This is a genomic window from Pseudomonas sp. GW822-FHT06D10 (assembly GCF_058799535.1).
The window spans coordinates 1-53,113 of the sequence record NZ_JBXALN010000001.1 but is presented as its reverse complement, the minus strand read 5'-3'; the positions used below and the strand labels follow the sequence as shown (position 1 = coordinate 53,113).

The 53,113-nt window shown below is 57.6% G+C and carries 67 protein-coding genes and 4 pseudogenes (1 of these 71 cut by a window edge); 27 read left to right on the top strand and 44 right to left on the bottom strand.

The annotated features are described in order from the left end of the window. The 14 genes from AC1RL5_RS00355 to AC1RL5_RS00290 form a co-directional block, all read right to left on the bottom strand. A protein-coding gene (locus tag AC1RL5_RS00355; RefSeq protein WP_492589070.1) for a phage tail terminator-like protein crosses the window boundary here: on the bottom strand, window positions 1–171 show its start. It extends 246 nt beyond the left edge of the window; 171 of the gene's 417 nt are visible here — the first part of the coding sequence; its start codon is at window positions 169–171; the stop codon falls past the left edge of the window. Next, window positions 168–821 (bottom strand): hypothetical protein, encoded by a 654-nt coding sequence (locus tag AC1RL5_RS00350; protein WP_492589071.1) that lies wholly within the window; start codon window positions 819–821, stop codon window positions 168–170. The genes AC1RL5_RS00355 and AC1RL5_RS00350 overlap by 4 nt, the downstream gene beginning before the upstream one ends. Then, entirely contained in the window at window positions 818–1,186 is a 369-nt protein-coding gene (locus AC1RL5_RS00345; protein WP_492589072.1) for a hypothetical protein, read from the bottom strand. Before AC1RL5_RS00345 ends, AC1RL5_RS00350 begins: the two co-directional genes overlap by 4 nt. Before the next feature lie 46 nt (window positions 1,187–1,232). Further along, complete coding sequence (locus tag AC1RL5_RS00340; RefSeq protein ID WP_210457173.1) at window positions 1,233–1,433, bottom strand: hypothetical protein; 201 nt, start codon at window positions 1,431–1,433, stop codon at window positions 1,233–1,235. 37 nt (window positions 1,434–1,470) lie between these two features. Beyond that, the gene (locus AC1RL5_RS00335; RefSeq protein ID WP_492589074.1) at window positions 1,471–1,974 is read right to left on the bottom strand and encodes a DnaT-like ssDNA-binding protein; all 504 of its coding nucleotides are present in this window, start codon (window positions 1,972–1,974) and stop codon (window positions 1,471–1,473) included. Between the two features lie 59 nt (window positions 1,975–2,033). Beyond that, entirely contained in the window at window positions 2,034–2,624 is a 591-nt protein-coding gene (locus AC1RL5_RS00330; protein WP_103407627.1) for a hypothetical protein, read from the bottom strand. A gap of 46 nt (window positions 2,625–2,670) precedes the next feature. Continuing rightward, window positions 2,671–3,633, bottom strand: coding sequence for a major capsid protein (locus AC1RL5_RS00325; RefSeq protein WP_103407594.1), 963 nt, complete (start codon window positions 3,631–3,633; stop codon window positions 2,671–2,673). A 12-nt stretch (window positions 3,634–3,645) separates the two neighbouring features. Further along, on the bottom strand, window positions 3,646–4,374 hold the full coding sequence (locus tag AC1RL5_RS00320) for a hypothetical protein (protein WP_103407626.1): 729 nt from the start codon (window positions 4,372–4,374) through the stop codon (window positions 3,646–3,648). An 84-nt stretch (window positions 4,375–4,458) separates the two neighbouring features. Continuing rightward, complete coding sequence (locus AC1RL5_RS00315; protein WP_146043138.1) at window positions 4,459–4,869, bottom strand: hypothetical protein; 411 nt, start codon at window positions 4,867–4,869, stop codon at window positions 4,459–4,461. Between the two features lie 70 nt (window positions 4,870–4,939). Beyond that, a complete protein-coding gene (locus AC1RL5_RS00310) occupies window positions 4,940–6,028 on the bottom strand; it encodes a minor capsid protein (protein WP_492589075.1) in 1,089 nt (362 codons plus the stop codon). Beyond that, window positions 6,003–7,421, bottom strand: coding sequence for a DUF4055 domain-containing protein (locus AC1RL5_RS00305; RefSeq protein WP_492589076.1), 1,419 nt, complete (start codon window positions 7,419–7,421; stop codon window positions 6,003–6,005). Before AC1RL5_RS00305 ends, AC1RL5_RS00310 begins: the two co-directional genes overlap by 26 nt. Then, entirely contained in the window at window positions 7,418–8,719 is a 1,302-nt protein-coding gene (locus AC1RL5_RS00300) for a terminase large subunit domain-containing protein (RefSeq protein ID WP_159892771.1), read from the bottom strand. Before AC1RL5_RS00300 ends, AC1RL5_RS00305 begins: the two co-directional genes overlap by 4 nt. Next, window positions 8,706–9,167, bottom strand: coding sequence for a DUF2280 domain-containing protein (locus tag AC1RL5_RS00295; protein WP_492589077.1), 462 nt, complete (start codon window positions 9,165–9,167; stop codon window positions 8,706–8,708). The genes AC1RL5_RS00300 and AC1RL5_RS00295 overlap by 14 nt, the downstream gene beginning before the upstream one ends. Before the next feature lie 31 nt (window positions 9,168–9,198). Further along, entirely contained in the window at window positions 9,199–9,822 is a 624-nt protein-coding gene (locus AC1RL5_RS00290; protein ID WP_492589078.1) for a putative metallopeptidase, read from the bottom strand. Here AC1RL5_RS00290 and AC1RL5_RS00285 point away from each other — a divergent pair. Continuing rightward, on the top strand, window positions 9,808–10,341 hold the full coding sequence (locus tag AC1RL5_RS00285; RefSeq protein WP_492589128.1) for a hypothetical protein: 534 nt from the start codon (window positions 9,808–9,810) through the stop codon (window positions 10,339–10,341). The two genes, AC1RL5_RS00290 and AC1RL5_RS00285, sit on opposite strands and share 15 nt — an antisense overlap. Before the next feature lie 69 nt (window positions 10,342–10,410). Here the strand turns inward: AC1RL5_RS00285 and AC1RL5_RS00280 are convergent, their stop codons facing one another. The 12 genes from AC1RL5_RS00280 to AC1RL5_RS00225 all read right to left on the bottom strand — a co-directional run bounded on the left by AC1RL5_RS00280 (window position 10,411) and on the right by AC1RL5_RS00225 (window position 18,046). After that, complete coding sequence (locus AC1RL5_RS00280) at window positions 10,411–10,755, bottom strand: hypothetical protein (protein ID WP_492589079.1); 345 nt, start codon at window positions 10,753–10,755, stop codon at window positions 10,411–10,413. After that, complete coding sequence (locus AC1RL5_RS00275; RefSeq protein WP_492589126.1) at window positions 10,752–11,081, bottom strand: MFS transporter; 330 nt, start codon at window positions 11,079–11,081, stop codon at window positions 10,752–10,754. Before AC1RL5_RS00275 ends, AC1RL5_RS00280 begins: the two co-directional genes overlap by 4 nt. A 126-nt stretch (window positions 11,082–11,207) precedes the next feature. After that, window positions 11,208–11,528 carry a hypothetical protein gene (locus AC1RL5_RS00270; protein WP_492589080.1) on the bottom strand — a complete coding sequence of 107 codons (321 nt, stop codon included), beginning with the start codon at window positions 11,526–11,528 and terminating at the stop codon, window positions 11,208–11,210. 309 nt (window positions 11,529–11,837) lie between these two features. After that, entirely contained in the window at window positions 11,838–12,341 is a 504-nt protein-coding gene (locus tag AC1RL5_RS00265) for an SHOCT domain-containing protein (protein ID WP_015636180.1), read from the bottom strand. Window positions 12,342–12,608: 267 nt separating this feature from the next. After that, window positions 12,609–13,295, bottom strand: a complete 687-nt coding sequence (locus AC1RL5_RS00260; RefSeq protein WP_410037360.1) for a hypothetical protein — start codon at window positions 13,293–13,295, stop codon at window positions 12,609–12,611. Continuing rightward, window positions 13,292–13,906: a recombination protein NinG gene (locus tag AC1RL5_RS00255; protein WP_492589081.1), complete on the bottom strand. Its 615-nt coding sequence runs from the start codon at window positions 13,904–13,906 to the stop codon at window positions 13,292–13,294. Before AC1RL5_RS00255 ends, AC1RL5_RS00260 begins: the two co-directional genes overlap by 4 nt. Then, window positions 13,903–14,490, bottom strand: coding sequence for a DUF1367 family protein (locus AC1RL5_RS00250; protein ID WP_011062057.1), 588 nt, complete (start codon window positions 14,488–14,490; stop codon window positions 13,903–13,905). Before AC1RL5_RS00250 ends, AC1RL5_RS00255 begins: the two co-directional genes overlap by 4 nt. Next, window positions 14,483–15,283: a hypothetical protein gene (locus AC1RL5_RS00245; RefSeq protein WP_492589082.1), complete on the bottom strand. Its 801-nt coding sequence runs from the start codon at window positions 15,281–15,283 to the stop codon at window positions 14,483–14,485. Before AC1RL5_RS00245 ends, AC1RL5_RS00250 begins: the two co-directional genes overlap by 8 nt. Continuing rightward, on the bottom strand, window positions 15,270–16,244 hold the full coding sequence (locus AC1RL5_RS00240) for a phage replication protein (RefSeq protein WP_492589083.1): 975 nt from the start codon (window positions 16,242–16,244) through the stop codon (window positions 15,270–15,272). The genes AC1RL5_RS00245 and AC1RL5_RS00240 overlap by 14 nt, the downstream gene beginning before the upstream one ends. A 1-nt stretch (window position 16,245) precedes the next feature. Then, window positions 16,246–17,004 carry a phage antirepressor KilAC domain-containing protein gene (locus AC1RL5_RS00235; protein ID WP_492589084.1) on the bottom strand — a complete coding sequence of 253 codons (759 nt, stop codon included), beginning with the start codon at window positions 17,002–17,004 and terminating at the stop codon, window positions 16,246–16,248. Window positions 17,005–17,069: 65 nt separating this feature from the next. Beyond that, window positions 17,070–17,687: a DUF8585 domain-containing protein gene (locus AC1RL5_RS00230; RefSeq protein ID WP_492589085.1), complete on the bottom strand. Its 618-nt coding sequence runs from the start codon at window positions 17,685–17,687 to the stop codon at window positions 17,070–17,072. Between the two features lie 119 nt (window positions 17,688–17,806). Beyond that, window positions 17,807–18,046 (bottom strand): helix-turn-helix domain-containing protein, encoded by a 240-nt coding sequence (locus AC1RL5_RS00225; protein WP_492589086.1) that lies wholly within the window; start codon window positions 18,044–18,046, stop codon window positions 17,807–17,809. Window positions 18,047–18,129: 83 nt separating this feature from the next. Here AC1RL5_RS00225 and AC1RL5_RS00220 point away from each other — a divergent pair, with 83 nt between their 5' ends. Both AC1RL5_RS00220 and AC1RL5_RS00215 read left to right on the top strand, forming a co-directional pair. Continuing rightward, on the top strand, window positions 18,130–18,870 hold the full coding sequence (locus AC1RL5_RS00220) for a LexA family transcriptional regulator (RefSeq protein WP_492589127.1): 741 nt from the start codon (window positions 18,130–18,132) through the stop codon (window positions 18,868–18,870). 124 nt (window positions 18,871–18,994) lie between these two features. Further along, window positions 18,995–19,648, top strand: a complete 654-nt coding sequence (locus AC1RL5_RS00215; protein WP_492589087.1) for a hypothetical protein — start codon at window positions 18,995–18,997, stop codon at window positions 19,646–19,648. 88 nt (window positions 19,649–19,736) lie between these two features. Here AC1RL5_RS00215 and AC1RL5_RS00210 read toward each other — a convergent pair whose 3' ends face one another. Further along, complete coding sequence (locus AC1RL5_RS00210) at window positions 19,737–20,099, bottom strand: hypothetical protein (protein WP_492589088.1); 363 nt, start codon at window positions 20,097–20,099, stop codon at window positions 19,737–19,739. 579 nt (window positions 20,100–20,678) lie between these two features. Here AC1RL5_RS00210 and AC1RL5_RS00205 point away from each other — a divergent pair. Next, entirely contained in the window at window positions 20,679–21,530 is an 852-nt protein-coding gene (locus AC1RL5_RS00205; protein WP_492589089.1) for a ParB/RepB/Spo0J family partition protein, read from the top strand. Window positions 21,531–21,603: 73 nt separating this feature from the next. On the opposite strand, the gene AC1RL5_RS00200 is transcribed toward AC1RL5_RS00205, so the two are convergent. Then, window positions 21,604–21,999 (bottom strand): hypothetical protein, encoded by a 396-nt coding sequence (locus AC1RL5_RS00200; RefSeq protein WP_492589090.1) that lies wholly within the window; start codon window positions 21,997–21,999, stop codon window positions 21,604–21,606. Between the two features lie 107 nt (window positions 22,000–22,106). On the opposite strand from AC1RL5_RS00200, the gene AC1RL5_RS00195 reads away from it, so the two are divergent. From AC1RL5_RS00195 to AC1RL5_RS00165, 7 genes are all read left to right on the top strand, one after another. Next, the gene (locus AC1RL5_RS00195) at window positions 22,107–22,310 is read left to right on the top strand and encodes a hypothetical protein (RefSeq protein WP_492589091.1); all 204 of its coding nucleotides are present in this window, start codon (window positions 22,107–22,109) and stop codon (window positions 22,308–22,310) included. A 790-nt stretch (window positions 22,311–23,100) separates the two neighbouring features. Further along, window positions 23,101–23,532, top strand: coding sequence for a hypothetical protein (locus AC1RL5_RS00190; RefSeq protein ID WP_492589093.1), 432 nt, complete (start codon window positions 23,101–23,103; stop codon window positions 23,530–23,532). Next, entirely contained in the window at window positions 23,529–23,720 is a 192-nt protein-coding gene (locus tag AC1RL5_RS00185) for a hypothetical protein (RefSeq protein ID WP_258717706.1), read from the top strand. The genes AC1RL5_RS00190 and AC1RL5_RS00185 overlap by 4 nt, the downstream gene beginning before the upstream one ends. Beyond that, a complete protein-coding gene (locus AC1RL5_RS00180; protein WP_041118604.1) occupies window positions 23,717–23,917 on the top strand; it encodes a hypothetical protein in 201 nt (66 codons plus the stop codon). Before AC1RL5_RS00185 ends, AC1RL5_RS00180 begins: the two co-directional genes overlap by 4 nt. Continuing rightward, window positions 23,914–24,087: a hypothetical protein gene (locus AC1RL5_RS00175; protein WP_492589094.1), complete on the top strand. Its 174-nt coding sequence runs from the start codon at window positions 23,914–23,916 to the stop codon at window positions 24,085–24,087. The genes AC1RL5_RS00180 and AC1RL5_RS00175 overlap by 4 nt, the downstream gene beginning before the upstream one ends. A gap of 138 nt (window positions 24,088–24,225) precedes the next feature. After that, on the top strand, window positions 24,226–25,113 hold the full coding sequence (locus AC1RL5_RS00170) for a RecT family recombinase (RefSeq protein ID WP_492589096.1): 888 nt from the start codon (window positions 24,226–24,228) through the stop codon (window positions 25,111–25,113). Beyond that, window positions 25,110–26,732, top strand: a complete 1,623-nt coding sequence (locus AC1RL5_RS00165; RefSeq protein ID WP_492589098.1) for a YqaJ viral recombinase family protein — start codon at window positions 25,110–25,112, stop codon at window positions 26,730–26,732. The genes AC1RL5_RS00170 and AC1RL5_RS00165 overlap by 4 nt, the downstream gene beginning before the upstream one ends. A gap of 78 nt (window positions 26,733–26,810) precedes the next feature. Here the strand turns inward: AC1RL5_RS00165 and AC1RL5_RS00160 are convergent, their stop codons facing one another. Next, a complete protein-coding gene (locus AC1RL5_RS00160) occupies window positions 26,811–27,530 on the bottom strand; it encodes a hypothetical protein (protein ID WP_492589099.1) in 720 nt (239 codons plus the stop codon). Window positions 27,531–27,627: 97 nt separating this feature from the next. Between AC1RL5_RS00160 and yejK the strand changes: the two genes are divergently transcribed. After that, the gene (yejK, locus tag AC1RL5_RS00155) at window positions 27,628–28,635 is read left to right on the top strand and encodes a nucleoid-associated protein YejK (protein ID WP_492589101.1); all 1,008 of its coding nucleotides are present in this window, start codon (window positions 27,628–27,630) and stop codon (window positions 28,633–28,635) included. 118 nt (window positions 28,636–28,753) lie between these two features. Here the strand turns inward: yejK and AC1RL5_RS00150 are convergent, their stop codons facing one another. Beyond that, window positions 28,754–29,335 (bottom strand): AbiU2 domain-containing protein, encoded by a 582-nt coding sequence (locus AC1RL5_RS00150; RefSeq protein ID WP_492589103.1) that lies wholly within the window; start codon window positions 29,333–29,335, stop codon window positions 28,754–28,756. Between the two features lie 49 nt (window positions 29,336–29,384). After that, on the bottom strand, window positions 29,385–29,855 hold the full coding sequence (locus AC1RL5_RS00145; RefSeq protein ID WP_492589104.1) for a hypothetical protein: 471 nt from the start codon (window positions 29,853–29,855) through the stop codon (window positions 29,385–29,387). 49 nt (window positions 29,856–29,904) lie between these two features. Between AC1RL5_RS00145 and AC1RL5_RS00140 the strand changes: the two genes are divergently transcribed. Next, window positions 29,905–30,708, top strand: coding sequence for a hypothetical protein (locus tag AC1RL5_RS00140; protein ID WP_492589105.1), 804 nt, complete (start codon window positions 29,905–29,907; stop codon window positions 30,706–30,708). Here the strand turns inward: AC1RL5_RS00140 and AC1RL5_RS00135 are convergent. After that, on the bottom strand, window positions 30,663–32,120 hold the full coding sequence (locus AC1RL5_RS00135; protein WP_492589106.1) for an HNH endonuclease: 1,458 nt from the start codon (window positions 32,118–32,120) through the stop codon (window positions 30,663–30,665). The genes AC1RL5_RS00140 and AC1RL5_RS00135 overlap by 46 nt on opposite strands. A 469-nt stretch (window positions 32,121–32,589) precedes the next feature. Between AC1RL5_RS00135 and AC1RL5_RS00130 the strand changes: the two genes are divergently transcribed. Then, on the top strand, window positions 32,590–32,925 hold the full coding sequence (locus AC1RL5_RS00130) for a hypothetical protein (protein ID WP_492589107.1): 336 nt from the start codon (window positions 32,590–32,592) through the stop codon (window positions 32,923–32,925). On the opposite strand, the gene AC1RL5_RS00125 is transcribed toward AC1RL5_RS00130, so the two are convergent. Further along, on the bottom strand, window positions 32,922–33,362 hold the full coding sequence (locus tag AC1RL5_RS00125; protein ID WP_492589108.1) for a hypothetical protein: 441 nt from the start codon (window positions 33,360–33,362) through the stop codon (window positions 32,922–32,924). The two genes, AC1RL5_RS00130 and AC1RL5_RS00125, sit on opposite strands and share 4 nt — an antisense overlap. Window positions 33,363–33,481: 119 nt before the next feature. On the opposite strand from AC1RL5_RS00125, the gene AC1RL5_RS00120 reads away from it, so the two are divergent. The 8 genes and pseudogenes from AC1RL5_RS00120 (at window position 33,482) to AC1RL5_RS00085 (ending at window position 40,181) form a co-directional block, all read left to right on the top strand. After that, window positions 33,482–34,351: a hypothetical protein gene (locus AC1RL5_RS00120; protein ID WP_492589110.1), complete on the top strand. Its 870-nt coding sequence runs from the start codon at window positions 33,482–33,484 to the stop codon at window positions 34,349–34,351. Between the two features lie 52 nt (window positions 34,352–34,403). Further along, window positions 34,404–35,579, top strand: a complete 1,176-nt coding sequence (locus AC1RL5_RS00115) for a DNA-methyltransferase (RefSeq protein ID WP_492589112.1) — start codon at window positions 34,404–34,406, stop codon at window positions 35,577–35,579. Window positions 35,580–35,939: 360 nt separating this feature from the next. Beyond that, window positions 35,940–36,182, top strand: coding sequence for a DUF4224 domain-containing protein (locus AC1RL5_RS00110; protein WP_492589114.1), 243 nt, complete (start codon window positions 35,940–35,942; stop codon window positions 36,180–36,182). A 1-nt stretch (window position 36,183) separates the two neighbouring features. After that, complete coding sequence (locus AC1RL5_RS00105; RefSeq protein ID WP_492589115.1) at window positions 36,184–37,233, top strand: phage integrase; 1,050 nt, start codon at window positions 36,184–36,186, stop codon at window positions 37,231–37,233. Window positions 37,234–37,628: 395 nt separating this feature from the next. Beyond that, window positions 37,629–38,024, top strand: coding sequence for a hypothetical protein (locus AC1RL5_RS00100; protein ID WP_143031399.1), 396 nt, complete (start codon window positions 37,629–37,631; stop codon window positions 38,022–38,024). 226 nt (window positions 38,025–38,250) lie between these two features. Continuing rightward, window positions 38,251–39,228 carry a fimbrial protein gene (locus AC1RL5_RS00095; protein ID WP_158267410.1) on the top strand — a complete coding sequence of 326 codons (978 nt, stop codon included), beginning with the start codon at window positions 38,251–38,253 and terminating at the stop codon, window positions 39,226–39,228. A gap of 191 nt (window positions 39,229–39,419) precedes the next feature. After that, window positions 39,420–39,695: pseudogene (locus tag AC1RL5_RS00090) on the top strand (SOS response-associated peptidase family protein); the annotation flags it as partial. Window positions 39,696–39,917: 222 nt separating this feature from the next. Continuing rightward, window positions 39,918–40,181 (top strand): hypothetical protein, encoded by a 264-nt coding sequence (locus AC1RL5_RS00085; RefSeq protein ID WP_492589116.1) that lies wholly within the window; start codon window positions 39,918–39,920, stop codon window positions 40,179–40,181. Between the two features lie 73 nt (window positions 40,182–40,254). Here AC1RL5_RS00085 and AC1RL5_RS00080 read toward each other — a convergent pair. Together AC1RL5_RS00080 and AC1RL5_RS00075 are read right to left on the bottom strand one after the other, a co-directional pair. After that, window positions 40,255–40,582, bottom strand: a pseudogene (locus tag AC1RL5_RS00080) (lysis system i-spanin subunit Rz); the annotation flags it as partial. Beyond that, window positions 40,581–41,083 (bottom strand): annotated as a pseudogene (locus tag AC1RL5_RS00075) (glycoside hydrolase family 19 protein); the annotation flags it as partial. The pseudogenes AC1RL5_RS00075 and AC1RL5_RS00080, both read right to left, overlap by 2 nt. Before the next feature lie 406 nt (window positions 41,084–41,489). Between AC1RL5_RS00075 and AC1RL5_RS00070 the strand changes: the two are divergent. After that, window positions 41,490–42,266, top strand: a complete 777-nt coding sequence (locus tag AC1RL5_RS00070) for a hypothetical protein (protein ID WP_072444434.1) — start codon at window positions 41,490–41,492, stop codon at window positions 42,264–42,266. Between the two features lie 3 nt (window positions 42,267–42,269). Here the strand turns inward: AC1RL5_RS00070 and AC1RL5_RS00065 are convergent, their stop codons facing one another. Then, entirely contained in the window at window positions 42,270–42,926 is a 657-nt protein-coding gene (locus tag AC1RL5_RS00065) for an HD domain-containing protein (protein ID WP_011062090.1), read from the bottom strand. A gap of 544 nt (window positions 42,927–43,470) precedes the next feature. On the opposite strand from AC1RL5_RS00065, the gene AC1RL5_RS00060 reads away from it, so the two are divergent. Together AC1RL5_RS00060 and pseH are read left to right on the top strand one after the other, a co-directional pair. After that, window positions 43,471–43,671, top strand: a complete 201-nt coding sequence (locus AC1RL5_RS00060; RefSeq protein WP_019094218.1) for a hypothetical protein — start codon at window positions 43,471–43,473, stop codon at window positions 43,669–43,671. A 210-nt stretch (window positions 43,672–43,881) separates the two neighbouring features. Then, window positions 43,882–44,439: a UDP-4-amino-4,6-dideoxy-N-acetyl-beta-L-altrosamine N-acetyltransferase gene (gene pseH, locus AC1RL5_RS00055; protein WP_145711675.1), complete on the top strand. Its 558-nt coding sequence runs from the start codon at window positions 43,882–43,884 to the stop codon at window positions 44,437–44,439. Window positions 44,440–44,554: 115 nt separating this feature from the next. Here the strand turns inward: pseH and AC1RL5_RS00050 are convergent, their stop codons facing one another. Continuing rightward, entirely contained in the window at window positions 44,555–45,391 is an 837-nt protein-coding gene (locus AC1RL5_RS00050; RefSeq protein WP_492589117.1) for a bifunctional allantoicase/(S)-ureidoglycine aminohydrolase, read from the bottom strand. Window positions 45,392–45,577: 186 nt separating this feature from the next. Further along, entirely contained in the window at window positions 45,578–46,462 is an 885-nt protein-coding gene (locus AC1RL5_RS00045) for a LysR substrate-binding domain-containing protein (RefSeq protein ID WP_011062093.1), read from the bottom strand. A 223-nt stretch (window positions 46,463–46,685) separates the two neighbouring features. Here AC1RL5_RS00045 and AC1RL5_RS00040 point away from each other — a divergent pair, with 223 nt between their 5' ends. Then, entirely contained in the window at window positions 46,686–46,880 is a 195-nt protein-coding gene (locus AC1RL5_RS00040; RefSeq protein ID WP_011062094.1) for a hypothetical protein, read from the top strand. Between the two features lie 80 nt (window positions 46,881–46,960). Here AC1RL5_RS00040 and ykgO read toward each other — a convergent pair whose 3' ends face one another. From ykgO to AC1RL5_RS00020, 4 genes are all read right to left on the bottom strand, one after another. Beyond that, on the bottom strand, window positions 46,961–47,110 hold the full coding sequence (ykgO, locus tag AC1RL5_RS00035) for a type B 50S ribosomal protein L36 (RefSeq protein ID WP_011062095.1): 150 nt from the start codon (window positions 47,108–47,110) through the stop codon (window positions 46,961–46,963). A 186-nt stretch (window positions 47,111–47,296) separates the two neighbouring features. Then, window positions 47,297–48,511 (bottom strand): TPM domain-containing protein, encoded by a 1,215-nt coding sequence (locus AC1RL5_RS00030; protein WP_492589118.1) that lies wholly within the window; start codon window positions 48,509–48,511, stop codon window positions 47,297–47,299. Between the two features lie 156 nt (window positions 48,512–48,667). Then, window positions 48,668–50,074 (bottom strand): aldehyde dehydrogenase family protein, encoded by a 1,407-nt coding sequence (locus AC1RL5_RS00025; RefSeq protein WP_019094216.1) that lies wholly within the window; start codon window positions 50,072–50,074, stop codon window positions 48,668–48,670. Between the two features lie 10 nt (window positions 50,075–50,084). Beyond that, the gene (locus AC1RL5_RS00020) at window positions 50,085–51,128 is read right to left on the bottom strand and encodes a homoserine dehydrogenase (protein ID WP_019094215.1); all 1,044 of its coding nucleotides are present in this window, start codon (window positions 51,126–51,128) and stop codon (window positions 50,085–50,087) included. Window positions 51,129–51,401: 273 nt separating this feature from the next. Between AC1RL5_RS00020 and AC1RL5_RS00015 the strand changes: the two genes are divergently transcribed. Beyond that, the gene (locus AC1RL5_RS00015) at window positions 51,402–51,659 is read left to right on the top strand and encodes a hypothetical protein (RefSeq protein ID WP_125063478.1); all 258 of its coding nucleotides are present in this window, start codon (window positions 51,402–51,404) and stop codon (window positions 51,657–51,659) included. 173 nt (window positions 51,660–51,832) lie between these two features. On the opposite strand, the gene AC1RL5_RS00010 is transcribed toward AC1RL5_RS00015, so the two are convergent. Together AC1RL5_RS00010 and AC1RL5_RS00005 are read right to left on the bottom strand one after the other, a co-directional pair. After that, window positions 51,833–52,246 (bottom strand): hypothetical protein, encoded by a 414-nt coding sequence (locus AC1RL5_RS00010; protein WP_125063479.1) that lies wholly within the window; start codon window positions 52,244–52,246, stop codon window positions 51,833–51,835. 1 nt (window position 52,247) lies between these two features. Further along, window positions 52,248–53,113, bottom strand: a pseudogene (locus AC1RL5_RS00005) (hypothetical protein); the annotation flags it as partial.

Below are 53,113 nucleotides of genomic sequence, written 5' to 3'. Positions count from 1 at the left end.
TAGGGTGCTGCTCGCAGTGTCCGCCGGCAACGTGTAGGCACGGAGGTAGGTTTCTCCGTCCTTTGGCGTGTAGGTCTCGTTCTCGACGACCACTTTCAGCGGTGGAACCCTGGCTTTCGCCCAAGCGATAACCCGGGCCTGGTAGATCGTGGCGATCACGTTATGGCTCATACCTGGTTGTTCCTGATGGCTTCGTCGACGATCTGCTGGAACCTGGCGAGCGTGATTCGAACCATGCCGCCGGGGGCCTGCTTGGAATGCCCGTACTCGAGCGGTACCGCATAAGGCAGGTTGTTCACGATGTAGGCTGTCTGGCCGGCGGTCAGCTGCCCTACCTGCAGCCGCAGCTTGGCCAGGGTCACACCTCCAGAAGGATCGACCTGATCCAGCGTGCCGTCGGCGGGTGTATCGATTGAGAACTGCCAGTTCCCCCGGAAGCGACCGCCGACATAGTCCTTCCCGGCGACCAGGCCGTTCACGTTGAAGTTCTGGTCGCGCTCGGTCTTGGTCAGGGGCTTGGCGTACTTCACGCCGCGACGCAGCTTGCCGGCCTTGGTGAAGTTGCTTTCGTCCAGGTTGATCAGTGTGTTGCGCACCGAGACTTTGAAGTCGTAGTCGTCGGCTGCCCGCGTGTTGGCCGCACGGTGCGCCACGTTGGCCGCCCAGATCTCCGGGTTACCCACCGGTGACATGCGGATCACGCTGCTGCCGATCTCGATCACGATCTCGCGAAAGGTGGCGTCAATGCAGGCCTGGGCCTGCTCGGCAAACTGACGGATGTTCTCGGCGAAGCTTCCGTTCCTGCCCGCGTAGCGGTTCATGACCGCACCTGCAGCTCGTACAGAATCGGCGTACCGGCCGGGTTGATCTCTTTCAGCGGCGGAACGATGGACCAGATGCGGCCCTGAATGACCACCTTGTTTAGCAGATCCGGCGCCCAGGCCAGCCCATGCGCGGCGACCTTGAGTTTCTTGTCACCCTGCTTGATGAGGCTGTTGTTCTGAAACTCCAGGCCTGTGAAGTCGAGCAGGATACCCTGGGCGGTTTGCTCGGTGACGGTGTCGGGGCCGGCTGATCCTGTCTCAGGGTCGTACTCGCCGGGCTTGATGTTGCGGATGGTTACGGGCTGACCGAACTCTGTGATCATCTCCAGAGCCATCACGGCCATTTCGTCGTAGAAGGCCATGGTGGCTCCAGATGTGAAAAGCCCAGCGCGATGGCTGGGCCTTTTATTATTCGAAGCGTTTCCGTCGTTCTTCAATCATCTTGTCTGCAAAGTCCGCAGAAAACCGCGCAACGAACTCTGCCTGCCTTTCACCGCTCCAGTCACTCGCTGTACCTGCGACAAAGGCAGCCGCATATTGGTCCCATGCCAGCCGCTCCTCCTTAAACCATTCATCATCGTTATGCTGCTGCTCTTCAATCCCTGTCATGCCTAGCGTCCTCTGTGTTGAAGTGGCAAACCTAACATTACGCTCGAACTGCGAATAGGCCACGTTTGAGCAAATAGTCAGCAAACTGCGTGGCGCTCGGCCGATCCGGCGCCGCCGGCAGCAGTCGGCCGCTGGTGTTCGGGATGGTGGCGTACTCGCGGGTTACCGCACCCTCAACACGCTCCAGGGTTACCGCGCCTTTACGCTTCTCGATCGGGTCAATGTCGTCCTGATGGATCTCCGCAGCCAGGGCCATCTGGCCGTATTGGATCCGCGCCGGCAGGTAGTTGCTAGGCTTGATCTCCTGATCCAGCAGCACCTCCCGACGCGGCCAGGCCAGAGCCTGCTCGCTGCTGGTCTTGCGCCCCTTCCAGGTCATGCCATCCATTGCCAAGGCGGCCCGGCGAAGAAGCGCTTCTTGTGCAGGCACTTCCACAGGGATGGTGACACCGAATTTCAAGGCGTACATGGCCAGATCCTCGGCGGATGCGTAGCTCTCGGCGTCAGGCTTCCCGGTGCCGTCCTCGATGATGAGTGTCATGCGTCAACTCGCTGGAATGGGTGGAGGATTGGCCGCCGGATCACCGGCAGCCAGCAGTATCAGGCCTTGGGCAGCTCAGCGATGAGCTTTTCAAGCGATTCCTTCGAGGCGTTGGCCCGGTACTGCACGTTCGCTGCGTCAAGCTTGGCCTTGAACGCCGCGATTTCGCCAGCGTCATCAGCTTGCGGCGCAGGTGCGACCTTCTTCAGAGCTTCGACCTCGCCGCGCAGTGCGTCGACAGTCAGGAGCAAGCCATCGCGCTCAGCTGTCAGCTCGCCGACTGAGGCATGGATGATGCCCAGCGATTCAAACAAGCGGGTAGCCAGCTCGCCAGATCCAGGTTGCTGGATTTCGCCAGCATCCAGACCATCAAGCAGGAGAATGACCGCGCCATTTTCAGCTCGCAGCTTTGCAACTTCGTCTGCCAGCTCACCAGATGCAGGCTCCTTGGCGCTTGGGACAGGTACGGCTGGGGCCTCTACGACCGAAACATCAACACCCGCTGCCTCATAGGCAGTGACAATTTCCGGATAGTCGCCAACGACCACCACCGCCGTCGCATCGCGCTCGATGCCGCGAAACAGGCTCGCAGTCCGGTACCGCTTGTCCGGATCGAAGCCTTCAAGCTGGTTCGTGTAAATCAGTTCCATGGAAATCTCCGTAGCGGCCATTGCTGACCGCTTCCAGGGGCAGGTATCAACCACCGGCCGGTGGCGTAGGGGTCAGCGTGATCATCACGCCGGCGGTGACCTTGTTACTGTCCGCGTGCTTGACCCAGTTGGCTGCCGAGCCTACAGCGGCCAGGGTTGGGTTGGCGCCACCAGCGGACTCCTTCCAGCTGTAGCCCAGAACATCGATGTTCACGGTTCCCTCGGCGCGGTATCCGATGCCCAGGTTCTCTTCATCGTTCACAGGGTACGAACGGAAACCTGGGGCCTGGGACTCGGTGATGACCACAGCATTCGGCAGCAGGCCGAAGATCACGTCCGCAGGCGCGGTGTCGGTTACCAGTACCGGCTTACCGAGGGTACCCGGCAGGCCGCCGTAGATCACAACGCCGGCTTCTTCGTAGATCTTGTTGGTGATGGCCTCGTCGACGATGTCGAAGTAGGCGCTGGAGTGCATGACCCACAGAGCGATGCGACCGAACTTATCGCCGAACTTTCGCATGCCGCGAGTCAGGGTCTTTTTGCCGTCGGTTTCGATATTGGCGGTGACCACCATGCCGGCGTTGGAGCCAATCGAGGCTCGCAGCGCAGCGGTGGCGTACTGGATGAAGCCTTCCAGGGTCGCATCAGCCACGTCGGCGCCGATGATCTGGGAGAACTCGTCCACCGGACGGCCGCGACGCTTGAACGCCTCTTCGGTGGTCTGGTACGGGCCGTACTTCCACGGAGCCTTAACGCCAACAGCCTCGCCGGCACCGATCTTCTTGGCGGTCACCTTGCCGGTGGAGTTGACGTCGCGGTGTTCCAGCGAGCCACCGATTTTGTAGAAAGCGCGCTTGCGGAAGTCGCCTTCGATCAGCTCGTTGTCGAGGACGATCGCACCATTGGAGGATGCATTGAACACGTCCAGGTTGTCCTGGACACGCTCCAGGTATGCGGTCTGCGCCTCATCGTTGTAGATGATCAGGTCGCTGTTAACAGTGGTTGGCATGGATGAATCCCCTTACTTGGGCAATGCGAGGTACGCGGTTTGGCCGTGCTTGCGCTGGTAGTCGCGCTTCTGCTCGGCGGTCATTTCGGAGCGCTTGAATGCAGCCTGGCCGCTACCCCCGCCCGGGGCTTGTGTGCCTGAGGCCCTTGGCCACAGGTGAGGTGCGCTTTCGCGCAGAGACTCCGCCCATTCGAGCGGTGTCAGAGGGGTCTTGCCGTCCTTGCCGAGGATGATCTCGCCAGATTCATCAACGGCAACGGCTTCGCCCTCTTCGTTCAGGGTGAACACGCCTTTGGCGCGCAGGATGATGTCGTCGGTTGCTTCAGGGAGTGCACCGGCCTTCAGCGCTGCGCCGCGTACCGAGTCGCCCAGGACCTTGCCCTGGAACTTAGCGGCGAATGCCTCGGCCTTCTCGGCGCGCGCGGTGACAGTCTTCAGTTGCTTGTCGTAGTCGCCACGCAGGCGCTCGGTGCGACGGCTGAAGACTTCGTCCACCTTGCCCTCAGTCAGCAGTTTGGTCTCCTCATCCTGGCCGGCCCGACTCAGCAGTCCTTTGACAGCGTCGATATCGATGCCTTCGAACTGGGTTTCGAACTGGGTCAGCTTGCCGGTGGTTTCCTTCAGCTTGCCCAGCAGCTCGGAGTTCTTGGTTTTCAACCCGGAAACGGATGCCTCAACAGCAGTAGCGATAGCGGCCTTGACTGCCGGGTTTTCCAGGTCGATTTCGTTTTCTTCTGCCACGTTGATGCACCCCTTGGGTATGTGTTGCCCGCTTTGCAGGCAAAAAAAACCCCGCATATGCGGGGTTTGTCATGAGTATTCGAGTCAGATGTTTTTCAAGTGCAACAAGTTTGCAAACCGGCTTAGCGCGGCATCCAAAGCAATAGCGTTACGCTCCACAAAATAAAGCTGCACCCCAGCCATATCTTCACTATGGAAAATCAAAACATAGCCGTACTTTTCGGACAGAATTCTTGAAACTTCAGGAAACTTCGACAAGGATTGACTAAATGGCAGAGCAAACACCGAAAGTAGGGGACCATATTTTGCCATTCGCCTCCTAACACCCAGCACATTCAATATGGACTCGTAATAAGTACCACTCCAAGCCTCGCCCACTGCATCACGAAATGTTGAGCTTTCTTGTTCTGTCAGCCATCGATTATCTATCAAGCAATAGGCTCTAACCGTGCGCACTAGCTGATCACCAGTAACCGTTGTTTTCCCTGCTTCCATTTGACAACTCCTTTGGGGGTGGGCTTGAGCCCTATTGATACCCCGCCAGGCATGGCGTACGCAACTAAGCCTACTTCAGCCCAGCTCTCTCAAACGCCAACGGCTCCAGCCCCTTCATCTGTGCCAAGGTCAACGGCGCGAAGTTGCGATCCAGCTGCAGTGCCGCGAACCGCTCCACGGTCAATCCGCCCTCCCGGAACAACTTGCCCCGGACAGGCCCGATTGCCACGTCCTGAAACGCCGCAGGCTGCTGCTGAAGCCACTGGTAATAGTCCAAGCTTGCGCTGACCTGCTGGGGACCGCCATCACCGAAAGAGGCCCGGGTAGCGCCTTTGGCGAAAGCCGCGCTCAGCTTGGTGATGAGGACGAAGGTTGTCCGGCAGTTCGGGTGAAACGGCGGCCGGGGCCCGGAGTTGACCGGAAACCGCCGCTTATCCATCGATCGGCAGGTCTGGCTAGTTTTGCTGTCCAGCGTGGCGACCATCTCAACCTCGGACACTATGTCCGTGTTGGCCTTGGCCACCTCCATGCGCGCCTGGGACGACACATGCTGAATTGCGGTGTGAACTACAGTGCTGGCATTGCGGCTAGTTGTGGCCAGAATGCCGTCCTTGTAGCCGGCCGCCTTGGTACCGCGGATGTTGCGGATGATCTGAAAGTTCGTCTGTCCTTCGAAGAAGCCCTGCCGGATCGTGCCTGTAACGCGCTCGCGCTCGGCAGTGGTCCAACCCTTGATGAAGGCCTTCAGCAGCTTCCCGCCACCGGTGCCGCGCACACTGAGCGGGTTTGTCAGGACTGCAGTGCGAACAGCGGCAACAGTGGGTGCCGCCACATCCAGCGATACGCCAACCGGCGCCGACCGGGCAAGGCTGGCGGCTTCGAACTCAGCCTCATAGTTGGCAATGTCCACCAGGTCGAGGTTCAGTTGCATGCTGTAGCGGTCGAAGATGCCCAGCAGCAGGCTATCGACCTCCTTCAGCAGCGCTTCCAGGCGCTTAACGTTGTACTCGGTCAGGTCCGACCGGGTGAGCCGGTCACGAATAGAGCGGTCGATCTCCTTGAGGAAGGGGGTGAACTTGCTCACCTCCCCCGCCTTCAGTTTCTCGAGAAAGACCGCGTGCCGGAGCGTGGCGTCAAGGATTGCTTGGTTTGCCGCCATTTGGTTCGTCCTCGTCGTCCAGGCCCAGGCCGTCGCCCTGCTCCTGCAGCTCGCCATCGATCTGCTGGTCCGTGCGTTCAGGGGCGATCAGCCCCAGCTTGCGCAAGTAGGCCCGCAGGTCAGCCTTCGCGAATCCGCCGTTCTGCCAGAGCCCAACGAGCGCGGTGATCATCTGCGGATCAGCTGTCAGCTCCACGAACTCTTGGTTGACCTGGTAAGAGACCTTCTTGTCAGTGATACCCATGTACGCGCAGCACCACATGAGCGCCCTGGTGTAGGCCTCGCTGACGTTGGCCACACACCCGGCAAGGACCGAAGTCGATGCAGACTGATCGCCGCGGGCCTCGGTTGCCGTCTTGGACGATAGAGACGCTACGACCATGCGAGCGCCCAGCTCGATCATCATCTGGTTCTTGTCGGCCATGGCCTCTTTGACCAGAGTGTTCGGTAGTGGCTGCGCGTACCCGAAGGAACCACCAGCAGGCAGCATCATCGGCGCCCTGGAGCCGACATAGACTCCGTTCTTCTCCATCCAGTCGCGCCACTGCTCATCCAAGCCGGAGATCCACGGTTGAGCCTGGCCGCACCAGAAGACGCTGTCTTCGTAGTCGGCGCTGTTCCGGTAGTGGCCCAGGTTGATCATGGCGATGTCGTAGAGCGGCGACTCATCAATGGTCGGGTCGTTGTTCTGGGCGCCGACGAAAGTGAACGGGATCTCTTTGAGGCGCCCGGCGCCGCCTTCAGGCCTGAACTCCTCAACGATCACCAGCGGGCCGCCACCTTTCGGGCCTGATCGACGCCAGACCCGACAGACGAAGCCATCAGACTCCAATGCCAGCTCTCGATACTGCTCAATCACCTTGAAGCCGAAGCCGTCTTCCTCCTCCGGCGCCTCTCGCAGCACCACCAGGGTCAACACACTGTGACCATTCACCATCCCGGTACGCCAGTTGATGATGTCCTCAGCGCAGTAGGACAGGATCACCGAGTGGCCACCGATGCCGTCGTCCTGGTGGTAGTCGACATAAAGGCCATGTCTTCCAGCCTCCAGCACCTTCTCAAGCGTGCCCTGGGAGTGCTGGTAGATGCTCACGCCTGAGCCGTTGGCGTTGTCCTGCAGGTACTCCAGCTTCTTCGATACCACCAGTGTCGGGTCTTTATGGAACGCTAGGCCCAGCAACCCGTTTCGGGTATGCCCGGTGGCGTTCTTGAACACTGCTCGCTCGCGGTAGGCCCGGTTCCGGTCTTGGTTCTCCGGCGACTTGTCGTGTGCGTTGATGTACGGCAGCCGGTCGACAACCCGGTGCTGGCCGGCACACACATCGCGCACTGTTGCCCATCGGCCCAGGGCCTCAATGTAGTCCGCCCGCTTGAAGGAGACGTCGTTGCTCATCGGGCGTATCCCATTTTGATAGCGGTGACCGGTTTGATGATCGGGTACTCGCGGTGGATGAAGTAACCGCCGCCATCGTTGGCGTGGTCGTTTCCTTGTGACTTGTCGGGCTCGCCATTGGGCGCCCATACCTGCTGTTCCAGGCCGTCGGCGTAGGTCGGACAGGTAAACGGGTTCACCAGATAACGCCGCTCGCCCTGGGCATTGCAGAACATGGCGTTCATGGCGTTGATTCGGTCCTTAACTGGCGGGTTGGCCGCCGGCGCGATGACCGAGAAGCCGGCCTGCTTGAGCATGGCGATATCCGTCATGCTGGCGTTGACCGACTTGCGCGAGTCGCCCGAGGCGTCCGGGTAGATCCGGATCTCGCACGTCTTCTTGAAGTCGTTGCCGTCGTGCTGCCAGTAGCGCTCCTTGATGCGGCGGATCATGTCCGGCGTGTCGTAGCCATCGATCAGCTCATCTACTGCCCTGGGCAGCCCCTGGTCGCGTTTGACGTGGGTAATCGCCGCCATCTTGCCAACGTTGAAGTCCATCCCGATAAACAAAGGCTCGCCTGCTTGGACCGTGTCGAAGCACTGGTTCAGCTTGCGGTCGTAGGCGTGGTAGATCGATCCGGACGTCAGGTTGACGAACTGGCCGTTCAGGTAGGCCCTGATCAGTTGCTCGGGGTACGACTCCATCAGCGACGGGATGTAGTCGTCGGGCAGGTTCAGCTCGTTGTCGAAGGTGCTGGCCTGGACCAGGCCATACATCTCCTTGAGCGCCGGTTTGTCGCGCAATTGCTTCACAAACTGCTGGAAGACGAACTTGAAGCCCTCGGGCGTCGTGGTGACGTCTACGCCGTTCTTCAGGCCCGGCAGGTTGTAGCGCATCCGGGCAATGATCTTGCGCCATGCCTGCTGCGCCTTGATCGACGTCAGCACGTCCAGTTCATCCACCAGGGCGTGGCCGATCTTGAAGCCGACGATGGTCTGTGGCTTCTCCATCGACCGGCAGATCACTGTGCCGCGACATTGCCGGCCGCTGTAGATATGAACCTCATGGTTCGCCTGGTTGATCTTGGTCTTCAACCCCCAGTCATAGGCCACCTCATCCATGGTCGGATAGAAGATGTCCCTGATCTGCGGATAGGTTGGCGCGAAGTAGCCAGCGTTGACGCCGGGCCACTCCATGAAGTGTTTGCTCAGCGCGGAGCAACCTACCCAGGTCTTCCCGGATCCAAAGCCAGCAACGAAAGCGCGGAACTTGTGGGGCAGCGTAAGGAACTGAGCCTGGGGTATGTTAAGGCTCGGCATTCGGCTTCCTCGCATCTACCACGTCGACCTGGATGCGGCTTGGGATCAGCGGCTCGTCGTCCGGCTCGTCCTTGCGGGCTCGGTTGACGAAGACATCACCACACTCCTTGGCTGCCTGCTCCAGGATCTGCATGGCCAGGACGATGTTCTTCATCGTCTCGGCCTTCTCCACGAAGCGGTTCATGGCGCGAAGCCGGAAGGCGCGGTTGGCGATCGGGATATCAGCTGTCTCTTCGCGGAATCGCTTGCGGGTGTCGTGGAACAGGGTCTGCCACTTCTTGGCCAGATCACGCCCGGCGCGCTTTGTCGGATCGTGTGCCTCGCACTGCTGGCGGGTCAGCTCAAGGCCGAATTCATCTCGGACAGCTGTTGCAACTTGCGACGGAGTATCGAAGCACGCCAAGGCCTGAACGATGAAGCTCTTCACCTCGTTGTTCAGGGCTGCCATAGGGTAATTTCCGTCTTAGGTCTGTCTGGGGTCAGGCCGACTTGAGCAGACAGGTTCCGCAGGCCCTCGATATGTTCAATTTCCCCACCTCAGCAGGATTGTTTGCAGCATCTACCAGGGCCTGAACGTCAGGGCTCGCACCGTAGCGGCGGACCACACCGACGAACTCTTCGACGTCGTGTCCGCGCAGCTTCAGCTTGGGTGCGCCTTCCTGGGTGAAGGCTGGCTGGCCGTACTTATCGGTCGCCTGGGCTATGTGGTAGAGCTCGTGCTCAACCAGGGCGCAGAAGTCAGCGTCGGAGCACTGAGCGCAGTAGTCGGCAGCCAGGGTGATGATGAAGGCCGGCACATCGCCGAACCAATCACGCATCTGTTGCTCCATCCGAGCTTTCTGCCAACCGCCGGCGCGGAAGGTCACTTGCTCGGCCTGGCCCAGGACTGTGCGCCCTTGCTTCTCGAAGCTCGACGATGCCCACATGACCTGGATGTCTGCATCCAGTAGGTGAGCATGGTCCTCGTTGTTGATGCTGCCGGTGTCGGCGAGAATCTCAAGCTGAATCCAACTCCACACATCAGGCGCTGGAACCAAGCGAATGCCAAATCCAGACAAATCCGAAAGCTCAAGGAGTGATGTCGGAGGATGCGGCCTTCCCATGCTCCACCTCAAACTTTAAATTTTCGACATTGGAATGAAACAACCTACTGGGAGCATCAGTTAAAAATGGCAGATTTAAATATCGAACGATTCGACGAACTGACAGGCCTGGTCTTCTCGAAGCTGTATCAAAGCTTCCCGATTGCTATTGATCTGCACGTAATGCAGTTTGCTGACGCCTTGGTTTACGACAAGCCACTCAACCAGGACGAACTGTCCCAGGGCGGTGAACCGCTTGAGTTTTTCGACAATACAATTCAGTGGCTGATCGAGTCTGGGTATGTTGTCTCCCGCCACATCTCGTCATACCGCTATACCTTTGAGGCATGCACCCTAACCGCCAAAGCCTTGGAGGTTCTAAAGGCTGTACCTCAGAGCGTAGGCGGCGAAACACTCGGCGGCAGACTGGCAGCTGCAGCTGCGGACGGTGCCACCGGAAAACTGAAAGAGCTGGCTGGAGAAGTGTTGAGCAAGGGTTACGGCTTAGCTGTCAACGCAGCGATGAACTGGACGAGCTAAACAATAATTGAGTACCCCTGCATCTGAGTATCGCGACACAGTTTTAATATTCGCGAAACGTGTCGCGACCTATGGTTTCCTACGCTCGACGCTGTCCTTGCGCATATCGCAGTGCAGGCAGTGCTCACAGTTCAGCGTCCTGCATAGCCAGACCTTCACCCGCTGCCAGTAAGTGACCATGAAGACGTGCCGAACGCCAGCTAGGGCCAGGGAGGCGTACAACGTCGCCTCTGCCACCGACTGGGACATGATCAGCCTATCGTTGCGTACCAGGAGCGCGTAGCCGCTCAGCGCGATAGTCGCGTAGATCAACTTCCCCAGCACGCCATCACGGACCTTCCCGCTCAAGCAGCACCAGGTCGCCCATAGCGCGATCAGGCCGGCCGACCACGTTGCAACGTGCTCCAGAATCATGCGCCACCTCCCCCGAACTTCGAACGAATGAACGCCCAAAGGTCAGCAGCTTTGATTGCCCGGGTGATGGCGGCGATCAACGAACCGCCGAAGGTGCCGAGCAGAAAACCGATACCGGCAACGCTACGGGGCTCGACCACTCCCAGGTAAGCGCTTACCAGTCCAGTCAGGTAGTGGGCGCAGACGGCACCCGAGAAGATGAAGACGGCCCAGGCCTTTCGGTCTACCAGGTCGTCGCGGTGCCACCAGCTCGCACCAAGGGCACCAAGCAGCCCCGCGGTAAACCACGTATCAAGCCTGTCGAGCAGGCGGTACAGAAACTCCATGCGCTCGACTCCATGGGCATGAATCAAATAAAAGGGGGACATCGGAAGCTCAATGGAATTGAGCATTTCATGCGCTTTTTGCAGGAAGCAGAACGTCCGGCACAAAAGCCGGACGCTCATGAACGCTTACAGGTTGTCGTAGGTCATCCATACGCTGGAGTTGTCATTCGCAGGGGCCCAGAAAATACCAAGCCCAGCCGGAACCACCAGCTCATAAGGAAGAGTGTCGAAGTTGGAACCGGACGACGCCGCAAAAATTGCAGGGTAGCTATCCATTCGATGGCTGAGAGGCGGCTTCACGGTATCCGCATACAAACGGCCACCGCATGCTGAGACCGTACGAATGACGATGCCAGTAGTGTTTGCCGCAGGCTCTACAAGAGCATTGACGTATTGCCTGTAACCTACTTGGTTGATGAACTTGCTACCCACAGTAACTTGAGTCATGAGATGTACCTTTTGAGTGAAATGAGTGGTGCGGAGAATTCCGCTTTCATGTCGCTCAAAGGCGATGGCTCGAGGCTCAAGGCTTTCACTCGGACACCTGTAGGTCAGACCCTATATCGAGCTGATATCCACATCCTGTGCGTCCGAGGAGCGGAATGACTATCTCAACAAAATACTGTACATGCAACCAGTATTTTGAACCCTGTTTGCCCACCTGTATTAGCAGCTCGGAGCAAAGGGTGTGGGAAGCCATAAACGAAAAAACCCCGGTAAATGCCGAGGCTCTAGTAGGTACAATTGACCGCTGCTTTAGAGTCGAGCCAACAATTCAGCTTTCTTGGCGCTGAATTCTTCCTCAGTCAGCACGCCGGCAGCCTTGAGCTCGCCCAGCTTAGTTAGCGCTGCCATGGCGTCACCGCCTGCCGGTGGTGCTGCTGGAGCCGCTGCTTGAGCGCCTGCATGGCGGCCCTCTTCAATTGCATCAAATAGCGCCTGCTCCTTTTCCTTTTTAAAGGTCTTGAACTCAAGCGCGTCATGCGATGTATGTAGGCGGAGCGAACGGTGCCCCATGAAAGACTTTCGCTCGATCGAGGTGATGCCCTTCAGCGGCATGGTCTCGATGACCTCGCCAAAAAGCCCCTTCCGGTAAAAAGCCGCCCTAGAGCCAGTGATGATCAATACACCGTTGTGTTGAGCATCCTTCCCTTTGCCCATCATTTCGCCGATGTAGCCCTCACCCCAGGCGAGAATCTGCTCACCGCTCTGAAGATGTTTGGCCCTGAATTTTGCGACATGTTTCGACTCATCAGCCACTTCGAAGCTCCTTGTGATTGGCCCCTTTGCCGGATCATATCCAAGAGCCCAAAGCCATGCCAGCCAAAAGCCATCACGCCACACCAGACCCCACTAACGACTTAGCTCATCAGCTTACAAGGCGACTTCTCGACCGCTGGAACTAAGACGGCGAGTTTCGGGCAATAAAAAACCCGGCGCTTGGCCGGGTCCAGGGTTTCGTGTGCGTTTCGCGTTACTTGTGCACTATGGGAAAAGTACGCACAAAACCCCACCATGTCAATATCTTTATGCCGCTCTTTCATCATTTTCCGAGTGAATCACCTGCCAGATCGGCTGCTGAGCCTGAATATCCACTTCCTTGATCACTGCTTTCAGTGATTCCCATAAGGCGAGCCAGTCACGATTCCAATGCTTAGGCTCGATAGTGACACCGAAGAACTCCTTCATCTCAGAGGCGACCCGGGCCGGCCCCCACTCTGCCGCGCCGTGAGCCTCACCCTTGTAGGACTGCAGGGCCAGGGTTACCAGATACTGAGCCTTCACACGCTTGGCTGATGTTAGGTCTGGCAACTCGGCCTTGGCGGTGACCAGCAGCACTGCATTCAGCAGGTGCCGCATGTTCATTGCCGGGTGATACAGGTAGTGCCCGAACTGCTGCACCTGGAACGGCAGCGTGTCGATGGCGCGTAGTACCTTGCCGATCGTGGCCAGGTGCGCAGCGCGGGCTGTGGACCGGCCAATCGGCGTACGGCGTGTCTCACTGATGCTGATCCGCTGCCCCGGAACCGAGAAGCGAGCGGCCTCCTCCCCTTTCTCGCTGCCCAGCGCCGGGAACTGCGCCTCGCGCTTGCCAATACGGCCGCCAGTCTTCACCGATGCCGACTCGGCCCGCTCAATTGCCACAGCACAGATCGAGGCGTTCGATTCGTGCTGTGCCTCTGTCCATACCTGCCTTGCGTTGATCAGCTTCATGCTGCGATCCCCCTTTTCAGTTCTTTGATCTTTTCGCGGTAGTCGGCCTTGATGGCCTTGATCTCTTCGATGGTGTGCTTGCATGCGGGATGCGGACCTTCCAGCCAATCCAGCTTCTCGGCGCCGATTCTCTCCAGGAGCGAAAGCCGGTAGTTCACCAAGTTGCCGGATAGGTGCGTGTTACATGGGGCGCACTGCTTCCAGACGTTCAAGGGCTCGAAGCGGATTTCTGGGTTCGCGCCTACGGTGCGGTAATGGCCTGCGTGATACTGGCCGTCGTGGTGCCGCCCGCAACTGACGCAGGGCAGATCAGCGTCGCGCAGGCGTACCCATTCGTTGAACACGGCCTGGGCTTCTCGGAGGTGGTCCGCCCTACTCTTCAGCTTCTCCTTGCGGACCTTGATCTCCCGGCGCTCAACAGCAGCCAGGGCTTTCCGGGCGCTTGCCTGCCCCTTCTCTGACTGGCCATGAGCGATGGCGCACTCGATTTCCCCACATACGGCCTGGGAGGTGCGCGCAGGCGTAAACATTACCCGGCAAGATGGACAGCGCTTGCGACGCTTGCCGACGGACGCGAGCGGGGTTTTGCGCTGTAGTGGGGTGCGCTTCATGCAAAGCTCCCAATCTGATCAGCAGCAGCCAGGGCGGCCTCTTCGGTTTCAAAGTGCGCGGACAGCACCAGACGCCAACAGGCGTTGAAGACGTCGCGGTACAGGGGCTCGAACTGGGTGTCGTCCATATTGGCCCAGCTGATGGACTTGGCTTCTTTGCGGACGCCGTCGGGAGTACGCACCAGGTGGAAGTGGCCGGCCTCGATGGTCACCCACTCACGGAAGGCTTCACGGGACTTGTCGACTGAGGGGAAGCGTTCGGCGCGAGCCTGTTCAAGCCCGGCGATGTAGGCATCAACCGCATTCGATAGCTGTCCTGGCCTGCCGTTCTGCGCCTCGAAGAACTTGGCCAGACCGCGGATGCCACGCATCTCCTGGCGCGGGATCAGGCCCCCGACCGGCTCCCAGTACTCCCATGCCAGATCCAGCATCGCGAAGAACTTGCCGTGGAACCGGGCGTTTCTCATCTTGGTGAACTTACCGTGGATGACCTGGCCAGCCTTCCAGCACTGGATGGTTTCACGGTCTGCCTCGGTGGCCGGGACCAGGCCCTGGGCGGTGCGAATAAGGGCGAGCTCAGCCATGGTTGGCCTCCTTGCGTTGAGCGGCAGCGATGACCTTTCGAGCCTTACGCTTGCGCAGATAAGTGTCGACTCGCGCCGCCTTGACCTTCTTGAGGCGCAGGCGCTCATTCCGGGCCTTGGCCGCGTCGACAATTTCACGAACCTCGGCGAGCTTCTTGCGCAGGCCTGGTGATGCTTCAACTGGGGAACCAGTGAGCAGGCCGGCTATGGCTTGGCCGTCGGGGGTGATCGGCGCAATGCGCAGGTCGGCTAAGTACTGAGTGCCCGCCTGCTGAGTGATCAGTTGCATCCGGACCGCAGACTCGATAGCGAGAACTCGGCGACCTGGATCGAAGCCCAGGGACACAGACCAAGACACAGGGGCCGCTTCAGCTCGGGCGGTCTTCACTAGGCGCGCGTACGCGTCCATGAACGCCATACGAGCCCCGACCTTGTCGCCCAACCTGAGGATTGGCGCTGCGGCGGTCATGGCCTGCTGAATCTCCGAAGTGATCACCACAGTCTCGATCTCATCGGCAGCGGTAAGGGCGATTGACCAGGCCTCATCCTTTCCCGGGCGCCCATCGGCTGCTTGGACGCGCTGCATGATTTCGCCCATGACCAGCTTGCCCTTCACCTCAAGCCGGCAGGCCTTCAGCGCTGCACGAACAACGGACACCGGATAAGCGCACAGATCCTCGGCCATGATCGCCGCGGTCCCGGGGTTCATCTCATGCCCCATTGCTTCAGCAGTAGCAACTATCGCAGACGACAGCCCGGCGACCTGGGCGTCGTTCATTTCAAAGGTACTCATTGCGCTCTCCCGACTGGCGTCTGGCCAGGACCAATTGAGCGGCCTGCTCAGCAGCGGAAAGGTTTGCCTCAGTGCGCTCCTGCTGGCGGGCCGTGGTGCCATTGATGCGCTGCCCAGTCACCCACTGGGTGTGATAGCTCTCAGCGTTGACCAGCAGCTCGTTGAGGCTGTGGCACTTGCGCAGAACGGCGGCATCACTGGTTTTCAGGTAGTGCGCTGCGACGTGGTGGGCGACATCGGCGCCGAGGCGGTCGACCAATTGGCCGAGCTGGCCACCAACCTTGGCATTCCACACCGGCCAAGTGCTGTAGCGCTTGCGGTAGGCCATGGCGTAGTTCGCCCAGGCCTTGAAGGTTTTGCAGGTCTGGTCTTTCGGGCCCGGCATGTCGGCGGGAATTTCGACTCGGGGCACCTCAATGCGATCAAGTACCACCAACCCATCGGATACGGCCGGCTCTTCGGAGCCGCCGTTCAAGTCCTGACTGGTATCCTGATTAGTACCCTGATGATTGGTATCCTGATTTGTCGGATTTTTTTCCGACCCTTGCTCGGATTTTTTTCCGACCTTGCTCGGAGATTTATCCGAGGTAGATCGGATTTTTTTCCGACCTTTGTTTTCTGCTGGGGTCGGATATTTTTCCGACCCATCAATCTTCTGATTCCACTCGACGGCCTTTTCGGTCAGCCGGAAAAGCGTGATGTTGGAAGTGCTGGAAAGCTCGATTAAGCCAGCCTCTTCCAGGGCCTTCAGCATGCGATAGGCAGTGTCTGGCTTGTCGGTGAGAAGCGGCAGCTCCTCAATGATCTTGGCCTTACTCAGCGCGAAGAAGATCCCGTCGTCAGTCTTGATCGGCTTTGTCCAGCTCGGGCAGCCGTAGATAAAAGCGAACAGCAGGGCCTGCTGAGAGTTCAGCCCCCACTCAAGCGCCTTCACCTGGTTGATCGTGACGGTGAATTGCATGTCAGGCCTCGGCCAGCTTGTACTGCGCCCACAGCCCAGCGACCCAATTAACGCCCTTGGGGGTGAATTTGGACTGATTGAAGGCGCGCCCGTTGTCCCCGGTGCCGGTCCTGACCTCAAAGCGACCAGCGTCGATGTGAGGCTGGTAGGCCTGCCACTCCCCGCCCATGCGGTACATGATCTTTTTATCGAGCAAGAACTCACGGAATCGCGATTCATTGGCCTTGAGCAGCTTGGCCACCTGACGGAAGCCTTTGAGGCCGGTGGCGTCGACATAACGATCGACGAACGCGATCTTCGGTGCCGCATCGATCAGAGCCAGGCTGGCCTGCTGCCGAAGCTCGAACTGTTCGGCCCAGGCGCGAGCGGCTGCAGCAGGGTTGGTAAAGTCCGGCAGGGTCGCAATGACGCGAGGCTCTTCCAGCTCTTTGAGCTTCTGCAGGACGGTACGTCGGACCGCCTTGGACTCACGCATCCCGACGAGCATGCCTTGATCCAAGGTCAGGTCATAACAAGCCATCTCCACGCCGCTTTGGGGGTGTGCAATAAATTTGCACTCCCCCAACTCATCGCCGAGCTCGTCTTGAACCCGGATGATGAACTGATCGTTGCGGACCTTCGTCTCGCCGGCCTGAGTGCGGGCGGCATTCACCAGGTCGCGGAGCTCGAGACTCGAAATACTCCGCGCCACGTTTTGCGAATTCAGGAAACGTGGCGCGATATTGGTAGGGGTATTGCTGGAATTGGGTTGGCTCTGCATAATCGGCCTCATCAGGTGTTAATGAATCAGCCGGGGCGCAATCCCGGCTTTTTTGTGCCCGGGATTCAGGCAAGCTTCAAATTCGGTCGGTGTTTTGCGATCAACGCTTCAGCTTTCCGGCCAAGCTCCCCCGCTCGCGCCTCGACCTGACGGCATTGTTCGGCGAACGCTGGCAGGTGCGGCAGGTCCTCTTCGCACATCACCTGATCGTCAAAAACTTCGCTGCCGGTATCGATCACGTCGCCCAGCGCTCGGATCAGCGCACCGAAGCTTTTATTGGCGCATTGGTCGCTCTGCATCTGGCGGGCGCCGGTCAAGCCATGACGGCCTGCCAATTCGTTGATGCAGTTGTCGCGAAACTCCGGCTCCAGAGCGTTCACCCATGACTCTTCCAACCAAGACGGCATTTCCTGATCACCCGAGAGCCAGCGCTGTACGCGCTTCAACCAGCGGCCTGTCGCCTTCACGAATTCGCCCACATCGTTCAGGCGTGCCAATTCATTGAAGTCCGGGACCTTTGCCTGAACGATCTTCTCGGCGGGAACTCGCAGGCAAATTTCCCGACTCAACGCCTGGGCGAAATCGTCCTGGCTCAGGCTGGTACGGGCGATCTGATTTGCAGCGTGCGCCACCAGAACCTGGTCGCGGGTTTGCGCTGCGTGTCTTGGACTGGACGTTTCCATGGGGACTGCTCTCTTCTAATCTGGCTTCAGTAAGTCGGATGGAGGTGTTCAGCTAAGGAGCGTTCTTCCACTGGTTAGGGCCATGTGCATGCTGTGATGCTCCTGGCGCTTGAAATTGGTTATGCAGCGGATTTCTTTGGGTGGGCCTCGGCGAGCAGCCAGGCTGGGTCGAAAGGCTTGCCCTTCTTGGCAGCCAGATCGGCAATTTTTTTGGCGTAATCGGTTTCGCCGGTGTACTCGGTGCGCGGTAAGGCGCCGGCCTCCAGCCACTTGTAGATAGCGCGCGGAGTCTTGCCGCAGGCCAGAGCCACAGACGGAACGCCACCTGCGTCATCGATCGATTTCTTGAGCGGCCGCATATGACCTCCGAGCTGATTATGAACTTTCGGTACATATTATGTCGGAACTGAAAGTACATGCAAGCGCATGCAACCATGTACCCATGGTTCAAATAGAAGATTTGCGCGCTGCGTTCGTTGCCCGCCTCAAGAAGGCTTTGGCAGAAAAAGACATCCCCGAATGGGGTGCAGGCGCTCGCCTAGCGAAAATGGCCGGCGTCACACCAAAAGCCACCAGCAAGTGGATGAACGGCGAGTCCATGCCTGGCGGCGCCAAGATGCTCGCCGTGGCCACTGCTCTTGGCGTACGCGTCGAGTGGCTGGAGTACGGTCGTGGCGAAATGGTCGAAGGCTCCACTCCCCATCCGGCCGAAGACTCTCGAATCCCTCCGAGAGGATTTGAGCTGAAGGACGACCCAAGTTACACAGGTGTCCTGCAGCTTACTGCCCAGGGGTCGGCCGGCACCGGCGAAGACAACACCCATGTCGAGATTCGCGGCGTGATGGCGTTCAAGTCCTCTTGGTTGCGCGCCAACCATCTCAACCAGCGACACCTCGATGTCATATATGCAACCGGCCACAGCATGGAGCCGACCATCAATGACGGCGATGTGCTGTTGGTGGACGAGTCGAAGATCGAACCGAAAGACGGCCAGATCTTCGCTTTGCAAAGCGCTACCAAGGGCACGATCGTAAAGCGCTTGGTGAAGTCGGATATTGACGGCTGGATTATTCGAAGTGACAACCAGGACAAGGCGCGTTATGGCGACGAGATCCTGCGTGATGGTGAGATAAACGAAGTTCGTATCATCGGTCGCGTCGTCTGGCGTGGCGGGATGCTTTGAAACTTCAGCATGGATAAGCCAATAAAGGCATCATAAAAATCAAGGAGAAGGGAATTGTCAGACCGCAAAAAGCCTGGACCACCCGCAAAAGGTCACAACGGCTCTGGACCCTCTAGAAGCTCTAATGGCGACCAGCCGCGCAGTAAAAGGGGCTATGCTGAGGATGGGATGCCCCCTAATATTATTTCTCAAAATCGTCCGGCGCCCCCAAGGCCGACCAATGACAAGCCATGATGTAGCGGAAAAGCACTACAGCCTTTCGTTTTACGTGAGAAGGTGTGTGAAATATCACGCCTTCAGGTCTTCTTTTTTTTCAAAGCTCAACTCCACGACATCTTTTATTGGGGTCCTTTTCGGATCCGCCGCGCTCACATCCATAGTTGCCCAAGCACCAGCATGGGTTTCTATTTCTGCCTCTCTTGTTGTGACGGTTTTTTCGGCTCTAGACCTTGTAATTGGTACGGGTCGAAAAGCTTGGGAACACAACGATTTCAAAAAGGCTTACCAAGCCATCGAGCTTTCTCTTCTGGAGGCCGGAGAATCTAAGAGCACGGTTGACTCTCTGCGTCACGTTGAAATCGCAATCAAGAAAATCGAATCCCAAGAGCCAAAAGAGCTTCAGTTTCTAAATGAGATGGCATCCAATGAGGTGATTCGATCGATCTATCCGGCCGAGGAGGCGGTGAAATATCTTGTTGATCTGCCATGGCGTAAGAGGGTGACTGCAAACATTATTGACTGGGATGTAGGCCCCTACATATCCACCAAGAGCACATGAAAAAGTCCGGCCCAGCGCCGGGCTTCTCGTATCTGGCCTCCCCGATCTGATCCGTAGCCCGCCACTGAGCGGTCTTTTCCATTTTGCTTTACGGCTGTTTGATATCGATACCGGAAACATAGTCATTCGCGCGTCGCTGTGCGAAGTCGCCGCAAGTGATCACTCCTTTCATAGCTCGGGCAGTATCCCATCCATCCATGTACAGTTTCACCACAGCCATCCTCCTGAGCTGCGGCATTTCCTTCACTTTCCCCTCAAGGCGAAGCCACTTTATAAAGTCGCCTTCGTTCATCCCTCTTTTGAAATCAGAGCACCCCGATAGCCAGATCTGCTCGGCGTCGTAGGCGACCTCATCTGCGTCATACGGCGCCTTCGCTACTTCTGCGCCATAGCTGGCAGCGCAGCTTGCGCCAATCAGGGCGATCGCAACTGAAAAAATCATTTTTCTCACGGAAAGGGCCTCCTTCTTTAGATCGGCAGTTTAGCGCCTCGCGCCGGATGCTAATCGGTGAATTGTGTACCCCGATAAAATATGTACTTTTGGTACTTGACTCAATATGAACCATTGGTACATATTTATCCCGTCGCAGCGACACACAGCCACTGCGAAGGGCCTCAAGAGACCCGCCGCTCTTTAACAGTCAGCGCAACACAGAAACACCAACAGACCGCATTGCCTCTACCGACGACCGGCGATCAGACGGGTCAGATAGCCCGCCAACGACAGGAACAACCTGTACGGCTGATCGAGAGCGAAACGCTCGAACCGTGCGAACGACCCGGCATGCAATGCGCCCCGCCTTCCCCGGCGGTAATTGGGAGGAAATGAGCTACGCCCACCGATTACCGGCGGCGCGGTAAGTGACCTGACAGATGAGTGCGAACTGGACAAGGGCCAGGTGGTATCGGATGCGCACCAACGAGATACGAGCCGGTGACCGACGTCAGTAGCGGGTCACGGCGGACAGCATCACTGAGCAGCCTTCTTGCGAGGGCTGCTTGGGATGACAACCACTTGGAAATAAATTGCATGGCCAAGTCTTTCAAGCAAATGATCAAAGACGGGGACCTGAAGCGCGCTGACGCGATGAAGGCTCGCCTGGAAGATCTACACGAAGAACCCGGCTTCAACCTTCGGGCCGAAGGTGAAGAGCTGGAGGAAAGTATCAGCGCACTGGCGGAATTCATCTTTGCCGGCGGCCAGATTCCCGCGCTTGAAGTACGACCTCGCGCTGAAGGTGGGATGTGGGTTGTCGACGGCCACCGCCGTCGCCGCGCCTACTTGAAACTGGATCAGGCGGGGCGCCTTCCAAGAGCGCCGAGCAAGGAAGACCCAGAACGCCTGGAGGCCTGGATCTCGATCGTGCCCTTCGAGGGCACCGACGCCGAACGGGTAGCCAGGGTCATCACCAGTCAGGAAGGAAAGAAGCTCTCTCCTCTTGAGCTGGCAGACGGCTACAAGCGACTCACCGCATTTGGCTGGACTCCCGATCAGATCGCCAAGAAGGTCGGCAAGACCCGCCAGCACGTCGAGCAGGTGATGACGCTCGGCAATGCCAACACAGACGTTCAACAGCTTGTCGCCTCAGGTCAGGTATCCGCGACTACAGCAGTTCAAGTTGTGCGCCAGCACGGCGAGGAAGCAGGCAAGGTACTCGGTGGTGAACTGCAAAAGGCTAAGGCCACCGGCAAGTCAAAGGTAACCGCGGGATCGATGCGCGGACCTACAACCTCCCGTCAGCGGCTCGAAGCGGTACGTGCAGCAGCACAGGAAATCTTCAAGGCATTGCCTGATGGTTGCCTGGATAGTTCAGTGCCAGAGATCAGCCTTCCTATAGAACTGCTCCTCAAGCTACAGAGTGCGGTGAGTGAAGCTACCTAGCAATTCAATTGCATCCCGTGTTCTTCTAAACAACCAGCGCCACGTCAGCCTGACGCTAACTGCCCGGAAGGATTCACCCAGCCTTGCGGGACCGGGCAATACAGCGCTTTATATTGCTCTCGCGGTGCTTGCGGACGACTTTGTTGTACCTGAAAAACAGGATGGAGCCCGCAGTCAAAGCAATGACCAACAGCCTCAGAACGATAGCGGTAGCCTCCATCACAGTATTGACCCGATTAAGCCCTAGCGAAACCAGAATCAACGCGACGGACATAAAGCCTAGCTCCAAGGAAACCAGAATCATGGATGCACGCATCAAGCGGTCTTTACGTATGTCCTTCGTAGCAGCCCTGGTGATCGCTCTTGTGATACCGATAGCCGACAGCGCCTTCATCACAAGCACTACCGGGAAGTTGATGGCTCGGTTAATTGATGCCATCACTTTGCTGGTCATTTCCTTGAAACTCACCAACGCTTTTCTCCTCAACCGGCGCCTGAAACACCGAATTGTAGGAGCTATTTTTTACTTCTACACCTAAGCAACCGGGTTCACAGGACAAATAACGGAAGTATCAAATGAACGAAACCCAAGCAAAACAGATTGACGAAATCGTCCAAAAGATTGCGGATGACGACAGCATCACCTTCGATGCTGCCTTCAAGGTGGCGGTGGGCGTGCTTAAGCTACACGCCCTGAACCCGCCAAAGGGGCAGGCCAGTGGCGGCGGCAGTGGAAATTTTCAGGCCGGTGATAGCCAAGCTGACCAGTTTTCAGACTGAGAAACGAAAATCCATGGACCACCAGGTGACGAAAGCGGGGTAGCGAGATTTCTGATCCTCTCTCGAAGGTTTGTTATTTCGAGGTTGCTTGAGCCGAAATAAGTGCCAATGGGCAACTTTCTAACGCTCCCATCAGGAAACGTAACTGTCTTTTTCAAGCCGAGAGCCTCCATGCCCTCATGTAGGTCATCGTAGTCCTCCCAGCCTGCCTTGAGCAGCTCAACTCGCACCGTGTACTCCGCCATAAGAACATTCCTTGTTTCGACTGTGGAAGTCGAAGCATATGGTTTTCCCTCGACTGTGGAAAGCGACGAAACAGGGAGCCTGCCCCTGTAAAAACAGGCAGCGTAAGGCTGACGTGAATGGCCCGAAACTAAGGCTTACAGCTTCAACCTGCGTCATTTCTATACGACTTTGCCCCTGAGGATACTTCCACTTCCGCACTCACACTCGGGAACGAGAGCCTCGGATCTCCCTCGGTAATACTCGTAGTCGCTTGCAGGAACAGTTTTGAAACCCTCCCATTTGGTTTCACTGTTGCCCCAATCATCCGAGCGGCTGATTTCAATGCCTTCGCGGCCACAGTTGCTGCAGGTGGCGGTGTATCGACTCCCATCCCAGCTCATTTGGCTCTCCCTTGCGTCAAGCATCTGCATCAAATTTAGCTGCGTTACATCCTTCTTCAAACACAAGTACGAATGCACTCCCCTCCGCGCCCATCGGCAACCAGCGGAGCGGATGAGTGCATCCGAGTTTTGTTGGACCAGCACCCGCCACTCTGGAGGCAATCATGTCAGCACTACGCAAGGCACAGCTCGAATACGACAACCGCATGCCGCCACCGGTGAGCGATGACGACCTGGCCGAATCGGAATGGCTTGAGGCAAATGCCGAGCGCCTGCTGATGGGTTACCGGATCTCCTGGGGCTACCAACCTTCAGAGCTCGGCGAGGTCACCCAGGCCGACTTTGCAAGGGCGGTTCAGGACCATTTGAACCAACGCCAGATCGACGGTGAGGATGAACAAGACGCCTTCGGCCAACTGGTGATCGGCGCCATGGGCTTTCGCAGCTCAGGGCTACTGATGGATCTGGCGGTGTACCTGCTTGGTAAGAAATCAGCCTTGAAGGACATCGCGCTCGAGCTACTGAAGCCGCACGCCGAGACCGCGGTGGCCTTTGAACAGGAGCAGGCGCGCCTAGAGCGGGAGTGCGGGTTTTGAGCCCTCACATCCTCATCGACCAAGCCCTCGAAGGCGTTGCCGATCCCAGCAGCCAGTCCGATATCGACGTCCTAGTGCAGGGCCTGATCACCCGCCTGTTCACTGACGGTGCAATCACCACCGACGAATTCACCCACTACTGCAAGCGCCTGATGGAAGCCTGTCACCGGCGCAAGGAGGCAGAATGACCACTTCCCCAGTCAAGTCGCTCATCGAGGAGCAACTGGAAGACATCACCGCTCACAACCTGCGTGATGCCTACAGCCTGGCCGAGCGCCGGGGCTTTTTCGGACCGCCGGTTGAGCAGTATGCGGAGCCAGGTTACCGCGGTCGGGTGCTACAGGTTCTGCGCTATCGCGTAGCCCAGCTGGAGCAGCGGCAATGAGCGGCGCAGGCGCACACAAGCGCGGCCAGCAGTTGGCGATCCGCTGCGCGAAACTCCGACGCGAGGGCCTATCCCTTTCCGAGGTGGCCCAGGCAACCGGTATCAAGAAGGAGCAGGTCAACGCCAAGATCACCTTAGGCGAGCGACTGCTGTCGCTAGAGGAGTCGTGATCGCCATTCTCTACTGGCGTAGCTCCTTCCCTGCCCTTGCCCTCTGCACCGCCGCAATGCTGATCAGCGCTCTCGCCGATCAAGTCATCCAGTAATTCACACCTTCAGTCGCTGCGCTTTGCGCGGCAAGGAATTCCCATGTCCGCACAAAGCGTGGCGCCGGTGGCGCACGAACGAAACCTTCACGTCCTGCCTCACGCTGCGACCAGTACCAGCGCCCTGGTTCTGGATGGCGACAGCCTGGACAAGATGATGCGCCTGGCCGACGTCATGGCCACCGGCCGCGCCACGCTGCCAAAGCACTTCTACGGAAATCCGGCTGACTGCCTGGCGGTCGTCATGCAATCGATGCAGTGGAAAATGAATCCATTCGCCGTGGCGCAGAAGACGCACCTGGTCAACGGCGTGCTGGGCTACGAAGCGCAGCTGGTGAATGCGGTGATCACAACCTGCGCACCGGTTCTGGATCGCCTTCACTACGAGTGGTTTGGCGCCTGGGAGAAGGTGATCGGCCAGTTCACCATCAAGAACGGCGACAAGGGTGAATACCGCGTCCCTGGATGGAAGTTGGAGGACGAAAAAGGCCTGGGCGTGAAGGTTTGGGCAACCTTCCGCGGCGAAGATGAGCCGCGGGTTCTCGAGCTGTTGCTGGCTCAGGCTCGCACCCGCAACAGCACACTCTGGGCAGACGATCCTCGCCAGCAACTGGCTTACCTCGCAACCAAGCGCTGGTCGCGCCTCTACTGCCCCGACGTGATCCTTGGCGTGTACAGCCCTGACGAGCTGGAGGAAACCACTCCTGTTGTTCGCGATGTTTCACCTGGGGCAGCGTCGGCCCCTGGCGATCTCTCCGACTACCCAGACGAAAAGCTCACAGAAAACCTACCGAAATGGCGCGCCGCCATAGATGCGGGCAGGTCCACACCCGAAAAAGTCATCGCGACCATTGCCAGCAAGTACACGCTGAGCGAAGAGCAGATTGAAATCATTCAGGGACTCGCCCCGATCGAAGGAGAACAAGCATGAAAATTCACAACGTAGCTCAGGGCTCCGCTGAGTGGCACGCGCTCCGCGCCCAGCACTTCACCGCCTCCGAGGCCCCAGCAATGATGGGGGCCTCGAAGTATCAAACCCGCACCGAACTACTGACCCTGAAGAAGACTGGCATCACGCCGGAAGTCACTCAGGCCCAGCAGCACATCTTCGACAAAGGCCATGCGACCGAAGCAATGGCCCGCCCGCTGGTTGAAAGTATGATCGGCGAAGAGCTGTATCCAGTGGTCGGCACCGACGGCAACCTGCTGGCCTCCATGGATGGCGCCACAATGCTTGGCGAAACCCTGTTCGAACACAAGTTGTGGAACGAGTCACTGGCTGCCCAAGTCCGGGCCGGGGAATTGGAGCCACACTACTTCTGGCAGCTTGAGCAGCAGCTACTGGTGAGCGGCGCCGAGCGCGTGATTTTCGTTTGCTCCGACGGCACCGCCGAGAAATTCGTGCATCTCGAGTATCAGCCAGTCACCGGCCGTGCGGCACAGCTGATCGAAGGCTGGAAGCAGTTTGAGACCGACCTGGCCAACTTCGAAATGGCCGACGCTCCTTCAATCGTTGTCGGCAAGGCGCCTGATGAGCTGCCAGCGCTGCGCATCGAACTGACCGGTATGGTTACCGCCAGTAACCTGAAGGTGTTTGAAGAGTCGGCCCTGGCGGTCATCGACTCGGTGAAAACCACACTCTCCACTGACCAGGACTTCGCCGACGCCAAGAAGGCGGTCAAGTGGTGCAGTGACGTCGAAGAGGCTGTCGCAGCCGCCAAGAAGCAGGCTCTGTCGCAGACCCAAAGCATCGACGAGCTGTTTTCGTCCCTTGATCGGATCAGCGCACACGCTCGCGAGACGCGCCTGAAGGTCGACAAGCTGGTGAAGGCTCAAGAGCTGCTGGTGAAGTCCAACATCAAGCAAAAGGCCGAGCAGGCACTGACGGATCACGTAGCGGCGATCAACAAGACGCTGGGTCAGGTGCCCCTACCAGCAGTAGCAGCTGACTTCGCCGGCACCATGAAAAACAAGCGCACTATCGCCAGCCTGCAGGACGCCGTGGATACCGAGCTGGCCCGGGCGAAGATTGCTGCAAGTCAGGCTGCCGACGGCATTCGTCTGAATCTGAGCAGCCTGGCCGAGCTGGCGGTCGACCACACCTTCCTGTTCAACGACGTGCACCAGTTGGTGACGAAGGCGAACGACGACTTGGTCGCGCTGATCAAGGTTCGAATTTCTGAACACCAGAAGGCCGAGGAAGAGAAAGCCGAAGCGCAGCGCGAGCAGATCCGCCAACAGGAGCTGAAGAAAATCGCGGACGAAGTGAAAGCAAAATCGCTGGTTGAGCCTACTCCAGCCGCCAACCCGATACCGGTGAAAACCGCAGCGCCAGTTCAGTCTGTCACGAAGCCAGCAACCACCACCGCAGCGCCAATGAACCTGCAGCCTGAAGTATTCGATCTGGAAGCGTTGATCCATGCCGTTGCAGGTGGCCATGCCCCTATTTCGGTACTGACCGTGGACTGGGAGAAGCTCGACGCTATGGTCGCCGCCCAGGGCGACAAGTTCAGCATGGCCGGAGTGAGGCTGGTCAAGGTAGCAGCGTGAGGCGCTTCCGAACCCAGCAACGTAAAAGACAATCCCAACTTAAGATTATGTGAGACCTTCTAAGCGGACAACCAAACTTTATCTAAAGAAATGATCGGGGCCTTTCGGCAGCACCTCATCGTTGAGGATTTTATCACTAAGCTTTTTAATCTTTTCTTTGACCATTGACTGAACGTGCTCAAGAAGCTCTATAAACCACAGCTCCTCATCTTTACTGTGCCATGCCAAATCTGGCTGATTAATTTCGGTGTAAAGATTTATAGGTATCTCCCTTCCATACTTGACCTTCAACGGAACGACTAACGCAATCCTCGCATACTCTAAGCGCTTCGCACCGCTGTGCGCCGCAAAGTTATGTCGATAAGAAATCGCCACATCATGAATATCTCGATACTTCTCTTCCAGTTGGTTACGCTCTAGCTTCACTGATCGCCCGTCGCACTTGGAAAAACATTTTCCGTAGAACGTTAAGGACGCAACGAACAAGCCTTTCACAAGGTTGAATTTCTCTCGGTCCCTGTTAACACTAAATGCACCGTCTTTTTTATCATCGTAGTCACCGACAAGATCCTTGATCTTGCGGAGCCAGACCAACGAGCTTCGTATGTCCTTTTCAATCAACGCATATCCCGCCATATGGTCACTTAAACGTGAATTGAGATAAATACTTTTACATGGCTTATTCTTGTACTTATAAATCCGATGAAACTTTCCCGTGCTTTTATCTACAAAATCAACCGAGGTCCAGCCACTAGGAACTTCTTTAATATTAACTGCTATCAACGCATTTTTTTTCATCTGGACATCCTTGTTAAAGATCGGCTTATCAAACACCAACCCAAGCCAAATTGCCACCACCGGTCGCGGAGGGCGGCGCCTGTCCGAGGTAATCGCAATGCCAGTACTTCACAGCATCATCCACAAGATCGACAAGAAGCCGGACGGCAGCCCCGCAGTGCTCCACTACGCCGGCACCGAGCTGGCGGAAAGCGAGATTCGCGACGAGCTGATGCGCCAGCTCAACGAGAGCTACAACGCCAAACAGGGTAAGGCCTGGGGCCTGTTCCACCCTGAATCCGGCGCATACCCCTTCAGCGGCTGGCTGACCAAGTACCTGGCCGGCGGGAAAGACTTCATCGAGTTCAGCAATTCGGCGGTCGAGCACCTGACCAAGCTCATGGAGGAGTCTAACCTCTCCGTAGGTGGGTACGCCCTCTTCTGCCACTACCAGCAAGGCCTTACCCAGTACCTGGTGATCGCCCTGCTGCAGGAAACTGGAGCGGTGACCGTGACCGACGACCTCGCCCTTGCTCCTGTACTGCGCCTGGATCTGGACCATATCCACCTGGCCGCCCGCATCAACCTGAGCGAATGGAAAGGCAATCCGAAATCGCGCCAGTACATCTCGTTCATAAAGGGCAAGAGCGGCCGCAAGGCGAACGACTACTTCCGCGACTTCATCGGCTGCCAGGAAGGCCTCGACGCCCCGGGCGAGACCCGCACTCTGCTCAAGGCCTTCAGCGACTTCGTGGAAAGCGAGGATCTGCCGGAGGACTCGGCCCGGGAGAAGACCCAGGCCCTGGTCAGCTACTCCATGGCCCAGTCCAAACTTGGCGAGCCGGTCAGCCTTGAGGAGCTGTCCGGGCTGATCGACGAGGATCGCCCCAAGGCGTTCTACGATCACATCCGCAACAAGGACTACGGGCTGTCGCCGGAGATCCCCGCAGACAAGCGCACCATCAACCAGTTCCGGCGCTTCACCGGCCGCGCCGAGGGCCTGTCCATCAGTTTCGAAGCCCACCTGCTTGGCTCCAAGGTTGAGTTCGACCAGTCAGGCGGCACCCTCACGTTGCGCGGCCTGCCAACCCAGCTCACCGAGCAGCTCAAGCAGGCTGCAGGCTGATCACTGACGGCAGGTCGACCCGTTTCGCTACCATGTCGTGACCTGATTTAGAGATACCTGAAAGTGGTCGCGACAGCTTGAAGTTTTCGCTAAGGCGGGCATCGAGCAATGACAAGCTTTACTTTCTGACTTCCAATCTTCGTAGAAGCTCGTATCCGTCATCTCCTTTTTTCAACGTCCATGGCTCTATTCGTATTACTTTTTCCATACCTCCGGGCAACCCCTCGCAAAGATGAATACAGAACTTATGCACATCCTGAAGCAACCTCATAATATCGCCATCTTTTATATTATGAGAAACCGACGCACCACCAAGCACAGTATCTAAATCAATGTGAGCAATCAGCTTATTTCTGAACGATTTTATGTTCAACGCATCAAAACGTTCCTTTAGCTCTTTAAACTCATCAAGTAGATCTTTACTGGAAAACCCTCTGTATTTGTGCTCTAAAAAATCAAGGGACAGGTTGGAAAAACTCCCCAGCGCTTTGGAGTCAAAAATCGCCGTTACCCGTGTCAATACACTAATAAACATTGACGTTTGGATTATTTTAAATGGCGTTTGGAGGTTTTTGTTTAACACGGCACGCGACGACTCAGAGCAGTAAAGCTGCTCATACAACTGAACCTCTCGCTGTATATCGGAGATATAGGATTTGTATCGCGACAACTCGGCGAATGCTGTTTCTAAGTCAAACAATTTCCTCTCCTTGATTCGGCTCCATTCTGGTCACTCGTAATACCCCATATCACTGGACAGCGCCAGATGGCGGCAAGTGAGATGCGAGTGCTTTGTATGCTTCAGAGAAGTAGCCCCTGAACCGCGAATCGCCAGAAAACTTCACGCGGTAGTCTGCTATCTCTGGCTCATCCGTCATTTCAAATGTACTGAGAAAGGCATCCTGCTCAGCAATTAGTATCTCAGGCTGGTTGTACTCCTCAAATTGGCTGCCAGTGATATCTATCTGTAGCTGTCCAAGTTTTAGCCAGACGTGAGAGCCAAGCTCACCACCGTGGCCACCACATGCCCCAGAGATTCTAAGAGCACCTGGAAACCCCTTTTCCGTTAGGTATGTTGCCAACAATGCAGATGAGTCATCACAGCATCCCGCTGGAAAACTCTTGCTAATCGATATCTGGAAAAAGAAACCGCTTTTCACCAATTCGTGAAGTGCGGACCTGAAGGTTTCCACCTCTTTAAGCAGTTCATTTCGATCCATCTGACATCTCCATTTCGAATCGCTCCGAATATACCTGCGAGGATCCCCTATGTCCGCACAACAACCCCGGATCGTCTGCCAGTTCAGCTGCGGCGCTGCCTCGGCGGTGGCTACCAAGCTGGCATTGGCGCAGTACGGTGCCACTCACGACGTGCAGATCATCAACGCATTTCTGGCAAATGAGCACGAAGACAACCGCCGCTTCCTGCTGGATTGCCAAGAGTGGTTCGGGCAGGAGATCGTCCAGTTGCGTGACGAAAAATACGGCGCCGACATCATTCAGGTGTTCCAGCGAGAGCGATTCATGAAAGGCCGGAATGGCGCCCCCTGCACCAAACTGCTGAAGCGCCGCCTACTCGATGCCTGGAAACAACCGGGCGACGTGATGGTGTTCGGCTATACCGCTGAAGAGGTCGACCGCCTGGAAGACTTCCGCGACCGAAACCCTGAACGTCCTGTTATTGCCCCACTGATTGACGCTGGCCTGGGTAAAGAGGATTGCAAGGCGATGATCCAACGCGCAGGTATCAAGTTGCCGCTGATGTATCGCCTGGGCTACGACAACGCCAACTGCATCGGCTGCGTGAAAGGCGGCGAAGGCTACTTTCGAGCGATTCGCGAGGACTTCCCGGAGCAATTTGAAGAACTATGCCGCGTTCAGGATGAACTTGGCCCAGGCTCGTACCTGCATCGCGACAGGAAGGCCAATATCCGCTTCTCTCTACGTGACCTTCCGCCTGGTAAGCCCCGCCGAAATGAGGCGCTACCAGCTTGCTCTTTTTTTTGCGAGATAGCTGAAGCCCACTATCAACCGAGCGCTGCGGACATAACGTCGGGCAGAGCGTTGGGGTGAACAATCTGAGCCTTCAATTTGCGATGTAGAACACGATGACAGTTGGCGCACAGGCATCGCAATTGGTCGAGGGTTGTCTTGTGTTGCTCGCCCATATCTGCGACCTGGATCGCCTCATGATGAACTTCAATACAAGCAACACCAAATTCGCCATACGCTTCGACAGGATCTGTTCCGCACTCCTCGCAAAAAAGCCGGCCATGTTTCTTGATAAATGAAGCCTTCTTGGCACTAGATAGACCCGGTGAGCGTTCACGTTTCAGGTGATACACCAGCTTGACTTGGCCCTCGGCCCACTCTCTATCCTCAGTGTCATTGGGTATTTCGAGCACCTCGACTTGCTCGCCTTTCGGGACGATTTTGTAACCCGCTGCTTCCAGCAGCTCGAAGCAAACAGTTCCCTTGCCCGCGGTGAAGTGGCGAGGCTTGAGAGTGAACCCTAGAGCGGCTGTTGCAGCAAGTCCAAACACCTGCTTCGGTGCGAGTCGTTTCCCTTCATCAACCAACAATTCATAATCAATCGACGGCCCAAACTCCTCCGAGGTCGCGCCCTGAAGCAGACTTTGCACCGCCTCCCAAATATAGTCAGGGGTTACACTGCGTAATTGCTCTGCTGGTAAACGGCGGTGCTCCTGCCCTGGCACATCCACTTGTGACGGAGGTGTAACCCGAATTGTTGTCAACGCTTTCAAATCGCGATCCGCTACCAGACCCAGTATCACTCCACCTAACGCTGGAGAAATACTTGCGAGGTAACATCCCTGATTTCCATCGCCATTTTTCTGTAATGGGGAATGCTTCTCTGGCAGAAGGTCCGCCAAAGCATCTAAGTGTAATTTTGGAGAAATTGGATGATCCAGCCTGGCCCACTTGATAGGCACCATCCAGCCAAGAGCTTGCCAGTATTCAGCAGCCTGCCAATGACTGTCGGGGATAGGCTCTTCGCGGTGTGCATCCGACGCCACGCCTACTGCCTTTATTAGCCCATCCGCATACGAAATTACTACATCACCGGGACTCACGAGAGTGAGGTTCAGATACGTCTGGTTGGCCGCACCATTACGCTTTTCTTTTGGAGACCAAATATATCCGCCAGCGTACTCATCTAGATGAGTACGCTTATGATTAACCCACCAGTAGCGCCGCATGGGCTTTGCCGAGCGATTTGAGGTTCGGTGAAAAACTGCGGTTTCATTTGCCCTGTTAACGGACTCACATTCCCAACCAGCAGCGATCCATAAGTGAGCCCACGTGTGGCTATCCTCCGTACGCGAGTTCGCCCACCAAGCGTCATGATTCCGTGCACTGGGCGGCAGGCCATTGACTAGCGCATCGATCTGACCGAATGCCAGTTGGACAGAGTCCTGCGCCTGGGCTTTCAGATAGTCTGCTAAGGGCGCGTATTTACTCACTGCTCACCTCCTTGTTTGAAGGCGGGAGCATATTGACATCACCTACCAACCGCAACAGCCTCAGCCCGTCGCCAATGGCAGCGCTGGCACCGGCCAACGGCTCCTGACGCTCCGAAGAGCGCCAAGCACGCGCCGCCTAACCCCTTATCAGGTTGTGTTGTTTTGCTGCGAACGTTGAAAGGTTTGGTACGTCACCTGTTGCCCTGTTAGTTGCAATCCAGAGCCTCGTGGCTTCCACATCAAGACTCCTGTTTGTTGCATCCAACTCAGCCAGGAGAGTTCGAGATATCCGATAACGCCCACATGTGTCGCAGTCCCAATCACGATAGTCGCCGCCAGGAACAACTTCCTCGGCGGGTTCGCTGCAGATTCGACATGCCATTTTCTGCACTCCTTGTGAATGACCTACCAACTGTAGCTGATCTATATCCACCCTCAACCGTCCGGGCGTACCCGGATAGGACTCCCCATGCCCACAGAAACCCAGCACCTGGAGCAGCGAGTAGCTGCCCTTCAGTCAGATCTGAACACCAAGGACGAGCAGATAGGCGCTCTGACCTTCAGCGACAACGACCGCGAGGGTTCGCGGCGTGTCTGGTTCGAAGCCGCACAGGCAGCAGAGAAGCGGGTCGTAGAGTTCGGTGGGCTGCTGCGGGATTTGGTAGATGCGGCCAAGGCGTTAAAGGCATCGAAGCATGGCTTCAATGAACAGCAATGGGAGCAGGTACATGCCGCCATTGCATCAAGCGATGCAGCGCTCTACCCAATCGCTGAGGCAGCTAAAAAGTCAGAGGAGCCTTGTTAAACCGGTTTGAGCTCTGGAAAGCGACTGACCCAACTGGCCATTATTGGCGTTAACGCCTCGTTGAGAGCGATGCTTTCTGACCTCACTCTAGCGCATAACTCCAATATTTCTCTGCGCTGAGCATCTGTACAAAGACCAGGCCATCCACCTTCGTCGACCAGTCGATGAACCACCCGATGACGATCATCGATAAGTTGGGTTATCCGATCTTCAAGCAGGTCTATATGGGTGCTACCTGATATTTCGTTCAATAGCGACTTTGTTGCCTGCTTAAAAGCTGTTGCTGTTTCAAAAGATTTAATTCCTTCGAATGAATAAACATCATCTTGCTTTACGGCAAACCGGACTATTACAACAAAAACCTTCTCAAATATCTGGGCGCTAATGGTTGCAAGGCCAACAGCTTGATAAATAGCTGCATCCGATAAATCTTCCATGAGTACTCTCTCCTAATAGACGGCCTCACAGCCAGTGATAACTGATCCAACAATACCACGCAAAGCAGTAACCCCTCCCCCACATTCAAGTCAGCCGCTATAGCGGCCAAGGACGACCTATGGCCAGAAAAAACCACCTGATCGTCGACTCAGGTTGCACCCAGGATAACGAGCGCTGGTCGCTCTCCGCGTGCGGGCTCAACGAAGATTCCGAGGTGTCGTGGGACGGCACCCACAAGCTCGACCTTGTGAGTTGCAAGCGGTGCCAGGCGAAAATGGCCAAGCCGCGGCCGGCGCCGGAGCCGTTCCACAAAGAGCGCCCGATCCTTTTCAATGGAGCGATGGTCCGCGCGATCTTGTCCGGCCAGAAGACGGTCACACGCCGCCCTATCAAAGGGAGCCAGATCCCCAGCCGCAGCAAATCAGACTCCTCCGAACATCAGTGGATCGCCGTCGTTCAAGACCATCCGCGCTGGGGTTTCGCCGCATTCGGTGCGACTGAAGAGGAATGCGCTGCTGAGCTGGCCATGTACGGCGGATGCGAGTATGGCCAGAAAGGCGATCGGCTGTGGGTGCGCGAAACGTTCATGGATCTGCTGGGCACAGGCGTTGAGCATCGGCCTGATCCAAATGGACCTCTTCAGCGCTACGCGTACCGCGCCGACTATCCGCCCGGATCGCACTCCGATGAGGCGCGAAAAGACTTTGGTCTCAAGTGGAAGCCAAGCATCCATATGCCGCGCGCAGCCTGCCGCATCCTGCTGGAGATCACCGACGTGCGCGTCGAGCGGCTGCAGGACATCAGCGAGGAACAGGCGCTGGCAGAGGGAATCGCAAAGCACCCGGGCGGCGTGTACCACATTGAAGACGGCAAACATTACTGGGCCAGCCCCATTGATTCGTTCGCGGGGCTCTGGTCATCGGTCGGAGGCGACTGGGACGCCAACCCCTGGGTCTGGGTCGTCGAGCTTCGGAGGGTGCAGCCATGATCCTCCCCGCCCTGCTCTACCTCGCCTGGAACATCTACACGGGGCCAAGGCCATGAGAGAACCATTCAGAATCCTTACTGGCGACTGCCTGGAACTGATGCGGACGCTGCCTGACAACTCCGTCGACAGCGTGGTGACAGACCCGCCCTACGGCCTGGGCTTTATGGGCAAGAAATGGGATGCGTCCGTACCAGGCGTTGAGGTCTGGGCTGAATGCCTCCGGGTGCTCAAACCTGGCGGCCATTTGCTGGCTTTCGCCGGTACCCGGACACAGCACCGAATGGCGGTGGCGATCGAGGACGCCGGCTTCGAGATCCGCGACATGATCGCCTGGGTATACGGCTCAGGCTTCCCGAAATCGCACAATCTCGGCGGCGAGCACGAAGGCAGAGGTACGGCGCTAAAACCAGCGCTTGAACCGATCACCTTTGCCCGAAAGCCTTTAATCGGCACCGTTGCAACAAACGTCCAAGCTCATGGCACCGGGGCTTTAAACATCGACTCCTGCCGTATTGCTGCAGGTGGCGAGCAAAATCCCACAATTCACCGCCGGCAAGCTACGCCACTGCGGACCTCTGGACGCTCTGCAGCAGAATCGGAGGCGATCGGCAAAATGGAGAATCGGACCTCCCCAAAGAGATATGCAGAGCAGCGTCCAGGGGGGGGGCTTCTCGGCAGGTGGCCTGCCAATCTGATTCACGACGGCAGCGCTGAAGTCGTGGCGCTATTCCCTGCTGAGGCAGGCGCCTGTGCACCTGTGATGGGTACCGAACCAACGGCAAATGGATTCAGTGGCTCTGTAAAATACAGCGGCATGATGGGGCGCACGAAAGGAGTTTTCCACGCGGATAACGGAAGTGCTGCCCGGTTCTTCTACTGCGCAAAGACGAGTCGAGAAGATCGAAATGAAGGGCTCCACAGCGGCATGCAACCATCTGTTGCAACTGGAGCCACCATGCGTGATCGCGAGACAGCGGACTGGCCTGCACGCAATGGCAACCACCATCCGACAGTAAAACCGACTGACCTGATGGCCTACCTGCTGCGCCTGGTTACGCCCCCAGGTGGTACCACACTCGACCCATTCATGGGCTCGGGCAGCACCGGCAAGGCCGCGATGCGTGAAGGGTTTCGGTTCATCGGCTGCGAACTCGACGAGCAATACGCGGCGATCGCTCGAGCACGAATTGAGCACGAGCTCACCAAGCCAAAACAGCTTCAGTTCTGAATAGAGTCCGCCCGGCCCGGCATAAGCCGGCCGCTGCAGCAGCCTGACAACGAACCGGGCGAACGTAGGGACAGTGCCACGGCACAACGCCGGCGGCCATCAGCACCATCTGAAACACCCCACTCAACAATCGGAAAGCCTGCCGGCGATGGCGGGCAGGAGACACGCATGCCCGACATAAAAGTTCAGTGCTGCCGCTGCAAGAACAAGCACATGGAAAGCGAGCGGCTAAAAGTGCCAAGCAAGAAGTACGGCTCGGGCGTCAGCGACATGATCTGCCCACGGTGCCGGTGCACCACCTACTACCGCCTACAGGCTGATTAACCACCTTCTGCCGCCACGCGCGGCGTGGAGAACCCAATGGAAACAGAGATCCTTTCGGACGAGGAACTGGCCGATCTGACTGGCTACAAGCTCAGGGGCTGGCAACGTCGCTGGCTCCTTGATCGTGGCTGGACTTTTGTCGAGAGCCGTAGCGGTCGCCCCCTGGTTGGGCGTCAGTACGTTCGCATGAAACTGGGCGCAACTCTGGAAGTGGTCCAGCTCGCGCCACCCCCGCCGACCACCCCTGCGTGGATACCTGATATCTCAAAGGTGAGGTGATATGCGCCCCCGCAAAACGCAAAATCGGAATCTACCGCCGCGCATGTATGTGCGGCAGCGCACGCGAAAGAACGGAAAGGTCTGGGTCAGCTATTACTACCTGGACCCCAAAGGAAAGGAGGTCACGCTTGGTAGCGATTTGAGCCTGGCGCGTCTGAAGTGGGCAGAGCTGGAAGCGAAGGACAAGCCGCAGGATCTGTGCCTTATGCGGGCCATCTTCGACCGATACGAGCGAGACATCATCCCGAAGAAGGGAGAGCGAACCCAGAAGGACAACCGCGCCGAGCTACGCCAGCTCAGGCCCTACTTTGACGATGCCCCCATTGACGCGATCACCCCCTCCCAGATCGCACAATACCGGGACGCGCGCAGCGCAAAGGTTAGGGCAAACAGGGAGATTGCCACCCTCTCTCACGTCTTCAACATGGCGCGGGAATGGGGGCTGACCGCCCGAGAGAATCCGTGCCAAGGCATTCGCAAGAACAAGGAAACACCGCGCGACTTCTATGCAAATGACGCAGTGTGGGATGCGGTCTACAAGAAGGCTGTTCAGGAGCTGAAGGTCGCAATGGATCTTGCGTACTTGAGCGGCCAGCGGCCCGCAGACGTGCTTTTAATGAGGAAGGATGACATCGAGGGATCTGCGCTAGGGGTCGTGCAGAACAAGACCCATAAAAAGCTCAGGATCATGCTGGAGGTGGAGGGGAAAGAGACAGGTCTCGGAGCTCTTGTGCAGAGCATTCTCCGGCGAAACGAGAGCCACAGCTCGCCGTATCTCATCCTGACCGAGGAAGGCAGACGAGTTACAACAACCATGCTACGTAGGCGCTGGGACGACGCTCGAGATGAGGCGGCAAAAGTTGCTGAGGTGGATGGCGACATGATTCTTGCGAGCCGAATCCGTCAGTTTCAGTTTCGCGATATCCGGCCCAAAGCGGCCTCCGAAATCACGAACGTGGAAGATGCGAGTCTGCTGCTGGGTCATACCAAAGGCGACATAACAGAGCGCGTTTACCGTCGCATCGGGGCTCTCGCAAAACCCACAAAATAGCCGAAAAAGAGTTCCAAAACTGGAAGCTGGGGCCTTGTAGATCAAGGCCTGTAGCCGCCATATTTCGAAGCGGTATTAGGACGCTAAACAGCTTCAAAGGCCCGAATTCTCTAGACTTGTGGGTCGGTCTTGAAAACCGCCGACTGTAACAGGTCCTAGAGTTCGAATCTCTACGCCTCCGCCAAATCTCAACGAGAAAGCCCTGATTTTTCAGGGCTTTTTTGTGTCTGGCGTTCAGGCTTGGCGCCATTCCACTTTAAGCGTTCCATAACTTCCCCCTCTGGCGTTCTGCCGCCCCAGCAGCCCCCTCCCCCTACAGTTCCTCGGCGCAAATCGCGCCCCGCTCAAGCCTCGACGACTGCATGCACATACAGCATTGGATTCGAGGTAGTACCGTGCACGCCGAAGACACCGACACAGCCGAAGACTGGCTAGGCATCCCCACGCCCGTGGAAACCTGCAAGCAACACATCCTGCTGCTGGAAAATGAACCGGCAGGTGCGCGCAGTCCGGGAAACCATTTTCAAACTGGTCAACATGCAAGCGCAGACAGGAAAGGCCGCGACAAGGCTCGGGCCAGGCTGCGTGCAAAGGTCGGAGAAGCTGCGGGGCTGTGGAAGAAAGCCAGCAACCTTGAACTGACAGTGCGAAGCAAGAACCGGGCGAATGAGGATCTGCGTCGGCAGATCCCTGTTGGCGCCCGCCCTCTGCAATTACTGGCAAGCCTCTACCGCGGCAACCAGCACTCGCTCGTACCGGATCCACCAAGGCGCCCTGTGCGCCGAACATGACTCACCATGAAATGTATACATAGCCGGCCCTCGAACAGAAAAGCCCCGGCAGATCATTGGCGACGCGCCATAGCTGTAGCCGCAAGAAAATTCAGAAACGCCTTAAACTCAACAGCCAACGCAATTAATAAACTAGGGGGCTTCCAATTCAAAAACAGACCAAAGAAAAATGCTACTTATCTACGGACCCCATACCTGCAGCCGACAATCCCTACGATTAAAATCAATGAAAGGAAAAATTATCGCCACGATATTATTTTTCTACTCCGCTCTTGGCTTCGCGGGGGAATGCACTACGAATAATGAGACCACCACTTTAAATATTCCTGATTTTACAATACGACGAGACACACCCATAGGAACAGAGATCGGAGCTGTTTCTACAACCATCGATGCATTTTCTTGCACAAAAGGATTCGACTATCAAGAGTTTGGCATCAAGGGATATGGCACTGCGGCGCCAAAAATAAATGGGCTGAATGTTTATAAATTAGGATCAAATTCAGCCGGAATAGGATATGCCATATACGCTAACAGCCCTAACACTTGCAACAATTACCTCTTCCCCTTAAAGGATGGTGACTACAACATTTTTTGCTTTATAAATGGAACATTTTCAAAGAAACCAATACAAGGTTATATAAAATTAGTATTTTACAAGATTGGGAACATCACTCCCGGCAGAAAAAACGGATACAAAGTAGCTTCCCTAATATTGCGCAACAACAAAAAAGATTGGCATCATCCAGAGGCATACTTACACACCGCACCATTCACGGTGATCACGCATGGCTGCACAATTAAAACCGAAAACATCAAAGTTCCACTTCACAACGTCGAAACCCACGAACTAAGCAACTTAGGCATGACTGCTGCGGAGAAACCCTTTTCGATTCCTCTTAACTGCGACACCGGGACAAAAGTCAAACTAACCCTCGACGCAGGCCCTGCCGGCGTTTATGACAATACCAAAGGATTACTCAATCTTACCAACCCTGCTTCAGCAAATACCGCCCAAGGTGTGAAGATTCAAATACTATCAAATAATGTGCCTGTGACATTTGGGAAGTCTTTAGATGTAGGCGTTCAAACCATTGAAGGAGCCTTCGACATTCCCCTTCAGGTTCGCTATTACAGAAGTGTGGAAAAACTCAAGGCGGGTGAAGCTAACGCCACTACCACTTACACCATTACTTATGAATAGTCTTCCGGGGTCTAAAAAAATATAAGCCTCTTCACTCCATGGAGAAACAACGGCCCCCACCCCTTCTCTGCTTTCAAAGCTCTACGAACACCAACTGGTCCTCGAAGCCCCCACCATCGAGTTATCAAACTGAGTGGAGCTGCGAGGCAGTTGCTGATGCGGCTGAGAACGTACGCAGTACCTTGGACACAATAGTCTACATTCACGACCGCCGGCCGGTAGTCCTGGCCCCGGACCTGGTTCGGGAATGGCTCAAGCCTGCAACGCCCAACGAGCGCGCCGAGCAGATGGCCTTGCACCAGCGCGAGCCCGCCGAGGCCTTCGAGTGGTTCAAGGTCGGCACTGGCGTCGGTAACCTCAACAATCACGGCCCTGAACTGATCGAGCCCTTGGCGATGCCATCACAGGCCCGCTCACACATCACTCCCCCTGCTCCGGCTTTGATCTGCATCTGCCACCAGGCTTGATGGATAACTCACTACCTTCTTCGGATATCAGAAGAGACGTGAACCTCCCTTGCGAGCCGTACAAATTTTGCTGCTTTCAACAATGCAGCTACGCTTGCGAGTGGTTGCCTATTCCAATCATAAGTTCTAAAGGCGGTGCATACGGCCATACTGCCTTCAATAGCTTAGGGAGAGCACCGGGCGACTAAGCCCTACAACCATCAGTCTAAAAGGAATATAGACATGAGCATTACCGTTAAAAATAACACCTCAAATATAATTGAAGTTTCCATTAACCAATGGGACACGGACGGCGACACTCGTTACTCTCCGCTCGCTGCGGGAGCATCAGATAAGTGGGTTAGAAAAGACAGTAGAGGATATGTTCTTTCACTAAGACAAGGAGGTACTGAAAAGCCATATTACGTACTGGTTGACAGCAACATTGTGGTTGCCAACACTGAGGTAAAAGACAACGATACGGTTATTTCTCCAATCAGTAGATAACTCGAAGATAACATCCAAGGTGCCTATCAGGCACCTTGGATGAATAAAGCCAGTCAATAGTTAGCATGCGACGCTAACGTTGATAACTCTCACGTATGTATCCCTGACACGCCCGCAAAGCGATCAATCCTTGGTCACCCTCTCCGGCAATGGCGACAATTCGTTGAGCAGCCGCTGGGTCAAGTTCGGCTCTCGCTGCTCCATGAACCATGGCCGACGGCGCCGGTGGCAGCTGGCAACCCACCGCCACCATCCGTGGCGGTGCTGGCGAGTAGGACTGACAATCGCAGCTCAGTAGTAGCAAGCTTGTCACGCAGGCGAACCTGATTCGATTGAGCATCGCGCAATTCCTTGTAGTGGGTTTCGTCATTCGCTTGCAGCCGATCCTCCAGAGCACAGCGAGCACCACCAGGCCGCAGACTGAGCGGCCTGCTCTGGTTGCTCGAGCAATTCGGGCTGGGCTTCAAGCGGCAGGCCCAGCCTTTCGCCGGCGGCGCGGTAGTTCGATCTGCCGGTGAGCTGGACCAGGCCACGGCCACGGGAGCGATAGCCGTCGCCCGTGGCCTCCAGGCCGTTGCCCATGCGCCCGCCATAGACAGCATTGCCGAAGCGCTCCGGCTTACCGCCCAGTTCATCCGCCCGCGGCACCAACGAACGCCACCGGCTGGCTACAGCGCAGACCTGACCGATCTGGCGGATGCGGTCGGCGCGATAGTTGAGGTTTTCCACCAGGGTGCGCAGCTGACCGGACTCATGGCCGACCTGGGCCAGGAACACCGCCTGACGCGCCAGCCTGTCGATCTTCCAGCGGGCCATGGCGCGGTTGAGCGCAGGAACAAAAACGCCCGCAACGGGCGGGCGCTGGGGAGGACCTGCAGCGATTGCTGCTCTGTGAGTGGCATTGTGTTTTCTCCAGGCAATAAAAAACCCGCTCAGGGGGGCGCATTCGGACGCTTCAGTTACAGCTGTGGATTGAACGGGTACTGCTGTAGCCCGCCTCCGGCATTCTGCCGACCCAGCACCACCCCCTCCCCCCCTACAGTTCGTCGGCGCAAGTCGCGCCGTGCTCAAGCTTCGAATACTGTATATATATACAGCAACCAACTCGAGTCAGCACCGCACACACTGGAGGCACCGCAACAGCCGATTGTCTGCTTCCCCTAACGCCCCTGGAGCGAGGCAGGAACTCCATACGTATCAAGCGAGACACCAGGGCTTTTCAGGAAAAGTGGCGATATGGCGGCGGTCATATGCCCCGGGCCATTTCGGCCCGCACTCAAGCACGCACTTCACTTAAGGATGAGCAGCATGAACGATGATTTGAAGCAGTCAGGCTCTACTACGACCTCGCAGACCACCACATCGCTGGAACAGGTGAAAACCGGAAGGGTCTTGGATTTCACCTGGGCACCTAACGCCAACACCACGACCACCACGGTATCAGCGGACTTTGTCGACTACCGAATCGATACAGCCCAAGGCAGCCCTACCGGGGACAGCCACTCCATAGCACGCTTTACCTATGTCCAGGGCAAAGGCGGCGGCCAGATCAGCCAGCTGTTTCTCGAGGAGATGCGTGCCGGTGTACGGGCCAACACCCAGATTGGGTTGATGGTCGGACGCAAGTGGGTTCTGGACCCCAACGGCGAGGTCTCGGGCAGCATCGGCACCTATGTGGTCGAACAATTCGATGACATGCGCGCCAGTGTCAATTATGTCGGTTCCTTCGCCCGGGTCTTCGCCGACCCCAGGATGGTCAGCTACCACGCCGGGGGCCATGTGCACCCCAATGTCTCGATCACCAGCAGCAGGCCTCTGACCATGGCGGATTCAGGTAAGTCGATCCTGGTCATTAGCGACACCGACGTCACGCTCACGATAGGTGACGATGTGACTGAAGGGTTCAAGGCCACGCTAATCCAGGCCGCCGCCGGCAAGATCAACATCGCGGTGTCGAGCAGCCACATGATCTACAGCAACGCAGGGGGCCGCACGCGCACGCTCAATCCCCTGGATGAGCTGGAAGTCAGCACCTTCCCATTCGGCCCGGTGTTCCTGGCCTTCCGCGTCAGGCCTACGGCCTGACGATTAATCGGGGGCTCCGATCTCCTCCATGAATCCGTCCAGGAAATCCTTCAGGCGCGCATGTCTGACTGCCGCCAACCGCGCCCCTTCGACCGTCTGAAATCCCGAGGCAAGGGAGAGTAACTTGGTGTGGAAGTGCTCAATGGTAAAACGCTTGTCTTGATAGGGCCTGCCGATGGCGGTGGGGTTTGTGATGTCGTACAGCGCAGAGCCCATTCGCCCAGCGATGTAGAAACAACGGGCGACTCCGATCATGCCGATGGCGTCCAGGCGGTCGCTGTCCTGAAGGATCCTGGCTTCCAGGGTGAGGGGTTCGACGCCCGCGGAGAAGCTATGAGCCTGGACCGCGTGGGCAACAAGCTCAATACGCGGGGCAGGCCAGCCCATGCGCTGCAGAATAGACGCTGCTTTATTGGCCGAAAGAGTGGATGCCTGCGACCGCAATGGCGAGTTTTTCTCGACGGCCACGCAATCGTGCAAGAGGGTTGCGGCAAGCAACGCCTCCAGGTCCCCACCTTCCTTGTCCTGCAGGCGCCGAACATTCATCCAGACCCGATGAATATGAGAAAGATCGTGAGAGCCGTCCGTGCTGTCCTCAGGCAGGAAAGCGAGCAAGTCGGACGCCAGGCTCTGGTAAGGAAAAAACGGCTCTTCAAGCATTTCGTGGCTCCATGGAAGTACTGATCCTGCAGCGTCGGCGAAACGACTCGAGCAGATATCTCGGCGCTATAGAGAATCGGCGGCTAAGCAGAGAAGTACTTGAGCCAATAAGCATCCCGGCATTCATTGGTGAAGCTGATGTGAGCAGGGCGGATGATTTTGTCGAGAGGTTGGCGAACCCCTTCATGGCAGATCCAGCCTTCGACGCAGGCTGCATCGCTGGGAAACCGCCCTGCTCTGCTAGCCGCTTGATGAGTGCCCTGTCATCGTCGGCGGTGACGGTGTCCCCCTGATCGAGCCGGCTTTCCTGACTCGCGTTGTCAAGTAGCGCGGTGCGAGGCGATGCAACTCCCAGGCTTGCACTGACGTAGCTGGCAAGGTGGTCTGAATGAACCATGGACTGTGTCCGCAGGTGGATTGGGACGACTGACAAGCACGCTGACGACGCGCTGGGACTTTACCGATAAGGCAAGCCAATCGACAACCCTGGCCAATGCCACACGCTGTATCCGTTACTCACCTGTAGCAGGAACCTTTTTCCGGAATGGCAATCAGTGCTGCACGCTTTCCGATCAATCATTCAGTGGGCACCGGCATGATCTTGAGAAAAACGGCTCTATACATGGCCTTGGTAATGGCAGGCGTCCTTATCGGCTACAGCATCAAGCCCAGCAATGGGCTCCAGGTAACCGCAGGGCAACTTATAAGCTGCGGCAAGACCACCATTCCAACCATCGAGATGTGAGGGCAGCGCAACAGCGCTCCCTCCCTGATTACACCCAGCCCTCATATAAACCGGCACTGGCCGCCCAGGCCGATCCCTCCTCGCTTGAAGCGAACCTCCAGCATCTCCCGACACCTGCAGCAAGCTTGCTGGCCGAATAATCTCTAGTCTGAAAGAATCTTCGCGCCTGAAGATCGCACCTCAGGCTCGCCTCCAATCCAGGACCCTCCCATGCAGCTCATTCCTTTGCTTGCTAGCAGCCCCACCGTTCAAGCCCAAGTGCGCGCGCTGCGCAACCAGCAGGAGGTGCGCAAGTACATGTACACCTCCCATGAAATCAGCGAACAGGAGCATGCAAACTGGCTGAGCAGCCTTCAAGACAACCCGCGTCAGGAGGTGTTTGTCGCGGTCGATGCCGGGCAAGCCTTGGGGGTCGTGTCCCTGAACGCCATCAATGCCCTGCAGAAAACTGCCGACTGGGCGTTCTACCTGGACGCCGAGCTTCAAGGCAAAGGCCTGGGCAGTCTCATGGAGTTCTGGTTGCTCGACTATGCCTTCAATCAAGCCGCTCTGGACAAGCTCAACTGCGAGGTGCTCGCAAGCAACACAGCGGTGATCAGGCTGCACCTGAAATTTGGATTCGTACAGGAAGGCCTGCGGCGCCAGAACATTCTGAAAGACGGCGAGCGAATCGACGTAGTGCTGCTAGGTATTACTCGCCAGGAGTGGCAGGACAAGCGTCCGGCCCTTGAAGGTTTGATCGCGCGGCTCGGTCAGCGAGAGTCCTAGGCATAGGCAGCTACCCTGCCCCTCAGACAAAAGAAAACCGGCGAATGATCGCCGGTTCCTGTCACTCGCCGTTCAGCAGTGCGGAGGCCAGAACGGCCCCTGCACTGCCATCGGATCAATGCGCTGCGTTGAGGGTCAGGCGCATCTGGCGGTTCACATCCTTGTACAGCAGGTAGCGGAAACGACCCGGGCCGCCGGAGTAGCAGGCCTGTGGGCAGAAGGCGCGCAGCCACATGAAGTCACCGGCCTCGACCTCGACCCAATCCTGGTTCAGGCGATACACCGCCTTGCCTTCCAGGACGTACAGGCCGTGCTCCATGACGTGGGTCTCGGCGAACGGAATCACGCCGCCCGGCTCGAAGTTGACGATGTTGACGTGCATGTCATGGCGCATGTCGCTCATGTCGACAAAACGCGTGGTGCTCCAGCGGCCTTCGGTATCGGGCATGACCCGCGGCTCGATGTCCTGCTCGTTGGTGACGAAAGCGTCCGGGTATGGCACGCCATCGACTTTCTGGTAGTGCTTGCGGATCCAGTGGAAACGCGCCTCGGTGCCGCTGGTGTTGCGCAGCTTCCAGTCGGCAGCCGGTGGGATAAAGGCATAGCCGCCGGGCTTGAGGACATGCACCTGGCCTTGCAGGGTCAGGTTGACCTCGCCTTCGACGACGAACAGTACCGCTTCGGCGTTGGGGTCCTGCTCGGGCTTGTCGCTACCGCCATTGGCGCCGACTTCAACGATGTACTGGGAAAAGGTTTCGGCGAAACCCGACAGCGGACGAGCGATGACCCACATGCGCATGTTGTTCCAGTGCGGCAGGTGGCTGGTGACGATGTCGCGCATCACGCCCTTGGGGATCACGGCGTAGGCTTCGGTGAACATTGCGCGGTCGGTGAGCAGTTCGGTCTGTGCCGGGTGCCCGCCGTGAGGCGCGTAATAGGTGGTTTTGGACATGGAGACTCTCCTCATTGTTGTTTTGCTGCCCCGCGCGGCAACGCCGCCAGGGTGAACAAACCTGCGGGTCGACGCGCTAGGGAAGCGGCGCGGACCGCTGCTGGCCACCACGATATCCAGCGTTACGCACATGCACAAATTAAATACTGGAATCCGCCATATTCATTTATCGAATGCCGCGCGACTTCAGCCCTGAGTGTCCTGGGCCAGCACCCGCGACAACACTCGCGCCAGTTCCTTGACCATGGGATCTGCCGCCGGGCGGTGCAGCAACGCCACCTCGAACACGTCCACCGACGGCAGCCCGGTGCTTTTGGACAGGACCTGGTGGCCAGCCGTGACCGCACGCAATGGCAACAGGCCTATGCCCATGCCATCGGCAATGGCCGACTGTAGGCCGCTGAGGCTGGAGCTGGTGAAGCTGATATGCCAGCGCCGGCCCACCGCCTCCAGGGCATTGATCATGGCATCGCGGTACACCCCGCGTGGCGGGAAGGTAACGATAGGCAGCGGGTCGAGATCGATGCAGGGGTTTTTCGCGCTATCCACCCATCGGGTCTTCTCCGGCCAGCAGGCCAGTGCCTCGCGGCTGTTGCGCAGTTGCTTGAGCACCACCAGGTCCAGTTCGCCACGGTCATAACTGGCGTTGAGGTCGCGACTCATGCCGCTGGTGACCTCCAGCTTGACCTGGGGATAGCGCCGGTTGAACGCAGCCAGTTGCTCGGTGGTGCGGCCGGCAGCGAAGTCGTCCGGCACGCCGATACGCACCGTCAGCACCACCGTGGCACCGGACAGCGCCTCGAACATTTCATCGTTCAGTGCCAGCAGGCGCCGGGCATATCCCAGCAGGGTCTCGCCGGCATCGGTGGGCAACACATCGCGATTGCCGCGCTCAAGCAGGCGCTGCCCGACCATCTCCTCCAGGCGGCGGATCTTCTGGCTGATGGTGGATTGGGTGGAATGCAGGCGGGTGGCAGCCGTGGTGAAACTGCCGCAGTCGGCCACCGTGACAATGGCCCGCAGCAAGTCGAGGTCGAACAGGCGGCTATTGGGTTTCTCAATGTCGCTCATGCTGGTATCTGTTTTCTGAATGCGTTGCGCCTTTCTACCGGGTCTGGCCCGAGGACACAATTGCTCCCGCGGCGCTGAGCAGCCCCGTGCCAAGGCGGCATCCTGCAAGCACGGCAGATATTTTTTCCGGGCCCGCCTGATTGGTAATGTGTATCGACATGTAACGGCGTAGGATGGGGCTCCGGTTCGCTCTATCCCTGACCCTGCTCTGGAGATGCTGAAAATGAAGTTGAACTGCCTCAAGGTGTTGCTGATCGGCGCCACCCTACTACTGGGCGCCTGCTCCAGTGCGACCACCCACCCCTGCTATTCGGACAAGTGCCGGCTTGGCGGTGGCGTGAGCAATCTGAATCTCAACGGCAACAGCGCATTGGGCAACAGCTTCAACGAGTACGGCTCGACCCTGCTGCACGACTGAAAAACCTGCCCCCCATGCCTGGGTGCTGTCGGGAGTGGCTCGCTCCAGCAGCGCCTTGTCACTCCCGACCGCCCCCGCACTCACCCCTTGTTCCGGTTCTTCGCCCCGCCCTGGCGAGCCTTGAAGCGCGGATTGGATTTGCAGATCACATAGATGCGACCGCGACGCTTGACGATCTGGCAGTCGCGGTGACGATTCTTGGCTTCTTTGAGGGACGACAGGACTTTCATGGCAACGCTTCCTTGGGACTGAAATTAATGTAATAACATATCATATTCACCAATGAGAATTATTACCAACCATCAATTTCCGCCACCCTGACCGCTCAACGATTCTCTGCGCCGCCATCGGCCCGTTGCCCGGCCCCGCAGGCTTGGGAGAACAGGACGGCTGCGTGATCATTACCGCGCCCTGCCTCACCAACTGCCCGACGCCCCGCCGCCGCCACTGGAACCGCCGCCCCCGGAAAAACCGCCACCCGAGCTTGAGCGGCCGCCACTGCTGCTGCCACCGCCGCTGCTCCAGCGAAAGCCACTGCCGCCGGCAAACAGTATGAAACTCAGGAAATAGGCGAACGGCACGACCCTCAGCCAACGCTGCGCCGCCTGCCAGGCATCCACACCCAGGCCCATCAGCAGAACCAGCGTCAGCAACACGGCAAAGCGCCACAAAAAGCCCCGGGGGCTCTTGCGCCAGCTGTTGCGCATCATCCAGTACAGCAGCCAATGGCCGCCCAGCACCAGCAGTGCCCCCGCCGGCCAGGCCAGGCCGTAGAGGAAAGTCAAACGGCCCAGATACTGGCTGACCAGGGTCAGCAGGCCGATGTACAGCAACAGCCCCAGCACCCCGTAGAACACCCGCCGCGCCTGCCACAGCCCGGCGAAGGTCGCGCCGCCGATCAACATGCACAGCGGCACCAGGAACAACTGCGCCAGCCATTCATGGCCGCCCACGGCTCCCACCAGCACCGCCATCAGCACCACTGCGCCCCCCAGCACCCGGCGCCAGTTCCAGCCGGCGGCCAGCATCACCCCCGCCACCGAGCCGAAAACGAACGCCAGCAGCAAGGCATAGGCTTCGAGCGGCACCACCTGCCCCGCAGGCTCGGGCAACGAGCCCCCGTCCACCAGCAGGATCAAGTCATCCAGGGCACGGTCGATACCGCCGGCAAAGTCGCCCTGACGAAAGGCCGGGGTCAGGTTCTGGGCGATGATCTGCCCGGCCAGCAGGTCGGTGACCACCGGTTCCAGGCCATAGCCGACCTCGATCCGCACCTTGTGGTCGTTCTTCGCCACCAGCAGCAGGATGCCGTCGTCTACCCCCTTGCGCCCCAGCTTCCAGGAGCGAAACAACTGGTTGCTCAGGGCCTCGATGCTCTGCTGGCCCAGGTTGGGCACCAGCATCACCGCGATCTGCGCGCCGCGGCGCTGCTCCAGCGCCTCCAGCTTGTGCACCATCCGCTCCTGGGTGGCGCTATCCAAGGTCGCGGTCAGGTCGATCACCCGCCGGTCCAGGGGCACCTTCACCAGCCCCGGCGGCGCCTCCTCGGCGTGCACCAGGGCCGGCAACAGCAGCCCGAGAAACAGCGCCAGCCACAGGCCACGCCCTTGTTGCAACCACACCTTGATCATCGGCCCGCTTCCCGCATCGTTCATCCTGAAGCGGCGAACTTTACCACTGCCCGTACCGCGACCGATTCACCGCACCTCACCGCCAGCAAAAAAACACCGGGCAGGTGACCAAACCTGCCCGGTGCCCGGCGACCTGTCGTGTTGCTGCAATCAGCCTCAGCCCAGGCGGTTGAGGCACACCACCTTGGGCTGGGTCATTTCCTCATAGGCGAAACGCACCCCTTCGCGGCCCAGGCTGCCGTACTTGAAGCCGCCAAACGGCATGGCATCGAAACGGTAATCGGACGAATCGTTGATCATCACCCCGCCCGCCTCGATCCGCCGCGCGGCGTCCATGGCGATACGCAGGTCATTGGTGAAGATCCCTGCATGCAGGCTGTATTCGGGCTGATTGGCCAAAGCGATGGCCTGATCCAGATCGTCGAACGGTTGCAAGACCACCACTGGCGCAAAGACCTCGTCCTGCCACAGGCGACTGCCGTGGTCGACATTCTCCAGCACCGTGGCGGCGTAACAGGAACCCCGGCGCTGATGCCCACAGAGCAAACGCGCGCCCTGTTGCAGCGCTTCATCCACGACCTTCTGCGCGTTCTGCGCCGCCTGCAGGCTGATCATCGGCCCGATGTCCGTGCTGCTGGCCAGCGGGTCGCCACTGACCTGCTCCCGAGCCAGGCGCACAAAAGCCTCTCGAAACGCCTCATAGATCGAGGCCTGGACCAGCAGGCGCTGGGTGCCGATGCAGTTCTGCCCCGCCGCCCAGAAGGCCCCGGACACGCAGCTTTCCACCGTCGCCGCCAGGTCGCAGTCGGTCATCACGATCACCGGCGCATTGCCTCCCAGGTCCATGGCCAGCTTTTTCAACCCGGCGCTGCGGGCGATCTGCTCCCCGGTGACAAAGCCGCCAGTGAACGACACCATGCGCACCTCACGGGCTTCCACCAGGGCCTTGCCCAGATCCGCACCACCGGTGGCCAGGGTCACCACCGAGGTCGGCAGGCCGGCATCGCGCAAGTAGTCCACCAGCTTGATCGCCGACAGCGGCGCCAGCTCCGAGGGCTTGAGAATCACCCCGTTGCCCCCGGCGATGGCCGGGCCCAGTTTGTGCGCCACCAGGTTCAACGGATCGTTGTAAGGCGTGATCGCCAGGATCAGCCCCAAGGGCTCGCGCGAAAACCAGCCCTGGCGGTTTTCCGAACCTTCATAGGCATCAAACGGCAGCACCTCGCCGGCATTGCGCTTGGCCTCTTCGGCCGACAGCTTGAGGGTGTTGATGCAGCGCTTGACCTCTTTCTGCGCCTGTTTCAGGGTCTTGCCCGCTTCATCGACGATCAACCGGGCGAAATGTTCGGCGTCGCGCTCGATGTTCAGGGCCGCCCGCTCCAGAATCCGTGCCCGCTGATAGCGCGGCAGCGCCGCGCAGTCGCTGACACCCTGGCGGGCTTGCTGCAACAGGTAGGGCACGGCACAGGCCTCAAGGCGTGGCACTGTCCCGATCAGCCGACCATCGAAGGGGCTGCAGACATCAATCGAATCGGCGGCCAGCGCCAGACGTGACAGGTTCATGGGCATGCTCCTAGCGGGCCAAGCGCGACTGGTGGATGTGAATGATGTCCGAGAGCAAGGCAAAGGCGGTCTCGATGCGCCCAGCGCCCGGCCCGGACACCGTCACCGCGCCCAGCAGTTCGGTGTTGAACGACACCGCGTTGATCGCCCCGCCAATGCCCGCCAGCGGATGGGCCAGGGGCAACAGGCGCGGCTCGACACTGGCTTGCAGCGAGCCATCGGCCAGGCGTTGGGCCGAACCGATCAGCTTCCAGCGCGCGCCCTCGGCACGGGCCTGCTCCAGGTCCTTGGCCGTCAGGCCGGAGATACCCCGGCAACTGACATCACTGACGGTCAACTGCGCGTCGAGCAATTCGTTGGCCAGGATCACCACCTTCAAGCGCACGTCAAAGCCTTCGACATCCGCGCTCGGATCGGCCTCGGCATACCCCAGGGCCTGGGCCTCGGCCACCGCTTCGGCAAAGCCCAGGCCGGCCTCCATGCGGGTCAGCACAAAGTTGGAGGTGCCATTGAGAATGCCCTCGAACCCCAGTAGCCCACTGCCGGCCAGGGACTGCTTGGCCATGCGGATCACCGGGGTGCCGCTCATCACCGCGCCTTCGTATTCGAAGGCCGCCAGATTGCGCTGGGCCAGGGCCTTGAGCTCGGCGCTGTGCAGGGCAATGGGGCCCTTGTTGGTGGTCACCACGTGCTTGCCCTGCTCCAGGGCCCAACGGCAGAAGGTACTCGCTGGCTCGCCGTCCACCGGGTTGGTGAAGGTGGCCTCGGCAATGATGTCGGCGCCAGAGTCCTTGATCACCTGTTCGTTGAGCGCCTCCACCTGGCCGCCCGGCAGTTGCGCCAACGCGCCTTTGGTTGCCGGCAGCTTGCTCAGCAGACCGGCGTCCAGTCCCTGGGGAGCGACGATGGAGCCGAGGAACAGATCGCTGATGCCGACGATTTTCAAACTGAAACCCAGCTGTTTTTTCCATGCCTGATTGCGCTCGGCAATCAATTGCGCCAGGGCCCGATTGACCCCGCCGAAGCCCACCAGGGCGATGTTGTATTCAGTCATTTTTGTTGTGTTCCATCCGGGTTGAGAAGCTGATGGACACAAGGTTAGGGGGCTGGCCCGGGCAGTGAAATATGCCGTTTTGCTGTATTTGCTGAGCATTTTGCCCACGCCTGGAGCCAGGTGCGCGGGCATAGAAATATGGCGGGTTGCGCAGGGACGCCTTCGAGAGTGCCTGGTCCTGTATCCCTGGTCCGCCAACCTTGTGCAATCCGTCACCCTTACTCTGTTTGGCGGCAGAAGGTGATGGCTCTGATTGATATAGGAGTAAGCCCCATGACGACTCTGAATCGATACATGCCGATTACCGGCCATGACTGCAACATCCCCTCACTGCTGATCGATACCCAAGCCCCCATTGACGTCCTCCACGATGCAGCGGCGTATCGCATTCGCGCCGTGACTCAATTGCTGGAGAACTTCGCGATTTCTGATGACGCGCCCGAAGGTGCAGTGGTTCTGCAGGAAATGTCACTGGTGTGCAGAATTCTGCTGCGCGGCGGGTATGATTTGATGGATTTTACAACAAGGTGAATACAGGAGCAGGTACTTCAGCAAGCAAAAATCGCGGCTTGAAAGTCGCGATTTTTCTCTCGTGCTCTTCGACGCTCAGTTCGCGACAAGATAGTTACTCTTATTTTCAGAAGCAACCCCTCTTCCAGCCAGCACAGTATCATCAACATCAGTTTCTTTACACCAAATATCAGTCAAGAAACATATTCACATCTAATATCAGAAAAACCAAAGCCACTCACAACTTCCTTAAGTCTAAAAACATACTCAGTAAAATCCGGCACAGTGCCAAAAACACAAATTCTATTTATTGAAATAGACAACGATATACAATCTCGACTAATTAAGAACTCCCCTCCAAACCTTCCATCAAAAACCATAGCAATACCAATCCTCCCGAATGGCGAATGAGAGTCGAGAAATTCCTTTAAGTTGAAATGCTCAGCATACTCTTTCTGCCAATCATAAGAGTCAATATCTGATGACAACAAAAATAGAACATCCCCTTCAAAATCAAAACTCCACCCAGAATCAAGTAGTGCCATCACTATATCTTTTGGACTACAAGGCCGAGACAGACTTACATCTACAGATGCTTGGCTACCCATATTAATACTCCTTAAAAAATATCCCTTTTGAACTCAGCCACTCCTTGGCATGCTGAGGAATCGGTGTATTGGAATGGACCTCAAAAGAAGCGCCATTATCTTTAGCTATTCGAGCATGCGCGCCGACATCTGACTTAAACTTATCAAAACCTTTAGATCCGGCTTGAGCATGATCCTCCCAGTATCGGCCAGATTTAGCCTCGTACCATATAGAGTTATTCGCTCCATAAGCCCCGTCAAACTCTCGTCCTTTCGTCGAAAAGCTTGGTTTTCCACCCAGTTCTTTATAAAGATAGTTTTCAAAATCCTGTCCGATTAAACCTTTTGCAGCTCCATCTTCACTATACATCACCCCCGGATTCAGCTTGTGCTCCGGAGTCACATAGGCACCATCCTTCTGCACCCCATCCAGTTGAGTACCGCCGGTATGTGGCGTTGTAATAACTCCGCCACCCTCAGCGTAGCCCCCACTGGCAGGATTCCCTCCTGATGCATCAACAATCGGATTGACCAGCTTTCGGTTTTCGTCATCAAGCAAGTGAATTGGAAACGGCATGTGGATTACCAACTCCCAAAGCCCCATCGAAACCCTCAGCCGACTCTGCACTTGCTCCTTTGTTTCAGAGACGCCCCGGCTGACACTTTCAATCATGGAGTTGGCCGCGTTACGCATCCGCGCTTGATTTTCAGGTGTGGACGCTTGATAAGCCAGTGCACCAATCAGGGCAAGCATAACCCCCGAACTAGCGAGCCCCTGAGCATAGTTATTTGCGCCTGCAGGAGAATCGCTGAGGCGGCCGATGAGCGCTGTCAGCTCAACTGACTTCTCAGGGCTCTGACGGGCAATTTCCTGCATGCGAGCGACGA

Coding starts and splice junctions, on each gene's coding strand:
- AC1RL5_RS00350 (WP_492589071.1), bottom strand. CDS start 821: ATGAACCGCTACGCGGGCAGGAACGGAAGCTTCGCCGAGAACATCCGT.
- AC1RL5_RS00345 (WP_492589072.1), bottom strand. CDS start 1,186: ATGGCCTTCTACGACGAAATGGCCGTGATGGCTCTGGAGATGATCACA.
- AC1RL5_RS00340 (WP_210457173.1), bottom strand. CDS start 1,433: ATGACAGGGATTGAAGAGCAGCAGCATAACGATGATGAATGGTTTAAG.
- AC1RL5_RS00335 (WP_492589074.1), bottom strand. CDS start 1,974: ATGACACTCATCATCGAGGACGGCACCGGGAAGCCTGACGCCGAGAGC.
- AC1RL5_RS00330 (WP_103407627.1), bottom strand. CDS start 2,624: ATGGAACTGATTTACACGAACCAGCTTGAAGGCTTCGATCCGGACAAG.
- AC1RL5_RS00325 (WP_103407594.1), bottom strand. CDS start 3,633: ATGCCAACCACTGTTAACAGCGACCTGATCATCTACAACGATGAGGCG.
- AC1RL5_RS00315 (WP_146043138.1), bottom strand. CDS start 4,869: ATGGAAGCAGGGAAAACAACGGTTACTGGTGATCAGCTAGTGCGCACG.
- AC1RL5_RS00310 (WP_492589075.1), bottom strand. CDS start 6,028: ATGGCGGCAAACCAAGCAATCCTTGACGCCACGCTCCGGCACGCGGTC.
- AC1RL5_RS00305 (WP_492589076.1), bottom strand. CDS start 7,421: ATGAGCAACGACGTCTCCTTCAAGCGGGCGGACTACATTGAGGCCCTG.
- AC1RL5_RS00300 (WP_159892771.1), bottom strand. CDS start 8,719: ATGCCGAGCCTTAACATACCCCAGGCTCAGTTCCTTACGCTGCCCCAC.
- AC1RL5_RS00295 (WP_492589077.1), bottom strand. CDS start 9,167: ATGGCAGCCCTGAACAACGAGGTGAAGAGCTTCATCGTTCAGGCCTTG.
- AC1RL5_RS00285 (WP_492589128.1), top strand. CDS start 9,808: ATGCGGCCTTCCCATGCTCCACCTCAAACTTTAAATTTTCGACATTGG.
- AC1RL5_RS00290 (WP_492589078.1), bottom strand. CDS start 9,822: ATGGGAAGGCCGCATCCTCCGACATCACTCCTTGAGCTTTCGGATTTG.
- AC1RL5_RS00280 (WP_492589079.1), bottom strand. CDS start 10,755: ATGATTCTGGAGCACGTTGCAACGTGGTCGGCCGGCCTGATCGCGCTA.
- AC1RL5_RS00275 (WP_492589126.1), bottom strand. CDS start 11,081: ATGGAGTTTCTGTACCGCCTGCTCGACAGGCTTGATACGTGGTTTACC.
- AC1RL5_RS00270 (WP_492589080.1), bottom strand. CDS start 11,528: ATGACTCAAGTTACTGTGGGTAGCAAGTTCATCAACCAAGTAGGTTAC.
- AC1RL5_RS00260 (WP_410037360.1), bottom strand. CDS start 13,295: ATGAAGCTGATCAACGCAAGGCAGGTATGGACAGAGGCACAGCACGAA.
- AC1RL5_RS00255 (WP_492589081.1), bottom strand. CDS start 13,906: ATGAAGCGCACCCCACTACAGCGCAAAACCCCGCTCGCGTCCGTCGGC.
- AC1RL5_RS00250 (WP_011062057.1), bottom strand. CDS start 14,490: ATGGCTGAGCTCGCCCTTATTCGCACCGCCCAGGGCCTGGTCCCGGCC.
- AC1RL5_RS00245 (WP_492589082.1), bottom strand. CDS start 15,283: ATGAGTACCTTTGAAATGAACGACGCCCAGGTCGCCGGGCTGTCGTCT.
- AC1RL5_RS00240 (WP_492589083.1), bottom strand. CDS start 16,244: ATGCAATTCACCGTCACGATCAACCAGGTGAAGGCGCTTGAGTGGGGG.
- AC1RL5_RS00235 (WP_492589084.1), bottom strand. CDS start 17,004: ATGCAGAGCCAACCCAATTCCAGCAATACCCCTACCAATATCGCGCCA.
- AC1RL5_RS00230 (WP_492589085.1), bottom strand. CDS start 17,687: ATGGAAACGTCCAGTCCAAGACACGCAGCGCAAACCCGCGACCAGGTT.
- AC1RL5_RS00225 (WP_492589086.1), bottom strand. CDS start 18,046: ATGCGGCCGCTCAAGAAATCGATCGATGACGCAGGTGGCGTTCCGTCT.
- AC1RL5_RS00220 (WP_492589127.1), top strand. CDS start 18,130: ATGGTTCAAATAGAAGATTTGCGCGCTGCGTTCGTTGCCCGCCTCAAG.
- AC1RL5_RS00215 (WP_492589087.1), top strand. CDS start 18,995: ATGGCGACCAGCCGCGCAGTAAAAGGGGCTATGCTGAGGATGGGATGC.
- AC1RL5_RS00205 (WP_492589089.1), top strand. CDS start 20,679: ATGGCCAAGTCTTTCAAGCAAATGATCAAAGACGGGGACCTGAAGCGC.
- AC1RL5_RS00195 (WP_492589091.1), top strand. CDS start 22,107: ATGAACGAAACCCAAGCAAAACAGATTGACGAAATCGTCCAAAAGATT.
- AC1RL5_RS00190 (WP_492589093.1), top strand. CDS start 23,101: ATGTCAGCACTACGCAAGGCACAGCTCGAATACGACAACCGCATGCCG.
- AC1RL5_RS00180 (WP_041118604.1), top strand. CDS start 23,717: ATGACCACTTCCCCAGTCAAGTCGCTCATCGAGGAGCAACTGGAAGAC.
- AC1RL5_RS00175 (WP_492589094.1), top strand. CDS start 23,914: ATGAGCGGCGCAGGCGCACACAAGCGCGGCCAGCAGTTGGCGATCCGC.
- AC1RL5_RS00170 (WP_492589096.1), top strand. CDS start 24,226: ATGTCCGCACAAAGCGTGGCGCCGGTGGCGCACGAACGAAACCTTCAC.
- AC1RL5_RS00165 (WP_492589098.1), top strand. CDS start 25,110: ATGAAAATTCACAACGTAGCTCAGGGCTCCGCTGAGTGGCACGCGCTC.
- AC1RL5_RS00160 (WP_492589099.1), bottom strand. CDS start 27,530: ATGAAAAAAAATGCGTTGATAGCAGTTAATATTAAAGAAGTTCCTAGT.
- yejK (WP_492589101.1), top strand. CDS start 27,628: ATGCCAGTACTTCACAGCATCATCCACAAGATCGACAAGAAGCCGGAC.
- AC1RL5_RS00145 (WP_492589104.1), bottom strand. CDS start 29,855: ATGGATCGAAATGAACTGCTTAAAGAGGTGGAAACCTTCAGGTCCGCA.
- AC1RL5_RS00140 (WP_492589105.1), top strand. CDS start 29,905: ATGTCCGCACAACAACCCCGGATCGTCTGCCAGTTCAGCTGCGGCGCT.
- AC1RL5_RS00130 (WP_492589107.1), top strand. CDS start 32,590: ATGCCCACAGAAACCCAGCACCTGGAGCAGCGAGTAGCTGCCCTTCAG.
- AC1RL5_RS00125 (WP_492589108.1), bottom strand. CDS start 33,362: ATGGAAGATTTATCGGATGCAGCTATTTATCAAGCTGTTGGCCTTGCA.
- AC1RL5_RS00120 (WP_492589110.1), top strand. CDS start 33,482: ATGGCCAGAAAAAACCACCTGATCGTCGACTCAGGTTGCACCCAGGAT.
- AC1RL5_RS00115 (WP_492589112.1), top strand. CDS start 34,404: ATGAGAGAACCATTCAGAATCCTTACTGGCGACTGCCTGGAACTGATG.
- AC1RL5_RS00110 (WP_492589114.1), top strand. CDS start 35,940: ATGGAAACAGAGATCCTTTCGGACGAGGAACTGGCCGATCTGACTGGC.
- AC1RL5_RS00105 (WP_492589115.1), top strand. CDS start 36,184: ATGCGCCCCCGCAAAACGCAAAATCGGAATCTACCGCCGCGCATGTAT.
- AC1RL5_RS00095 (WP_158267410.1), top strand. CDS start 38,251: ATGAAAGGAAAAATTATCGCCACGATATTATTTTTCTACTCCGCTCTT.
- AC1RL5_RS00085 (WP_492589116.1), top strand. CDS start 39,918: ATGAGCATTACCGTTAAAAATAACACCTCAAATATAATTGAAGTTTCC.
- AC1RL5_RS00070 (WP_072444434.1), top strand. CDS start 41,490: ATGAACGATGATTTGAAGCAGTCAGGCTCTACTACGACCTCGCAGACC.
- AC1RL5_RS00065 (WP_011062090.1), bottom strand. CDS start 42,926: ATGCTTGAAGAGCCGTTTTTTCCTTACCAGAGCCTGGCGTCCGACTTG.
- AC1RL5_RS00060 (WP_019094218.1), top strand. CDS start 43,471: ATGGCAATCAGTGCTGCACGCTTTCCGATCAATCATTCAGTGGGCACC.
- pseH (WP_145711675.1), top strand. CDS start 43,882: ATGCAGCTCATTCCTTTGCTTGCTAGCAGCCCCACCGTTCAAGCCCAA.
- AC1RL5_RS00050 (WP_492589117.1), bottom strand. CDS start 45,391: ATGTCCAAAACCACCTATTACGCGCCTCACGGCGGGCACCCGGCACAG.
- AC1RL5_RS00045 (WP_011062093.1), bottom strand. CDS start 46,462: ATGAGCGACATTGAGAAACCCAATAGCCGCCTGTTCGACCTCGACTTG.
- AC1RL5_RS00040 (WP_011062094.1), top strand. CDS start 46,686: ATGAAGTTGAACTGCCTCAAGGTGTTGCTGATCGGCGCCACCCTACTA.
- ykgO (WP_011062095.1), bottom strand. CDS start 47,110: ATGAAAGTCCTGTCGTCCCTCAAAGAAGCCAAGAATCGTCACCGCGAC.
- AC1RL5_RS00030 (WP_492589118.1), bottom strand. CDS start 48,511: ATGATCAAGGTGTGGTTGCAACAAGGGCGTGGCCTGTGGCTGGCGCTG.
- AC1RL5_RS00025 (WP_019094216.1), bottom strand. CDS start 50,074: ATGAACCTGTCACGTCTGGCGCTGGCCGCCGATTCGATTGATGTCTGC.
- AC1RL5_RS00020 (WP_019094215.1), bottom strand. CDS start 51,128: ATGACTGAATACAACATCGCCCTGGTGGGCTTCGGCGGGGTCAATCGG.
- AC1RL5_RS00015 (WP_125063478.1), top strand. CDS start 51,402: ATGACGACTCTGAATCGATACATGCCGATTACCGGCCATGACTGCAAC.
- AC1RL5_RS00010 (WP_125063479.1), bottom strand. CDS start 52,246: ATGGGTAGCCAAGCATCTGTAGATGTAAGTCTGTCTCGGCCTTGTAGT.